The sequence below is a fragment of the Pseudomonas deceptionensis genome (assembly GCF_900106095.1).
Lineage (GTDB): Bacteria > Pseudomonadota > Gammaproteobacteria > Pseudomonadales > Pseudomonadaceae > Aquipseudomonas > Aquipseudomonas deceptionensis.
In genome coordinates this window covers 2,542,904-2,600,574 of sequence record NZ_FNUD01000002.1, presented here as the reverse complement: position 1 = coordinate 2,600,574, position 57,671 = coordinate 2,542,904, and the positions used below count along the sequence as shown (strand labels likewise).

48 protein-coding genes (2 of these 48 running past the window's edge) are annotated in these 57,671 nt (G+C 58.4%); 30 read left to right on the top strand and 18 right to left on the bottom strand.

Annotated features, from left to right (window positions below; translation table 11 throughout):
• The 4 genes from BLW11_RS11915 to BLW11_RS11900 form a co-directional block, all read left to right on the top strand.
• On the top strand, nucleotides 1-1,167 hold the 3' portion of the coding sequence (locus tag BLW11_RS11915) for a TRZ/ATZ family hydrolase (RefSeq protein ID WP_048358535.1). The gene continues 165 nt to the left of window position 1, outside the view; only the last 1,167 of its 1,332 coding nucleotides appear in the window; its start codon lies off the left edge, out of view; it ends in the stop codon at nucleotides 1,165-1,167.
• 63 nt (nucleotides 1,168-1,230) lie between these two features.
• Nucleotides 1,231-1,929: a bifunctional 2-polyprenyl-6-hydroxyphenol methylase/3-demethylubiquinol 3-O-methyltransferase UbiG gene (gene ubiG, locus BLW11_RS11910; protein WP_048358536.1), complete on the top strand. Its 699-nt coding sequence runs from the start codon at nucleotides 1,231-1,233 to the stop codon at nucleotides 1,927-1,929.
• A 3-nt stretch (nucleotides 1,930-1,932) separates the two neighbouring features.
• Nucleotides 1,933-2,604 (top strand): N-acetylmuramic acid 6-phosphate phosphatase MupP, encoded by a 672-nt coding sequence (gene mupP / locus BLW11_RS11905; protein WP_048358537.1) that lies wholly within the window; start codon nucleotides 1,933-1,935, stop codon nucleotides 2,602-2,604.
• A 42-nt stretch (nucleotides 2,605-2,646) separates the two neighbouring features.
• Complete coding sequence (locus tag BLW11_RS11900) at nucleotides 2,647-3,387, top strand: YciK family oxidoreductase (protein WP_048358538.1); 741 nt, start codon at nucleotides 2,647-2,649, stop codon at nucleotides 3,385-3,387.
• Nucleotides 3,388-3,459: 72 nt separating this feature from the next.
• Here BLW11_RS11900 and BLW11_RS11895 read toward each other — a convergent pair whose 3' ends face one another.
• The 7 genes from BLW11_RS11895 to BLW11_RS11865 all read right to left on the bottom strand — a co-directional run bounded on the left by BLW11_RS11895 (nucleotide 3,460) and on the right by BLW11_RS11865 (nucleotide 11,237).
• Nucleotides 3,460-4,245: an iron-containing redox enzyme family protein gene (locus BLW11_RS11895; protein WP_048358539.1), complete on the bottom strand. Its 786-nt coding sequence runs from the start codon at nucleotides 4,243-4,245 to the stop codon at nucleotides 3,460-3,462.
• Between the two features lie 45 nt (nucleotides 4,246-4,290).
• Nucleotides 4,291-6,750 carry an EAL domain-containing protein gene (locus BLW11_RS11890; RefSeq protein ID WP_048358540.1) on the bottom strand — a complete coding sequence of 820 codons (2,460 nt, stop codon included), beginning with the start codon at nucleotides 6,748-6,750 and terminating at the stop codon, nucleotides 4,291-4,293.
• Between the two features lie 159 nt (nucleotides 6,751-6,909).
• Nucleotides 6,910-8,727, bottom strand: coding sequence for an ABC transporter ATP-binding protein (locus BLW11_RS11885; protein WP_048358541.1), 1,818 nt, complete (start codon nucleotides 8,725-8,727; stop codon nucleotides 6,910-6,912).
• Nucleotides 8,720-9,322, bottom strand: coding sequence for a DsbA family protein (locus BLW11_RS11880; protein ID WP_162837862.1), 603 nt, complete (start codon nucleotides 9,320-9,322; stop codon nucleotides 8,720-8,722). The genes BLW11_RS11885 and BLW11_RS11880 overlap by 8 nt, the downstream gene beginning before the upstream one ends.
• Before the next feature lie 34 nt (nucleotides 9,323-9,356).
• Nucleotides 9,357-10,295 carry an oxygen-dependent tRNA uridine(34) hydroxylase TrhO gene (gene trhO, locus BLW11_RS11875; RefSeq protein WP_048358543.1) on the bottom strand — a complete coding sequence of 313 codons (939 nt, stop codon included), beginning with the start codon at nucleotides 10,293-10,295 and terminating at the stop codon, nucleotides 9,357-9,359.
• Between the two features lie 118 nt (nucleotides 10,296-10,413).
• Nucleotides 10,414-10,710 carry a BolA family protein gene (locus BLW11_RS11870; RefSeq protein WP_048358544.1) on the bottom strand — a complete coding sequence of 99 codons (297 nt, stop codon included), beginning with the start codon at nucleotides 10,708-10,710 and terminating at the stop codon, nucleotides 10,414-10,416.
• 11 nt (nucleotides 10,711-10,721) lie between these two features.
• Complete coding sequence (locus tag BLW11_RS11865; RefSeq protein ID WP_048358545.1) at nucleotides 10,722-11,237, bottom strand: DUF2059 domain-containing protein; 516 nt, start codon at nucleotides 11,235-11,237, stop codon at nucleotides 10,722-10,724.
• 190 nt (nucleotides 11,238-11,427) lie between these two features.
• On the opposite strand from BLW11_RS11865, the gene BLW11_RS11860 reads away from it, so the two are divergent.
• Nucleotides 11,428-12,819 (top strand): class II fumarate hydratase, encoded by a 1,392-nt coding sequence (locus BLW11_RS11860; protein WP_048358546.1) that lies wholly within the window; start codon nucleotides 11,428-11,430, stop codon nucleotides 12,817-12,819.
• Between the two features lie 127 nt (nucleotides 12,820-12,946).
• On the opposite strand, the gene pap is transcribed toward BLW11_RS11860, so the two are convergent.
• A complete protein-coding gene (gene pap / locus BLW11_RS11855) occupies nucleotides 12,947-14,449 on the bottom strand; it encodes a polyphosphate:AMP phosphotransferase (RefSeq protein WP_048358547.1) in 1,503 nt (500 codons plus the stop codon).
• Nucleotides 14,450-14,588: 139 nt separating this feature from the next.
• Between pap and mnmC the strand changes: the two genes are divergently transcribed.
• From mnmC to BLW11_RS11835, 4 genes are all read left to right on the top strand, one after another.
• On the top strand, nucleotides 14,589-16,568 hold the full coding sequence (gene mnmC / locus BLW11_RS11850) for a bifunctional tRNA (5-methylaminomethyl-2-thiouridine)(34)-methyltransferase MnmC2/FAD-dependent 5-carboxymethylaminomethyl-2-thiouridine(34) oxidoreductase MnmC1 (protein ID WP_048358548.1): 1,980 nt from the start codon (nucleotides 14,589-14,591) through the stop codon (nucleotides 16,566-16,568).
• Nucleotides 16,569-17,056: 488 nt separating this feature from the next.
• Complete coding sequence (locus BLW11_RS11845) at nucleotides 17,057-18,829, top strand: N-acetylglutaminylglutamine amidotransferase (RefSeq protein ID WP_048358549.1); 1,773 nt, start codon at nucleotides 17,057-17,059, stop codon at nucleotides 18,827-18,829.
• A 3-nt stretch (nucleotides 18,830-18,832) separates the two neighbouring features.
• The gene (ngg, locus tag BLW11_RS11840) at nucleotides 18,833-20,578 is read left to right on the top strand and encodes an N-acetylglutaminylglutamine synthetase (RefSeq protein WP_048358550.1); all 1,746 of its coding nucleotides are present in this window, start codon (nucleotides 18,833-18,835) and stop codon (nucleotides 20,576-20,578) included.
• 73 nt (nucleotides 20,579-20,651) lie between these two features.
• Nucleotides 20,652-21,839 (top strand): osmoprotectant NAGGN system M42 family peptidase, encoded by a 1,188-nt coding sequence (locus BLW11_RS11835; protein WP_048358551.1) that lies wholly within the window; start codon nucleotides 20,652-20,654, stop codon nucleotides 21,837-21,839.
• 127 nt (nucleotides 21,840-21,966) lie between these two features.
• Here the strand turns inward: BLW11_RS11835 and cysG are convergent, their stop codons facing one another.
• Genes cysG through ftsK form a run of 6 tightly spaced genes read right to left on the bottom strand, consistent with a single transcriptional unit; the run spans nucleotide 21,967 to nucleotide 29,495 of the window.
• Nucleotides 21,967-23,361 (bottom strand): siroheme synthase CysG, encoded by a 1,395-nt coding sequence (gene cysG / locus BLW11_RS11830; RefSeq protein ID WP_048358552.1) that lies wholly within the window; start codon nucleotides 23,359-23,361, stop codon nucleotides 21,967-21,969.
• Nucleotides 23,362-24,642 carry a serine--tRNA ligase gene (serS, locus tag BLW11_RS11825; RefSeq protein WP_048358553.1) on the bottom strand — a complete coding sequence of 427 codons (1,281 nt, stop codon included), beginning with the start codon at nucleotides 24,640-24,642 and terminating at the stop codon, nucleotides 23,362-23,364.
• A 16-nt stretch (nucleotides 24,643-24,658) separates the two neighbouring features.
• On the bottom strand, nucleotides 24,659-25,033 hold the full coding sequence (gene crcB / locus BLW11_RS11820; protein WP_048358554.1) for a fluoride efflux transporter CrcB: 375 nt from the start codon (nucleotides 25,031-25,033) through the stop codon (nucleotides 24,659-24,661).
• Nucleotides 25,030-26,355, bottom strand: coding sequence for a replication-associated recombination protein A (locus tag BLW11_RS11815; protein WP_048358555.1), 1,326 nt, complete (start codon nucleotides 26,353-26,355; stop codon nucleotides 25,030-25,032). Before BLW11_RS11815 ends, crcB begins: the two co-directional genes overlap by 4 nt.
• 28 nt (nucleotides 26,356-26,383) lie before the next feature.
• Entirely contained in the window at nucleotides 26,384-27,004 is a 621-nt protein-coding gene (gene lolA / locus BLW11_RS11810; protein ID WP_048358556.1) for an outer membrane lipoprotein periplasmic chaperone LolA, read from the bottom strand.
• Between the two features lie 49 nt (nucleotides 27,005-27,053).
• Nucleotides 27,054-29,495 carry a DNA translocase FtsK gene (ftsK, locus tag BLW11_RS11805; protein WP_420912202.1) on the bottom strand — a complete coding sequence of 814 codons (2,442 nt, stop codon included), beginning with the start codon at nucleotides 29,493-29,495 and terminating at the stop codon, nucleotides 27,054-27,056.
• Nucleotides 29,496-29,856: 361 nt separating this feature from the next.
• Here ftsK and aat point away from each other — a divergent pair, with 361 nt between their 5' ends.
• The 6 genes from aat to BLW11_RS11775 all read left to right on the top strand — a co-directional run bounded on the left by aat (nucleotide 29,857) and on the right by BLW11_RS11775 (nucleotide 37,029).
• Nucleotides 29,857-30,534, top strand: a complete 678-nt coding sequence (gene aat, locus BLW11_RS11800; RefSeq protein ID WP_048358558.1) for a leucyl/phenylalanyl-tRNA--protein transferase — start codon at nucleotides 29,857-29,859, stop codon at nucleotides 30,532-30,534.
• A gap of 57 nt (nucleotides 30,535-30,591) precedes the next feature.
• Complete coding sequence (locus BLW11_RS11795; RefSeq protein WP_048358559.1) at nucleotides 30,592-31,299, top strand: arginyltransferase; 708 nt, start codon at nucleotides 30,592-30,594, stop codon at nucleotides 31,297-31,299.
• 98 nt (nucleotides 31,300-31,397) lie between these two features.
• Entirely contained in the window at nucleotides 31,398-31,616 is a 219-nt protein-coding gene (gene infA, locus BLW11_RS11790) for a translation initiation factor IF-1 (protein ID WP_002553999.1), read from the top strand.
• 524 nt (nucleotides 31,617-32,140) lie between these two features.
• Entirely contained in the window at nucleotides 32,141-32,380 is a 240-nt protein-coding gene (locus tag BLW11_RS11785; protein WP_048358560.1) for a hypothetical protein, read from the top strand.
• Between the two features lie 227 nt (nucleotides 32,381-32,607).
• Nucleotides 32,608-35,322, top strand: coding sequence for a magnesium-translocating P-type ATPase (mgtA, locus tag BLW11_RS11780; protein WP_048358561.1), 2,715 nt, complete (start codon nucleotides 32,608-32,610; stop codon nucleotides 35,320-35,322).
• A 69-nt stretch (nucleotides 35,323-35,391) separates the two neighbouring features.
• Nucleotides 35,392-37,029 carry a Na/Pi cotransporter family protein gene (locus tag BLW11_RS11775; protein ID WP_048358562.1) on the top strand — a complete coding sequence of 546 codons (1,638 nt, stop codon included), beginning with the start codon at nucleotides 35,392-35,394 and terminating at the stop codon, nucleotides 37,027-37,029.
• A 52-nt stretch (nucleotides 37,030-37,081) separates the two neighbouring features.
• Here the strand turns inward: BLW11_RS11775 and clpA are convergent, their stop codons facing one another.
• Together clpA and clpS are read right to left on the bottom strand one after the other, a co-directional pair.
• Entirely contained in the window at nucleotides 37,082-39,352 is a 2,271-nt protein-coding gene (clpA, locus tag BLW11_RS11770; protein ID WP_048358563.1) for an ATP-dependent Clp protease ATP-binding subunit ClpA, read from the bottom strand.
• A 29-nt stretch (nucleotides 39,353-39,381) separates the two neighbouring features.
• The gene (gene clpS, locus BLW11_RS11765; protein ID WP_048358564.1) at nucleotides 39,382-39,744 is read right to left on the bottom strand and encodes an ATP-dependent Clp protease adapter ClpS; all 363 of its coding nucleotides are present in this window, start codon (nucleotides 39,742-39,744) and stop codon (nucleotides 39,382-39,384) included.
• Nucleotides 39,745-39,972: 228 nt separating this feature from the next.
• On the opposite strand from clpS, the gene BLW11_RS11760 reads away from it, so the two are divergent.
• The gene (locus BLW11_RS11760; RefSeq protein ID WP_048358565.1) at nucleotides 39,973-40,248 is read left to right on the top strand and encodes a cold shock domain-containing protein; all 276 of its coding nucleotides are present in this window, start codon (nucleotides 39,973-39,975) and stop codon (nucleotides 40,246-40,248) included.
• Between the two features lie 78 nt (nucleotides 40,249-40,326).
• On the opposite strand, the gene icd is transcribed toward BLW11_RS11760, so the two are convergent.
• Nucleotides 40,327-41,583, bottom strand: a complete 1,257-nt coding sequence (icd, locus tag BLW11_RS11755) for an NADP-dependent isocitrate dehydrogenase (protein WP_048358566.1) — start codon at nucleotides 41,581-41,583, stop codon at nucleotides 40,327-40,329.
• Between the two features lie 463 nt (nucleotides 41,584-42,046).
• Between icd and BLW11_RS11750 the strand changes: the two genes are divergently transcribed.
• The 9 genes from BLW11_RS11750 to aceA all read left to right on the top strand — a co-directional run bounded on the left by BLW11_RS11750 (nucleotide 42,047) and on the right by aceA (nucleotide 52,390).
• On the top strand, nucleotides 42,047-44,272 hold the full coding sequence (locus tag BLW11_RS11750) for an NADP-dependent isocitrate dehydrogenase (protein ID WP_048358567.1): 2,226 nt from the start codon (nucleotides 42,047-42,049) through the stop codon (nucleotides 44,270-44,272).
• 194 nt (nucleotides 44,273-44,466) lie between these two features.
• Entirely contained in the window at nucleotides 44,467-44,913 is a 447-nt protein-coding gene (locus BLW11_RS11745) for an NUDIX hydrolase (RefSeq protein ID WP_048358568.1), read from the top strand.
• A 59-nt stretch (nucleotides 44,914-44,972) separates the two neighbouring features.
• On the top strand, nucleotides 44,973-46,106 hold the full coding sequence (gene mnmA / locus BLW11_RS11740) for a tRNA 2-thiouridine(34) synthase MnmA (RefSeq protein WP_048358569.1): 1,134 nt from the start codon (nucleotides 44,973-44,975) through the stop codon (nucleotides 46,104-46,106).
• Nucleotides 46,103-46,726, top strand: a complete 624-nt coding sequence (gene hflD / locus BLW11_RS11735; RefSeq protein WP_048358570.1) for a high frequency lysogenization protein HflD — start codon at nucleotides 46,103-46,105, stop codon at nucleotides 46,724-46,726. The genes mnmA and hflD overlap by 4 nt, the downstream gene beginning before the upstream one ends.
• A gap of 128 nt (nucleotides 46,727-46,854) precedes the next feature.
• Entirely contained in the window at nucleotides 46,855-48,225 is a 1,371-nt protein-coding gene (gene purB, locus BLW11_RS11730; protein WP_048358571.1) for an adenylosuccinate lyase, read from the top strand.
• Between the two features lie 83 nt (nucleotides 48,226-48,308).
• A complete protein-coding gene (locus BLW11_RS11725; RefSeq protein WP_048358572.1) occupies nucleotides 48,309-49,475 on the top strand; it encodes a ribosomal protein uL16 3-hydroxylase in 1,167 nt (388 codons plus the stop codon).
• Nucleotides 49,468-49,890: a GNAT family N-acetyltransferase gene (locus tag BLW11_RS11720; RefSeq protein ID WP_048358573.1), complete on the top strand. Its 423-nt coding sequence runs from the start codon at nucleotides 49,468-49,470 to the stop codon at nucleotides 49,888-49,890. The genes BLW11_RS11725 and BLW11_RS11720 overlap by 8 nt, the downstream gene beginning before the upstream one ends.
• 189 nt (nucleotides 49,891-50,079) lie before the next feature.
• A complete protein-coding gene (locus BLW11_RS11715) occupies nucleotides 50,080-50,823 on the top strand; it encodes a secretin N-terminal domain-containing protein (RefSeq protein ID WP_048358574.1) in 744 nt (247 codons plus the stop codon).
• A gap of 241 nt (nucleotides 50,824-51,064) precedes the next feature.
• Nucleotides 51,065-52,390, top strand: coding sequence for an isocitrate lyase (gene aceA / locus BLW11_RS11710; protein ID WP_048358575.1), 1,326 nt, complete (start codon nucleotides 51,065-51,067; stop codon nucleotides 52,388-52,390).
• Between the two features lie 185 nt (nucleotides 52,391-52,575).
• Here the strand turns inward: aceA and BLW11_RS11705 are convergent, their stop codons facing one another.
• Nucleotides 52,576-53,316: an SDR family NAD(P)-dependent oxidoreductase gene (locus BLW11_RS11705; protein ID WP_048358576.1), complete on the bottom strand. Its 741-nt coding sequence runs from the start codon at nucleotides 53,314-53,316 to the stop codon at nucleotides 52,576-52,578.
• Nucleotides 53,317-54,117: 801 nt separating this feature from the next.
• Here BLW11_RS11705 and BLW11_RS11700 point away from each other — a divergent pair.
• The 5 genes from BLW11_RS11700 to nuoF all read left to right on the top strand — a co-directional run.
• Nucleotides 54,118-54,531, top strand: a complete 414-nt coding sequence (locus BLW11_RS11700) for an NADH-quinone oxidoreductase subunit A (RefSeq protein WP_048358577.1) — start codon at nucleotides 54,118-54,120, stop codon at nucleotides 54,529-54,531.
• A gap of 10 nt (nucleotides 54,532-54,541) precedes the next feature.
• Nucleotides 54,542-55,216 (top strand): NuoB/complex I 20 kDa subunit family protein, encoded by a 675-nt coding sequence (locus tag BLW11_RS11695; protein ID WP_048358578.1) that lies wholly within the window; start codon nucleotides 54,542-54,544, stop codon nucleotides 55,214-55,216.
• Between the two features lie 73 nt (nucleotides 55,217-55,289).
• Nucleotides 55,290-57,074 carry an NADH-quinone oxidoreductase subunit C/D gene (gene nuoC, locus BLW11_RS11690; protein ID WP_048358579.1) on the top strand — a complete coding sequence of 595 codons (1,785 nt, stop codon included), beginning with the start codon at nucleotides 55,290-55,292 and terminating at the stop codon, nucleotides 57,072-57,074.
• A gap of 2 nt (nucleotides 57,075-57,076) precedes the next feature.
• Entirely contained in the window at nucleotides 57,077-57,574 is a 498-nt protein-coding gene (nuoE, locus tag BLW11_RS11685; protein WP_016780198.1) for an NADH-quinone oxidoreductase subunit NuoE, read from the top strand.
• Nucleotides 57,571-57,671, top strand: the start of a protein-coding gene (nuoF, locus tag BLW11_RS11680) for an NADH-quinone oxidoreductase subunit NuoF (RefSeq protein WP_048358580.1). It continues 1,255 nt past the right edge of the window; only the first 101 of its 1,356 coding nucleotides appear in the window; the start codon lies at nucleotides 57,571-57,573; its stop codon lies off the right edge, out of view. Before nuoE ends, nuoF begins: the two co-directional genes overlap by 4 nt.

The window sequence follows — 57,671 nt, the reverse complement described above, 5'->3', positions numbered from 1 at the left end:
ACCCGCGAACTGCCTGACATGCTGCTCAGTCCAGGACTGATCAATGCCCATGGCCACGCTGCGATGACCCTATTCCGCGGCATGGCCGATGACCTCCCATTGATGACCTGGCTGGAGCAACACATCTGGCCGGCCGAGGCCAAATGGGTGGATGAAGCGTTCGTACGCGACGGCACCCACCTGGCCATTGCCGAGCAACTCAAGGGCGGCATCACGTGCTTCAGTGACATGTATTTTTTCCCGAAGGTTGCCAGCGAGTGCGTTCACAACAGCGGCATTCGTGCGCAGATCGCCATTCCGATCCTCGACTTCCCGATTCCAGGCGCCGCCAGCGCGGATGAATCCCTGCGCCAGGCCGTCGAACTGTTTGCCGACTTAAAGTACCACCCACGAATCAAGATCGCCTTCGGGCCCCACGCGCCCTACACCGTAGGCGACGAGAACCTTGAAAAAATCCGTGTGGTCGCCGATGAACTGGACGCCTCCATTCATATGCACGTGCACGAAACGGCCTTCGAAGTTCAGCAGGCCGTCGAGCAGAACGGCGAGCGCCCCGTAGCCCGCCTCGCCCGCCTGGGCCTGCTGGGCCCGCGCTTCCAGGCCGTACACATGACCCAGATCAGCGATGACGACCTGGCAATGCTGGTAGAAAGCAACTCCAGCGTGATTCATTGCCCGGAGTCCAACCTCAAACTGGCCAGCGGTTTCTGCCCGGTGGAGCGACTGTGGCAAGCTGGCGTCAATGTGGCTGTCGGTACCGACGGTGCCGCCAGCAACAATGACCTCGACCTGCTCGGCGAAACCCGAACTGCCGCCTTGCTGGCCAAAGCCGTCGCAGGCTCGGCCACTGCGCTGGACGCCCATCGGGCACTGCGCATGGCCACACTCAATGGCGCTCGCGCCCTGGGCCTTGAAAGTGACATCGGCTCCATCGAGGTCGGCAAGGCTGCTGACCTGGTCGCCTTTGACCTCAGCGGGCTGGCCCAGCAACCGGTCTACGACCCTGTTTCACAACTGATCTACGCCACAGGCCGCGATTGCGTGAAACATGTGTGGGTAGCGGGCAAGCAACTGCTCGATGACCGACGCCTGACCCGACAGGACGAGCAACAGCTCAGCGCAACAGCCAAAGCCTGGGGCGAGCGCATAAGCGGCCATACTCATTGATTGAACACCTTCGGGCCCGCGCCCGGAGCATTACCAGATTTTTCAGCTTTAGAGGATTTACCCATGAGCAACGTTGACCACGCCGAGATCGCCAAATTCGAAGCGCTTGCCCATCGCTGGTGGGACCGTGAAAGCGAGTTCAAGCCGCTGCACGACATCAACCCGCTACGCGTCAACTGGATTGACGAGCGCGTGCAACTGGCCGGCAAAAAGGTCCTCGACGTCGGTTGCGGCGGCGGAATTCTCAGCGAATCCATGGCTCAGCGCGGCGCAACCGTGATGGGTATCGATATGGGCGAAGCCCCGCTGGCCGTTGCGCAACTGCATCAGCTTGAGTCCGGCGTAAGTGTTGAATACCGCCAGATCACTGCCGAAGAACTGGCCGTCGAAATGCCTGAGCAGTTCGACGTGGTCACCTGCCTTGAAATGCTGGAGCACGTACCTGACCCGGCCTCAGTGATCCGCGCCTGCTACCGCATGGTCAAACCCGGCGGTCAGGTGTTCTTCTCGACCATCAACCGCAACCCGAAATCCTATCTGTTCGCGATCATCGGCGCCGAATACATCATGAAGCTGATCCCCCGCGGGACCCATGACTTCAAAAAATTCATCCGACCTTCGGAACTGGGTGCCTGGAGCCGTCAAGCCGGCCTGAGCGTCAAAGACATCATCGGCCTGACCTACAACCCGCTGACCAAGCATTACAAGCTGGCCGCCGATGTTGACGTCAACTACATGATCCAGACCCTTCGCGAGGAGTAATACATGCGTTTGAGAGCAGTTCTTTTTGACATGGACGGCACCCTGCTCGACACCGCGCCGGACTTTATCGCGATCTGTCAGGCCATGCGTGCCGAGCGCGGCTTGCCCGCAATTGCAGACAAATTGATCCGCGATGAAATTTCCGGCGGTGCACGCGCCATGGTGGCGGCGACCTTCAGCATGGACCCGGACTCACCTGGCTTCGAAGAGCTGCGCCAGGAGTTTCTCGAGCGCTACCAGCGCGATTGCGCCGTACACACCAAGCTGTTTGATGGCATGGAAGAGTTGCTGGCCGATATCGAGAAAGCACACCTGGTGTGGGGTGTCGTCACCAACAAGCCTGTACGTTTTGCGCAACCGATCATGGAGCGCCTGGGCCTGGCCGAACGCTCGGCCCTGCTGATCTGCCCGGACCACGTGACAAACAGCAAGCCCGATCCAGAACCCTTGATCCTGGCCTGCAAAATGCTGGACCTTGACCCGGCCAGTGTCCTGTTTGTGGGCGATGACCTGCGCGATATCGAGTCCGGGCGAGACGCCGGGACCAAAACCGCAGCCGTGCGCTTTGGCTACATCCACCCGGACGACAACCCAGACCACTGGGGCGCCGATGTGGTGGTTGATCACCCGGGCGAGTTGCGCAAAGTGCTCGATAACGCGATGTGCAGCTGCTGACAAACGCCAGCCAACGATCTTCGATTTTTGTTGAGGTTTTTTATGTTTGATTATTCCGCCCGCCCCGACCTGTTGCAGGGCCGGGTGATTCTGGTCACAGGTGCTGGCCGCGGCATTGGCGCCGCAGCTGCCAAGACCTACGCCGCACACGGTGCAACCGTATTGCTGCTGGGCAAGACCGAGGCCAACCTGAGCCAGGTTTACGATGAAATCGAGGCCGCCGGCCACCCGCAACCTGTCGTCATCCCGTTCAATCTCGAAACCGCCCAGCCCCATCAATACGATGAGCTGGCCGCCATGATCGAAACCGAATTCGGCCACCTTGACGGGGTGCTGCACAACGCCTCGATCATTGGCCCGCGCACGCCCTTGGAGCAGCTGTCAGGCGAGAACTTCATGCGCGTGATGCAGATCAACGTCAATGCTACGTTCATGCTCACCAGCACCTTGCTGCCGCTGCTCAAGCTGTCGCAGGACGCCTCGGTGATCTTCACCTCCAGCAGCGTCGGTCGCAAAGGCCGCGCCTACTGGGGCGCTTATGGCGTATCGAAGTTTGCCACCGAAGGCCTGATGCAAACCCTGGCCGACGAAGTCGACGCCGTCGCCCCGGTACGCTCCAACAGCATCAACCCCGGCGCAACCCGCACCAGCATGCGAGCACTGGCATATCCAGGCGAAAACCCTGAGAACAATCCAGAGCCGCAGGCGATCATGCCGGTTTACCTGTACCTGATGGGCCCCGACAGCACCGGGATCAACGGCCAGGCTTTCGACGCGCAATAACAAGGCGACAAACAAAAACCGCAGCCTGCTCGAGAACGCAGGCTGCGGTTTTTTTATACCCTGACCGGGCGATCAGCTCACAACCCGTTCCAGACGCTCACGCTCAACCGGTGCATTGTCGAGCTGAAGGCAGCTTTGCAAAAAGAGGTACATGTAATCGTAACTCTTGCAAATGGCCTTGCGCAGTTGCCTGATCAGCTCCTGACTCGGGTTCATCCCTGCCAGGGTACACACGATCTCCAGCGCTTCCCAAGGATGCTCATCATCATACTGGGCATGCATCTTCAGCCACTTCATCGCACGTTTGCGCCCCTCCGGCGGGAACGACTCTTCGTAGATGTCCTTTGAACAGACCGCCATCGCCCACTCACCCACTGCGCCCTCAATGGCGTAGTTAGTGGCGGCCATGGACACGGCCAGTGAGTCCGTGGCGCAGGTGTGCCAGCACCAGTCATTCAGCGCCTGGAATTCTGCCGGGAGGTCTTGTGCGTTCAGCTCTTCAAGGCTCACACCGTGGGCCCGAGCCCAGTTCACCCAGTAATCTGCATGGTTGAGCTCGACCCGAATATTGCGAATCAACCAGCGGCGCGCCATGTCCTCGCCCGGGTGATGCCCATAGCGGGTTTTCCCCAGGTTGCGCCCCATGTACAGCGAAAACTGCTCGACTACTGGCCAACCGCCGACGAGGTAGGTACGCATGGCCCTGGAACTTAGGGTGTTATCGCGCATGCGTTTGTAGATTTCGTGCCCGACAACCCGGCGCTTGCTCTTGCTACAGTCCCGAATCAACTGCTGGGCCCACTGAGGGTAACTTTCCTCTTCCATCAGAGGCCCGGTTCGGTCAAATGCGTCGCTCACAATCCAATTCCTTTTTGAGAGGTGAATCCGAAAATGTACATCAGATCAGCGCAAAGCGCCCGGCGACTTCAAAGTCAAAGGCCTCGAACGCTTGGGACGTTGTAACAAACTGTCAAAAGTAAATAACTGCGGGCGTTGAATAATATAACCCTGCGCATAATCCACTCCGATTTCGATCAGCGCCTGTTCTATTTGTACACTTTCAACAAATTCCGCAATCGTGCGTTTGCCCATCACATGACCAATATGATTGATGACTTCAACCATGGCCCGGTTGATAGGATCGTCCAGCATGTCTTTGACGAAGCTGCCGTCGATTTTTAGAAAGTCGACGGGAAGATGTTTCAAGTATGCAAACGACGACATCCCTGCACAGAAGTCGTCCAGTGAGAAGTGACAACCCAGGGCCTTTAGATCATTGATAAACCGAATGGCACTGCCCAAGTTGGCAATCGCGCTTGTTTCAGTAATTTCAAAACAGATCAGATTGGGCGAAACGCCAAAACACTCAAATTGCTCATGCAGGAATTCCAGGAAATCTTCATCGCCAATGGTCGAGCCCGACAAGTTGATGGCACACATGGCCATAGGTTGCTTCCCGGCCTGGGCCGTACATTCAGAAATGATCCTGAACACGTTTTCGACCACCCAGCGGTCTATCGAACTCATCAATCCATAACGTTCGGCCGCCGGAATAAAGCTGTCAGGCATGACCATGCCCCCGGACTCATCGTGCAGCCGCAACAGGATCTCGATGTGCCCGCCGTTCTCCTGCGCATTCCCCAGCGGGGTAATTTCTTGCGAGTACAGGCAAAAGCGATTCTCTTCCAGTGCGACATGTAAACGCTGCACCCAAGCCATTTCACCAAAGCGCAATGACAATTCAGTGTCATCCACATGGTAGACCTGCACCCGATTGCGCCCTTTTTCCTTGGCCATGTAGCAGGCCATGTCCGCTGCGCGCATTAACGCTTCCAGGGTGACCGGGGCTTGATGGATATGCACCAGGCCAATACTGATGGTGCTCATGAACGGTCGCCCCTTCCAGGCGAAGTGCAGGCTTTGCACGGCCTGGCGCAGGCCTCCCGCAATTTTCTCTGCCATATCGACCGGGCAGTTTTCCAGGAGGATTCCAAACTCGTCTCCCCCAAGCCGGGCGAGCGTATCGCCTTCGCGCAACCCGGTTCGCAGCAGCGCACAAATATGGCGCAGCAGCTCATCACCGGCCGCGTGCCCGCACGTGTCATTAACCAGCTTGAACTGATCCAGATCGAGAAACATCAATGCGTGCCGGCCCTGCTGGCGGTGCAGATTTTTCAGCACCAGCTCCAGGCGGTATTCAAATTCTCGTCGATTGGCCAGCCCGGTGAGCGCATCGTGGGTCGCTTGCCATGACAGGTTGGCAATGTACTGGCGCTCCTGGGTCATGTCATGCAGCACCAGCACCGCCCCGCTCACCTGGCCCCCATGAAGAATCGGCGCACCCACCAGCGTTACCGCGACCGCGCTGCCATCCATGCGCTGAATCTGCCTGGAGTGCGCGTGACTGTTACCCAACTGGCCGCTGAGAATATGGTCAATCAGTTTGAAACCGGAATCCTGGTCATTCTCGTCGAGCAACTTGAAGAGCGCCTCAAGGCCTACGCCTTGTGCCTGTTCGTACTTCCATTGGGTCAGTTTTTCGGCCGCAGGGTTCATGTAGGCAATAGCACCGCGGTCGTCGGTGGTGATGACCCCGTCACCAATGGACTCAAGCGTGATTTGCGCCCGTTCTTTTTCCAGCTGCAAAGCCTCGGCAAATGCACGACTCTGCGCCAGAACTTTGTGCGTACGCTTGAGCACCAGAAGGATCAGCCCCAGCGCCGTGGTCAGGTTGATGACGACCAGCAATTGCCAGATAAAGCGCGAGCCCTCGCCCAGGGCATCACTGAAGGCTTTGGCCGCCGGCGCAATGCCTTCATTGATGGCATAGATAGTGTCCTCCCAGCGCCTGGCGTCAGCGGCACTGCCTTGGCCGGCAAGTATCGCCTTGTGCATCTCCTGCGCCAGATCATCGAGTTGCACCAGGTAGGTATCACCGATCGACCACTTCTCAATGGCCGTGGCCATATAGCTGAAATGACTGAAGTAGCGATAGAACCAAATGATGCTGGACACATCTTCCGGGCTGTTGCCGCCCTGCAGAATGCCTTCGCGAGCGGCTATCTGGTCTGGAGGGGACTGGTTCATCGCAAGCCGTAGCGTGTGACCGCCCTGAGGAACTTTGATGGCCTTTTGATACTTCTCGAAAAACACCGGATCATGAGTATCAGAATACAAGTAGAGGAAGTAGATGGCGTCTTTCTGGCCTTTAGACCACAAACTTTCGCCCCCGACATAACTCCTGACCGCAGTGAGCATATAGAGGCTGATGCACCCTATTAACGCCTGGAGCAAGACGCCCGCAATAAAGGGCCAGACAATACCCAACAGGCGCGGTGTACCAAGGAGGCGTTTATCTTTCATGAGGTCCCTTTGCTTCATGGCGCCAGATGAAAACCAGAGAGAAAATCTCACTACAGCTCAGCCTAGGCTAATTTTCGGCAACTTGAGCAATCAGTAATACCCAGAACCGTCAAAAAGCCAAACATCAACAACTCGTCCCGCGAAAGGAAACTCACGACATCAAGTTTGCTGTAGATGCCCGTAAAGTTTGGCGTAAAGCCCGCCATCTGCGATCAACTGCTGGTGATCACCGTCTTCTGCAATACAACCACCATCAAACACCAACACTCTGTCTGCCTGTTTTACCGCAGATAAACGGTGGGCAATGATTAAAGTGGTACGCCCGCTCAGGAATTTTCCCAAAGCGTGATGCAAGTTGTATTCAGTGGCGGCATCCAGAGCACTGGTGGCCTCGTCGAGAATCACCACTTTAGGGTCCGCCAGCACCATCCGCGCAATCGCCAGGCGCTGGCGCTGGCCGCCGGACAAACGCACCCCTGAACGCCCGACAATACTGTCCAGCCCGTTAGGGAGCGCAAGAATAGTTCCATCCAGTTGTGCGATTTCCAGTGCTCGCCAGCAGGCCTCATCCGTTCGCTCACGACCCATGGTCAAGTTTGCCCGTACGGTATCGTTGAACAACGCGGGATGTTGAAGCACCACTGCGACATGTTCGCGGATGGTTTGCAGGCCAATTTCCGGCTGGCTTGCACCGGCAAACAAGATGCTCCCCGACTGCGGCGTGTACAGCCCCAGCAGCAACTGCACCAGCGTGCTTTTACCGCCACCACTGGTGCCGACAATGGCGACCTTTTCTCCCGGGGCTATGGTCAGATTCAGGTGATCCAGAACCTTTTCTTCCCCATAACTGAAGCTCAGGTCGCGCACTTCTATACCGACCGTCTGGCGACCCAGAAACGGATTAACACCGCCCTGGTACTGTGGCTCGTCGCTGCGGGCCAACAACTGGTTGATGCGTGTAACAGCGCCATCGGCGGCATAGAAGGCATATTGCAGGTTCAGCAATTGCTCAACCGGGCCAATCATGAACCACAGGTAGCTGAACACCGCGAGCATCTGGCCAATCGACAGGTCCGAAAACAGTACCGTCAGCATCGCCGCCGCGCGAAAAATATCGATCCCGAACTGGAACAACAAACCGCTGGCACGATTCGAGGCGTCGCTCTTCCATTGCGACGCCACCGCAAAGTCCCGTACTTCCCGGGCCCGCAGCCCTAAACGGCCAAGGAAAAAGCCCTGCCGATTGCCAGCGCGTACTTCCTGTATGGCGTCCAGGGTTTCAGTCAGGGCCTGGGTAAAACGCGCCGTGCTGTCGTTTTCGAGTTTCTTCAGGTGTTTGACCCGCTTGCCCAACTGCACCGTGGCGTAGATCACCAGCGGGTTGAACAGCAATATCAGCAGTGCCAGTTGCCAATGCATCCACAGCAAGATTGCCGAAGTGCCCACCAGCGTGAGTATCGCGACCAAAAAACGGCTCAGGGTCTCGCCGACAAACTTGTCGAGCGTTTCCAGGTCGGTGACCAGGTGCGTGGTGACGGTACCGCTGCCAAGGCTTTCATACTCGGCCAGCGATATTCGCTTCAGACGCTCTATCAGGCGCAGCCGTATGCGGAACACGATGTCCTTGGCCAGCCGCGAAAACAGCCGTGCCTGCAGGACGTTAAACAACAGCGCCCCACAACGCAGTACCAGGGTGATCACCAGCATCAGGCCGATGTAGCCCGCGGAACTTTGCCAGACCGCCGGCAACCAGTGATTCATCACTTTCAGCGCTGCATCACCGTTACCCAGCAGCACCTCGCCCACCAGCAAGGGCAGCAGCAAGGGGATGGGGACACTGCACAGCGTGGCCAGGACCGCCACGCCATTGGCAATCCAGAGGGCTTTTTTATGGCGTAAGGCCAGGCGGCGAATTTCGGCCCAGGTCAGACGGTCGACCGTCTTGGGGGAAGACGGCTCTGCAGAAGGATCAAACACGCGTAGCGCGTTCAAGCCAGCGGGCGAGCAAGTCAGACAACGGCTCAAGCGGCTGATAACCGTTGGTCAGCAGCGCCAGCTGGCCATCGCGCTCGGCGAGCAAGGTTGGGAAACCGGCAATCCCCAGGTCTTGCACCCAGGTAAAGTCAGCGGCAGTCGCCGCATGCTGCTCGGCCGTGTCAAAAATGGCAGAAAACTCGATACGCGGGACCCCGGCCGCTTCAGCCAGTTCAACCAGCACACTGGCCTGGGTGACATCGCGACCTTCTACATAAAAAGCCTGTTGAATCAGTTTCACCAGCCTCCAGGCGCAATCGGGCGCCAGGCTGCGGGCCGCCACCAAGGCCCGACAAGCGGGCTCGGTGTCATACACAAAACCGTCAGGCAAGGCGCCGTCGAATGAGAACGGCTGCCCGGTGGCTTGGGTGACCGCCTGCCAATGTTCAAGGATGTAGCGCCGCGTCGCAGGCTCAAGCGCCGAGCCACTGCCAGTGCGCAAACCGCCCACCACCAGATGCAACTCAACACCTGCAGCCTGCGCCTGCTCAACCAGTGCCTCGGCGACAGGAGAAAAACCCCAGCACCATGAGCACATCGGGTCCATCACATAGAGCAGGCGTGAACTCATTTCAGACCTCGGCAGGTTTACGGTAGTTGTGGCCGATCGGGTGCGGCTGGTTGCGTTCTTTGGCCAGATCGATCTGCTTTTGGCGATCAATGGCGCTGCGACGGGTTTTTTCGCTCAGCGTGTCCCAGCAATGCGGGCAGCTGATACCGGGCTGATAGTGCTCCGACTCACGGTCCGCGATGCTGATAGGTGTGCGGCACGCGTGGCACTGGTCGTACTCGCCGGCGCTCAGGTCGTGGCGCACGGTGACACGGTTATCAAATACGAAACAGTCGCCCTGCCACTTGGTTTCTTCCTGCGGCACCTCTTCGAGGTACTTCAGGATACCGCCCTTGAGGTGATACACCTCGTCAAACCCCTGGCTGAGCATGTAGCTCGAAGCCTTTTCACAGCGAATGCCGCCGGTGCAGAACATCGCGACTTTCTTGTGCTTGGCCGGGTCGAAGTTGGCCTTGATGTAGTCAGGAAATTCGCGAAAGCTGGTGGTTTTCGGATCAATGGCGCCCTCAAACGTACCAATCGAGACTTCGTAGTCGTTACGGGTGTCGATCAGCAACACCTCTGGATCGCTGATCAGCGCATTCCAGTTCTCGGGGTCGACATAGGTCCCGACTTTCTTGTTCGGGTCTACGCCTTCTACGCCAAGGGTAACGATTTCCTTCTTCAGCTTGACCTTGGTTCGATAGAACGGCTGGTCATCGCAGTAGGATTCCTTGTGGTCGATATCGATCATGCGCGGATCGTTCTTGAGCCAGGCCATCAGCCCGTCAACCCCTTCACGAGTACCGGAAACCGTACCGTTGATACCTTCTTCGGCAATCAGCAAGGTGCCCTTGATGCCGTTGTCGACCATGGCCTTGAGCAGCGGCTCGCGAAGTTCGACGTAATCTTCAAGGGTGACGAATTTGTACAGTGCAGCAACAACAATTGGCGCGGTCATCGTGTTTCTCCAGGTGGCTACCCTCGTAAAGGGTGAACCGGATGCAAAAAAAAACGCGCCAATTAGGGTCTATTGGCGCGTTGCGGATTCTAGCAAAAAGAGCGTTAAAAACGCTAACTCAGTGCCCACCGCCAGCACAGGTCGGCGAGGCCGGGGCTGTGCCGATTTTCGCCCATTCTTCAGGCGTATACGTGTGCAGAGCCAACGCATGAAACTCGCCCATCAAGTCACCCAAGGTGGCGTAGACCTTCTGGTGACGCTTGACGCTATTGAGCCCGGCGAACTGCTCGCTGACCACCACAGCCTTGAAGTGGGTCTGCAACCCGCGACTGTGCATGTGGCTTTCATCCAGCACGCTCAAGTGCTCGGGCTGCAATGCGCCAAGCGCCGATTCGATACGTTGTTGCATGCTCATTCAGGCTCCGCTTACTTCTTCTTGGCCGGGGCCGCTTTTGGCTCCAGCTCGGCAGTCATGTCTTCCAGCAGCTTGTTAACCACCGGTACTGCGCTTTCCAGCTTGGCCTGGGTCATTTGTGCCGACTGCTGAGTCAACTGCGGCATTTTTTCCAGGACTTTCTTGCCCAGTGGCGACTGGTAGAACGCTACCAGATCCTTGAGTTCGGATTCGCTGAAGTTGGTGGTGTAGAGCTTGACCATGTCAGGCTTGAGCTTGTCCCAGCCAATGGCCTGGTCCAGAGCGGTGTTGGCTTTGGCCTGGTAGGTTTCCAGCAGGGCTTTCTTGGAGGCTGGCGCTTTGGTTTGCTCGAAACGCTGAGCGAACATTTGCTGCACTTGCATATACACCGGGGTACCCAGCTTATCGGCATGTGCCAGTTTCAGGAACGTTTCAGCACTGGCCGCGTGGCTAGCGGTATCGGCGAATACCTGGCCGCTGGCGCAAACCAGAGCAACCGCTGTACAGATGGCGCGAAGACGGGTCATCGAGTTTCCTTTTCTAGCAAGCGAGGTTTAACCCCAAGGGCGGCCATTCTGCGCCTAATAAAGTCCGTCACTCAACCCCGAGGCTGATAGAGGTTCTCATCAGCCGACCAAAAACCTTAAAAACAACAGATTGAACCCCTTGCCCGAATCAGCGCCTAAGCTCTGATCAGACCTTAAGGAGAAAGAGCCGATGAGCCGTATCGAAACCGACAGCCTGGGTGAAGTAAGCGTGGCCGACGAAGCTTACTGGGGTGCTCAGACTCAACGATCCCTGATCAACTTCGCCATCGGCAAGGAAAAAATGCCGTTGGCCGTGCTGCATGCTCTGGTGCTGATCAAAAAAGCCGCTGCCCGGGTCAATAACCGCAATGGCGACCTGCCCGCCGACATCGCACGCCTGATCGAACAGGCCGCCGATGAAGTGCTGGACGGCGAACACGATGATCAATTCCCGCTGGTGGTCTGGCAGACCGGTAGCGGCACGCAAAGCAACATGAACGCCAACGAAGTCATCGCCGGGCGCGCCAACGAACTGGCAGGCAAAGGCCGCGGCGGTAAATCCCCCGTGCACCCCAATGACCACGTCAATCGCTCGCAAAGCTCCAATGACTGCTTCCCTACCGCCATGCATATTGCCGCCGCCAAAGCAGTGCACGAGCACTTGCTGCCGGCAATCAATGAGTTGTCCGGGGGGCTGGCCGAGTTGTCGGCGCAGCACATGAAACTGGTTAAAACCGGCCGCACCCACATGATGGACGCAACCCCCATCACGTTCGGGCAGGAGCTTTCGGCCTATATCGCGCAACTGGATTACGCCGAGCAGGCGATACGTTCCGCCATCCCCGCCGTGTGCGAGCTGGCCCAGGGCGGCACCGCCGTAGGCACCGGGCTCAACGCCCCCCATGGTTTTGCCGAAGCGATTGCCGCTGAAATTGCAGCGCTGTCGGGCTTGCCATTTGTCACGGCGCCGAACAAGTTTGCCGCGCTGGCCGGTCACGAGCCGCTGACCACCCTCTCGGGCGCGCTCAAAACCCTCGCCGTGACCTTGATGAAACTGGCCAACGACTTCCGTTTGCTGGGCTCGGGCCCGCGTGCCGGGCTGGCCGAGATCAAACTGCCGGCCAATGAACCGGGCAGCTCGATCATGCCGGGCAAGGTCAACCCGACCCAATGCGAAGCCCTGTCGATGCTGGCCTGCCAGGTCATGGGCAATGACGTGGCGATCGGCTTTGCCGCCAGCCAGGGTCATTTGCAGCTCAACGTCTATAAACCGGTGATCATTCACAACCTGCTGCAATCCATCCAGTTACTGGGAGACGGTTGCAGCAACTTCCAGAAGCATTGCGTGACCGGTCTTGAAGTCGACGCCGAAAAGATGGCCGAACATCTGGAACGCGGCCTGATGCTGGTGACGGCGCTCAACCCGCATATCGGTTATGACAAATCTGCCGAAATCGCAAAAAAAGCCTATGCCGAAGGTTTGACCTTGCGCGAGGCCGCATTGGCGCTGGGGTATGTCACCGACGCTGAATTCGATCAGTGGGTGCGTCCGGAAAACATGCTGGGCCCTGGCAAACACTAGGCCATAGGTCTTCTCGTAGCTGGCGAAGGAACGAGGCTGCGGCTACAGGACAACGGCAACTGTGGGAGCGAGCAGGCTCGCTCCCACACTAGGGCTTGACCTACAACAGAGTATCTACAGGTTTTTCTTATTTTTTACGCTTTTTGTCGCTCTTCTTGAAGGCCGCTTCAAGGGCATCGTTGATGGTACGCAGCACCTTGACCCGCGCCCAGCGCTTGTCGTTGGCTTCAACCAGGGTCCAGGGTGAAATCTCGGTACTGGTACGATCGACCATGTCGCAAACCGCATTGCGATACAGGTCCCATTTTTCGCGATTGCGCCAATCTTCTTCGGTGATTTTGAAGCGCTTGAACGGGATCTCTTCACGTTCCTGAAAACGTTCAAGCTGGGTGTCCTTGTCAATGGCCAGCCAGAACTTGACGACAATCACTCCCGCCGCACTGAGCTGCTCTTCAAAGTCGTTGATCTCGCCGTAGGCACGCATCCAGTCGGCCTGGGTGCAAAACTCTTCTACGCGCTCCACCAGTACGCGCCCATACCAGGAGCGATCGAAAATCGTGAATTTGCCCCGCGCCGGTATATGTCGCCAAAACCGCCAGAGATAAGGCTGGGCACGTTCATCCTCGGAGGGCGCCGCAATCGGCACGATGTTGTATTGGCGCGGGTCGAGCGCAGCCGCAACCCGACGGATCGAACCGCCTTTACCCGCCGCATCGTTGCCTTCAAACACGGTGATCAGCGCATGTCGGCGCATGCGCTTGTCACGCATCAACCCTGACAAGCGGGCCTGCTCGGTAATCAGCTGCTCTTGATAGTCATCCTTTTCAAGGTGCAGGGTCATGTCCAGGCAATCGAGCAGGCTCAGGCCGTCATGGTTTTCAGGCAAGGGAGGCACGTTGGAGCGAGGTTTGGTTTTTGGCGCGTTCAGCGCCACCTGCAGCCCTTCAAGCAGGATTTTGCCCACCGTCAGGCTGCGGTAGTGCGGGTCGACCCCCTCAACGATGTGCCACGGCGCATAGTCACGGCTGGTGCGACGAATCGCCCGTTCACCAAAGCGTACAAACCGGTCATAGGTTTCTGACTGCTGCCAGTCCAGCGGGCTTATGCGCCAGCTGTGCAACGGATCATCCTTTAATGCCTTGAGGCGATCCTTCATTTGTTTCTTGGACAAGTGGAACCAGAACTTGAAGATCACCGCACCGTCGTCACAGAGCATTTTCTCCAGCCGCTCGGCGCCGTTGATTGCCTGATCCAGCACCGCGTCCTTGAACACGCCATGAACCCGGCCCTGAAGCATTTGGCTGTACCAATTACCAAAGAACACGCCCATCCGGCCCTTGGCCGGTAACTGGCGCCAATAGCGCCAGGCGGGCGGGTGCGCCAGCTCTTCATCGGTTTGTTGATCAAAGGTACGCACTTCGATCAATCGCGGGTCCATCCACTCGTTAAGCAGCTTGACCGTCTCGCCCTTGCCGGCGCCTTCAATGCCATTGATCAACACGATGACGGCAGAACGTTTCTGATGCTGTAGGTCGTATTGAGCTTCAAGCAAAGCTTCGCGTAAGGCGGGAACTTCCCTGTCGTAGGTTTCTTTATCGATGGCATGACCGATTTCGGCGGATTCGAACATGGAAAGCTCCCTGGCAAGATTTCACAAGCCTAGCGGATTGCGTCTAAACGTGTAGGAACAACACTCACAAAACTGTCATGGATCAATCTGGCCGCTACTGATCAGCTAGAATGGCCGCCTTGCCGTTGCCGAGCCGCACATGACTACTGAAATGCCCAATGCCCAGATTGACTGGGATGACCAAGGTCGCCCCCATTCGCGGGTGTTTGATGACGTGTACTTTTCGGACAAGTCAGGTCTTGAAGAGACGCGCTATGTCTTTATCGAACAGAACGCACTCAAGGAGCGCTTTGCCGCCCTGCCCGCCAATGGCCAACTGGTTATTGGTGAAACCGGTTTCGGCACCGGACTGAATTTTTTGTGCGCCTGGCAGCTGTTTGAACAGACCGCGCTGCCCGACGCCCGCCTGCACTTCATCAGCGTTGAAAAATACCCGCTGACCCGCGAAGACCTGCAGCGCGCCCTCGCCCTGTGGCCCGAACTGGCCACCTTCAGCGAACAGCTGCTGGCGGCCTACTTTGCGATTCACCCGGGGTTTCAGACCCTGAGCCTGGCCAATGGCCGGGTCACCCTCACGTTATTGATCGGTGACGCGCTGGAGCAACTGCCGCAACTGGACGCGCAAATCGATGCCTGGTTTCTCGACGGTTTTGCCCCCGCGAAAAACCCCGACATGTGGACCCCGCAATTGTTCGCGCAACTGGCCCGCCTGGCGGCACCCGAGTCCACCATCAGCACCTTCACCAGTACCGGCTGGGTGCGCCGGTCACTGAATGAAGCAGGCTTCAAGATGCGCCGCACACCAGGCATCGGCCATAAATGGGAGATTCTGCGCGGTAGCTTTTTGGGCTTGCCGGAGCAGGCCCCGGGCACTGGGCCAGACAAACCCTGGTACGCCCGCCCGCCTCAGGTCCCCGGTGAACGCAAGGCTCTGGTGATCGGTGGCGGCCTGGCGGGCTGCGCCAGCGCCAACAGCCTGGCCAAACGGGGCTGGCAGGTTGTGTTGCTGGAGCGCCATGAAAAACTGGCCAAGGAAGCGTCGGGCAACCCCCAGGGTGTGCTGTATATGAAGCTCTCCGCCCACGGCACAACCCTGTCGCAGATGATTGTCAGCGGCTTCGGCTACACCCGTCGCCTGCTGGAACACCTGCAACGCGGGCGCGACTGGGATGATTGCGGCGTCCTGCAATTGGGTTTCAATGCCAAGGAAGCCGAACGCCAGGCACAATTGGCCGCGGCGTTCCCGCCCGCGCTGGTGCATCTGCTCGATCAGCCCCAGGCACAGGCGCTGGCCGGTATCGAATTGGCCCATGGCGGGCTTTTCTACCCCGAAGGCGGCTGGGTTCACCCCCCTGCGTTATGCCACTACCAGGCCTTGCACCCAAACGTGCAGGTATTGACTCACCATGACGTGTTGCAACTGCACAGGGTCGATGACCAATGGCAGGCCTGTCAGGACGAGCAGGTGCTGGCCAGCGCCCCGGTAGTGATCCTTGCAGGTGCCGCAGAGGTCAAACGGTTCCCGGCCAGCAGCGGTTTACCTCTCAAGCGCATTCGGGGGCAAATTACCCAGCTGGTTGAAACCGAAAACAGCGCCGTGCTTAAAACTGTGGTCTGTGCCGAGGGTTATGTAGCCCCGGGCCGACTGGGTGAGCATACGCTGGGTGCCAGCTTCGACTTCCATAACGAAGACCTGACCACTACCCCAGAGGGGCATCAGGGCAACCTCGACTTGCTGCAGGAAATATCCCCGGACCTGGCCCAACGCCTCGGTGACGAACAACTGGACCCGCATACCCTGAAGGGCTGGGCGGCCTTCCGCTGCACCAGCCCGGACTATTTACCTATTGTTGGCCCATTGACCGACCCGGAGCAGTTTGCAAGCGCCTATGCCGTGTTGCGCAAAGATGCCCGCCAAGTGCCAGACACGCCATGCCCCTGGCTCCCAGGCGTGTATGTCAACAGCGGCCACGGCTCACGCGGGCTGATTACCGCACCACTGTCCGGCGAGCTGTTGGCAGCCTGGATCACCAACGAGCCCCTGCCCGTTCCACGTGTTGTAGCCGAGGCCTGCCTGCCAAGTCGATTCGGGCTGCGTGCGCTGATCAAAGGGTTGTAGCCTTGGTGCTGGCCGGTTAACGGCAGATTTCTGCCCCCTTGCGTTAACCGGTAGCCCCACTGATGGATGGCATTGCTCAACAGCTATCGTTGAGGGTGCCCTGTCGCATATCCAGATGCGCATAAAGCCCTGGACAACCTCTCTTTAAATGCCCTGGCAAGTGACCAAACGAGCCTACCAACCCAACGCCTCACAAGCACCCGGCACCCATAAATAACTACTGGCTGCCCCCTGCCTTGCGCCCCGTGCAAGCGTCTGCTTGATCGACCTCTTGTAAGTTTTATTGAACGATCCGGGTCTCAGTTACTCGATAAAACACGGTCATTTATCGCGCCGCGGGTGTTATTAGCCCCGCTTCGCATGGGCTGGCGATGCAGCCAGGCGCTGCATCGCCCTTTAAAACCGGGCCCAAGCGCTACCGGGCGCCCCGCAAAGGCGCCGCCTCAACCTGTAGCACCACATGCCGAAATACCAAGGACTTACACACCATGTGCGGATTAGCTGGCGAGTTACGTTTTGATCAACAACCTGCCGACCTGGCAGCCATCGAACGCATCACCCACCACCTCGCTCCACGTGGCCCCGATGCCTGGGGTTTCCACAGTCAGGGGCCGATAGCCCTGGGCCATCGCCGACTGAAAATCATGGATCTGTCAGACGGCTCGGCCCAGCCGATGATCGACAATCAGCTTGGCCTGTCACTGGCATTCAATGGCGCGATCTATAACTTCCCCGAACTAAGGGCCGAACTTGAAAACCTCGGTTACGCCTTTTACTCGGATGGCGACACCGAAGTGCTGCTCAAGGGCTATCACGCCTGGGGTGAAGCGCTGTTGCCCAAGCTCAATGGCATGTTTGCCTTTGCCATCTGGGAGCGCGATGCGCAGCGCCTGTTTATCGCCCGCGACCGTCTGGGGGTAAAACCGCTGTACCTGTCGCGTACCGGGGAGCGCTTGCGCTTTGCGTCCACCCTGCCGGCGCTGCTCAAGGGAGGCGACATCAACCCGATGCTCGACCCGGTCGCGCTCAACCACTACCTGAATTTCCACGCTGTGGTGCCCGCACCCCGCACCTTGATTGCCGGGATTGAAAAACTGCCCCCGGCCACCTGGCTGCGCATTGATGCCAGCGGTCACACCGAGCAGAAAACCTGGTGGACCCTGCCCTACGGCCCCCACGCCGACGAACTCGACTTGACCCTCGAAGACTGGCGCGACCGCGTACTCGACAGTACCCGCCAAGCTGTGGCTATTCGCCAACGCGCGGCCGTGGATGTCGGTGTGCTGCTCTCGGGCGGGGTCGACTCTAGCTTGCTGGTGGGTTTGCTGCGGGACGTTGGCGTACAGGATCTGTCGACCTTCTCCATCGGCTTTGAGGACGCAGGCGGCGAACGCGGTAACGAATTCGAGTATTCGGACCTGATCGCCAAACATTACGGCACCCGCCATCACCAACTGCGCATTGGCGAACACGAGATCATCGAGCAATTGCCTGCGGCCTTCCGGGCCATGAGCGAGCCGATGGTCAGCCATGACTGCATCGCGTTTTACCTCCTGTCACGGGAAGTGGCCAAGCACTGCAAGGTAGTGCAAAGCGGCCAGGGCGCCGACGAACTGTTTGCCGGCTATCACTGGTATCCGCCAGTCGACGCCGCCAACGACCCGTATGCCGCTTACCGCGAAGCGTTTTTCGATCGCAGTTATGACGAATACAAGGCCACGGTGCAGCCGCAGTGGCTGACGGCCAATGACGCGGCCGGGGACTTTGTACGCGAGCATTTCGCCCGACCGGGGGCCGACGCCGGGGTCGACAAAGCCTTGCGCCTGGACAGCACGGTGATGCTGGTGGACGACCCGGTCAAACGGGTCGACAACATGACCATGGCCTGGGGCCTTGAAGCCCGCACGCCGTTTCTTGATTACCGCCTCGCCGAATTGTCAGCGCGGATTCCTGCGCGCTTCAAACTGCCGGACGGCGGCAAGCAAGTACTCAAGGAAGCGGCACGCCTGGTGATCCCGAGCGAAGTGATCGACCGTAAAAAAGGCTACTTCCCGGTACCCGGGCTCAAGCACCTGGAAGGCAACACCCTCAATTGGGTGCGCGATTTGCTGCTGGACCCGAGCCAGGATCGCGGGCTGTTTCAGCCGGCGATGCTCGATCAACTGCTGACCCACCCGCAAAGCCAGTTGACGCCTTTAAATGGCTCGAAACTGTGGCAACTGGCAGCACTGAATTTGTGGCTGAGCGAACAAGGAATCTAATCGATGAAACCCCTCGCTACAGCTTATAGCCAGCGCTTGCTGCGTGGCCAGACACCGTCTTATGAACGCCTGCAGGCGCGCTTTGCCGAAGACGGCAGCCCGCTAGATGCACTGCCCGTGGCCGTGCATTGCGGATGGGGGCGATTGCTGATTGGGCATACCTTCCCCAACCCCGCCAGTCTGGCGAATGAGTTGCTCAATGAACAACCCGGCGAGCGCGACATTGCGCTGTACGTCGCCGCACCCCAGCAGGTCTTGGCCCAGTCGCCGCAACAGCTGTTTCTCGATCCATCGGACACTTTGCGCCTGTGGTTTACCGACTACCGCCCTGCCACCCGTGTGTTTCGCGGCTTCCGTATACGCCGCGCGCAAAGTGAAGCGGACTGGAGCGCGATCAACACCTTGTATCAGGCGCGCTCAATGCTGCCCATCGACCCGGCGCTGCTCACGGCGCGGCACCAGGGCGGCCCGGTCTACTGGATGGCGGAGGATGAGGACAGCGGCGCGGTGATTGGCAGTGTCATGGGCTTGAATCACCACACCGCCTTTCATGACCCAGAGAATGGCAGCAGCCTCTGGTGTCTGGCGGTAGACCCGCAGTGCTCACGACCCGGTGTCGGTGAAGTGCTGGTACGGCACCTGATCGAGCACTTTATGAGTCGCGGCTTGAGCTACCTTGACCTGTCCGTGCTGCATGACAACGCCCAGGCGAAAAGCCTCTACGCCAAGCTGGGCTTTCGCACCCTCTCGACCTTTGCCATCAAGCGTAAAAACGGCATCAACCAACCGCTGTTTCTGGGCCCCGGGCCTGAAGCGGGGCTCAACCCCTACGCCCGCATTCTGGTGGAGGAAGCTTACAAACGCGGGATCGATGTGCAAATTGACGACGCGGCCGCCGGGCTGTTCACCCTCAGTCAGGGCGGGCGGCGGATTCGTTGCCGCGAATCATTGAGCGACCTGACCAGCGCCATCAGCATGAGCCTGTGTCAGGACAAGCGCCTGACCCACAGCATCCTGAGCAATGCCGGGCTGAACATGCCTGCCCAGCAGCTGGCGGGCACCGCCGATGACAATCTGGCGTTTCTTGAGTGCCATTCCCGGGTGGTGGTCAAGCCGGTGGATGGCGAGCAAGGCAATGGCGTGGCGGTGGACCTGGACAGCATCGAACAGGTGCAACAGGCCATCGAGGCAGCCCGGGCATTCGACAGCCGGGTGCTGCTGGAAAGCTTTCACGAGGGGCTCGACCTGCGGATTGTGGTGATTGGCTTCGACGTGGTTGCCGCCGCCATACGCCGCCCCGCGCAGGTAATGGGGGACGGCCTGCACAGCGTCCACCAACTGATTGAAGCCCAAAGCCGTCGCCGCCAGGCGGCGACCGAAGGTGAAAGCCGGATTCCGCTGGATGCCGAAACCCTGCGCAGCGTGCGAGCTGCAGGCTATGAATACGAGAGCATTGTGCCAGCCGGTCAGTTAGTGGCCGTGCGCCGCACCGCCAATCTGCACACCGGTGGTTGCCTTGAAGACGTGACCGACATCTTGCACCCGGTCCTGGCTGCCGCCGCCGTTCGCGCCGCGCGAGCGCTGGATATCCCGGTGGTCGGGCTGGACCTGATGGTCCCTGCCGCCGACCAGCCCGAGTATGTGTTTATCGAAGCCAACGAACGGGCCGGCCTGGCCAATCATGAACCGCAGCCCACTGCCGAACGCTTTATCGATTTGCTCTTCCCCCACAGTCAGCCCGCGCCTTAAACGGCGGCGCTGAACGTCATCACTGTGCATGCCGCGTTTACACGACGCGGCCGGCCTTGCCTCAGGAGTTTTCATGAATCGCACCCTCCCTGAACCCGACCTTGAGTACCTGCAACGGGTCCTGCTGGAAATGCTCGCCATTCCCAGCCCTACGGGCTTTACCGACACCATCGTGCGCTACGTTGCCGAACGTCTCGATGAACTGGGTATCCCCTTCGAGCTGACGCGCCGCGGCACCTTGCGCGCCACCCTCAAAGGCCAGCAAAGCAGCCCGGACCGCGCCGTCGCGGCACACCTGGACACCATTGGTGCCAGCGTACGGGCGATCAAAGACAACGGCCGGCTGGTATTGGCACCTGTGGGCTGCTGGTCCAGTCGTTTCGCCGAAGGCAGCCGTGTCAGCCTGTTTACCGACAATGGCGTGATTCGCGGCAGTGTGCTGCCGCTTATGGCCTCGGGGCATGCGTTCAACACCGGCGTGGATGAACTGCCGATCAGTTGGGACCATATCGAATTAAGGCTGGATGCGTACTGCACCACTCGTGCCGACTGCGATTCGCTGGGGGTCAATATCGGCGATTTTGTGGCGTTTGACCCACTGCCGGAGTTCACCGAAAGCGGTCATATCAGCGCCCGTCACCTGGATGACAAAGCCGGGGTTGCCGCGTTGCTGGCCGCGCTCAAGGCAATCGTCGACAGTGGCGTGCAGCCGCTGATTGACTGTCACCCGCTGTTTACCATCACCGAGGAAACCGGGAGCGGCGCGGCAGCTGCATTGCCGTGGGATGTCAGTGAGTTTGTGGGGATCGATATTGCCCCGGTGGCGCCAGGCCAGCATTCCAGCGAACATGCGGTCAGTGTGGCAATGCAGGACTCGGGGGGCCCTTATGACTATCACTTGTCGCGCCATTTACTGCATTTGGCCAGCGAGCATGAACTGCCGGTGCGCCGAGACATGTTCCGTTACTACTTCAGCGATGCCCATTCTGCGGTCGCTGCCGGGCATGACATTCGTTGCGCCCTGCTGGCGTTTGGTTGCGATGCGACCCATGGCTATGAGCGTACCCATATCGACAGCCTGGCGGCGTTGAGTCGCTTGCTCGGTGCCTACATCCTCAGCCCGCCCGTCTTTGCCAGCGATGCACAGCCGGCGCAAGGTTCGCTGGACCGCTTCAGCCATCAAATTGAACACGATGCGCAGATGGAGAGCGACACGCGAGTGCCGTCGGTGGAGAGTTTGATGGGGGATAACCGGAACTGAGGCAAGGGCAAAAGCCCCTCACCCTAGCCCTCTCCCACGGGGAGAGGGGACTGAACGCACGCGGATTCAAAAAACACCACAAATCAGCCCCCTCTCCCTCCGGGAGAGGGTTGAGGTGAGGGCAGCGTCAGACCTGAGACTGCGCCCCTTCAAACCACTTCAGCTTCTCACGCAGCAATACCACTTCGCCCACAATCACCAGGGTCGGTGCATGAACTTCATGTTCCGCCACCAGCGTCGGCAAGTCTTTCAAGGTGCCGGTGAAGACACGCTGATTGGACGTCGTACCTTGCTGAATCAAAGCCGCCGGGGTATCTGCCGAACGACCGTGCTTGATCAGTTGTTCGCAGATGATCGGCAAACCGATCAGGCCCATGTAGAACACCAGCGTCTGTGCCGGCGCGACCAGGTCGCTCCAGGGCAGATTGCTGGTACCGTCCTTCAGATGCCCGGTCACAAAACGCACGGACTGCGCGTAATCGCGATGAGTCAGCGGAATGCCGGCATAGGCTGCGCAACCACTGGCAGCGGTAATCCCCGGGACCACCTGGAAGGGAATCCCGTGAGCGGCCAGCTCTTCGATTTCTTCACCGCCACGACCAAAGATAAACGGATCGCCACCCTTGAGTCGCACCACACGCTTGCCTTGCTTGGCCAGGTCCACCAGTTGCTGGTTGATCTGGTCTTGCGGCACGGCATGCTCGGCACGACGCTTGCCGACATACACACGCTCGGCATCGCGACGGCACAGCTCAAGAATCGCCGGCGCCACCAGGCGGTCGTAAAGCACCACATCGGCTTGCTGCATCAAGCGCAGGGCACGGAACGTCAGCAAGTCAGGATCACCCGGCCCGGCACCTACCAGGTAAACCTCACCGGTGGTTTGGGCCGCTTCGCCATTGATCTTTGCCAGCAGCAAGCGCTCGGCTTCGGCGCCCTGCCCGGCCAGTTGGCGGTCGGCAATCGGACCCTGGAAAACGTCTTCCCAAAAACCGCGCCGCTGCTGTACGTCTGGAAACAAGCCTTTGACCTGGGCTCGAAAGCGCGCCGCAAGGCCCGCAAGCTGACCGTAGGTCGAAGGAATCCAGGTTTCGATCTTGGCGCGAATCAAACGCGCCAGTACCGGCGCATCACCGCCACTGGAAATGGCGATCACCAGCGGCGAGCGGTCGACAATCGCGGGGAAGATCACGCTGCACAAGGCAGGTGCATCCACCACGTTGACCGGTACGCAGCGACGACGGGCGTCGGCGGAGACCTGAGCGTTTAACGGCTCATCGTCGGTGGCAGCAATGATCAGGACACAGCCTTCGAGGTCAGACTCGACATAACCGCGCAATACCTGCTCACCGCCACTGCTGTTTATCAATTCGCACAACTGGGGCTCTATGGCGGGTGCGACAACCCGCAGCACCGCACCGGCATCGGCCAGCAGCCGGGATTTGCGCAAGGCAATTTCCCCACCGCCGACCACCAGTACACGACTGCCACGCAGGTTATGAAACAGCGGCAGAAACTCCATTTAGCCGATGACCTCAACGCCGCCCATGTAAGGCTTGAGCACTTCAGGCACACGAATCGAGCCGTCAGCCTGCTGGTAGTTTTCCAATACGGCGACCAGCGTACGACCTACCGCCAGACCGGAACCGTTGAGGGTATGAACCAGTTCAGGCTTGCCGGTTTCCGGGTTGCGGAAACGCGCTTGCATGCGACGGGCCTGGAAATCACCGCAGTTGGAGCACGACGAAATTTCGCGGTACTTGTCCTGGCTCGGGATCCACACTTCCAGATCGTAGGTTTTAACCGCGCTGAAACCCATGTCGCCGGTGCACAGCGCCAGGGTGCGGTATGGCAGCTCCAGCAGTTGCAGGACCTTTTCAGCGTTGCCGACCAGACCTTCCAGCGCGTCCATCGAAGTCGACGGTTCAACGATCTGCACCATTTCAACCTTGTCGAACTGATGTTGGCGAATCATGCCGCGTGTATCGCGACCCGATGCACCTGCCTCACTGCGGAAGCACGGCGTGTGCGCCACAAGCTTGATCGGCAGGGCCTTGTGTTCAACGATTTCGCCCGCGACGATGTTGGTCAGCGTCACTTCGGCGGTAGGGATCAGGTAAAAATCAGCTTCGCCTTCGCGGCTGATCTTGAACAGCTCTTCTTCGAACTTCGGCAGTTGGCCAGTACCTTGCAGCGCAGGCGCCTGGACCAGATAAGGCGTGTAAGCCTCTTCGTAGCCGTGTTCGCCGGTATGCAGGTTGATCATGAACTGCGCCAGTGCGCGATGCAGGCGGGCGATTGGCCCGCGCAGCAAGGCAAAGCGGGCACCGGACAGCTTGGCGGCGGTTTCAAAATCCAGCCAGCCGTATTGCTCGCCCAGTGCAACGTGGTCCTTGATGTCGAAATCAAAGGACTTGGGGGTGCCCCAGCGACGGATCTCGACGTTGTCATCTTCATCAGCACCGACCGGCACCGAAGCGTCCGGCAGATTCGGCAAGCCCAACAGGATCGAGTCCAGTTCAGTCTGGATCGCGTCCAGCTCAACCTTTCCATTGGCCAGATCGCTGCCCATGGTTTCAACACTGGCCATCAGCGGCGCGATGTCTTCACCGCGAGCCTTGGCCTGACCAATGCTTTTGGAGATGGCGTTGCGCTCGGCCTGCAGCTTCTCTGTCAGGGTCTGGACTTCTTTACGCTTGGCTTCCAGCGCGTCGATGCGCGCCACGTCCAGCTTGTAGCCACGGGATGCCAGGCGATCCGCTACGTCCTGCAGGTTAGTACGTAACAGTTTGGAATCGAGCATGTCGGTTTCTCGTTTATCAAAGTTTGGTCAGGGACAGGCCAGCCCAGGTTGCGAGCAGCCCGCCGAATACGCTGAGGGCTGCATAGCCCAGTGCCAGTGGCACTTGCCCGGTTTCAAGCAGGCGCACCGTATCCAGTGAAAAGGATGAAAAAGTGGTCAAACCACCCAGGAAACCGACCATCAGCCCGGCTCGGACTTCAATCGGTACTTCCGGGCGCATCAGAAAAAGTCCGTACAAAAGGCCAATCAGCAGGCAGCCCACGATATTAACGGCCAATGTCGCGGTATAAAAGTGCCGCGGCCAATTGGCGTTGATCCAGTTTCCCGTGGCAAAGCGCAACAAGGTGCCTGCAATGCCTCCCACCGAGACGGCCACGACCAATGGAATCACGGTTTTCTCCGTTGCAGGGGGCTGGCGCGATCAAGTGCCGCGAGGTGTTTAAGCTTCTCGCCGATCTTCAGTTCCAGCCCCCGCGGGACCGGCTGATACAAGGGCAACGGCTCCAGCTCATCCGGGAAGTAGTCTTCGCCAGCGGCATAGGCATCGGGCTCGTCATGGGCATAGCGGTATTCATCACCGTAGCCCAGTTGCTTCATCAGTTTGGTTGGCGCATTGCGCAGATGCAGCGGCACTTCAAGCGAGCCGTACTCGGCGGCGCTGCGCAACGCAGCCTTGAAACCCATGTACACCGCGTTGCTTTTTGGCGCGCAAGCCAGATACGTGATGGCCTGGGCCACGGCCAGCTCGCCTTCCGGGCTGCCGAGACGCTCCTGTACGTCCCAGGCGGCCAGGCACAGGCTCAAGGCCCGCGGGTCGGCGTTGCCAATGTCTTCACTGGCCATGCGCACCACGCGCCGGGCGATGTACAGCGGGTCGCAGCCGCCGTCGATCATGCGCGCAAACCAGTACAAGGCGCCGTCCGGGTTGGAGCCGCGTACCGATTTGTGCAACGCCGATATCTGATCGTAAAAAGCTTCGCCGCCCTTGTCGAAACGCCGCTGGGTATCGCCCAGCAGGTTATGCAGCAGGTCGGTGCCGATTTCACTGTGGTCTTCGGCCAGGTCCGAGGCGTTTTCCAGCAGGTTGAGCAAACGCCGGCCATCACCGTCGGCCGCCCGCAGCAAAATCTGGAAGCCCTCGTCGCTCAGGCTCAGGTCTCGCTTGCCCAGGCCCTTGTCTTCCGTCAGCGCACGCTGCACCAGCTTGCGCAGGGCTGCTTCGTCAAGGCTTTTGAGCACATACACCCGCGCCCGCGACAGCAGTGCGTTGTTCAGCTCAAAGGAAGGGTTTTCGGTGGTCGCCCCGATAAAAATCAGGGTGCCATCTTCGACATAAGGCAAGAACGCATCTTGCTGCGACTTGTTGAAGCGATGCACTTCGTCGACAAACAGGATGGTGCGCCGGCCATACTGGCCCGCCTGCTGCTTGGCGATTTCGACCGCCTGACGGATCTCCTTGACCCCGGCCAGCACCGCCGAAACGGTTTCAAAATGCGCATCCGACACTTCTGCCAGCAGCCGCGCCAGGGTGGTTTTACCCACACCCGGCGGGCCCCAGAAGATCATCGAATGCAGCGCACCCTGCTCCAGCGCTTCGCGCAAGGGCTTGCCGCGGGCAAGCAGGTGTTCCTGACCGACGTACTCGTCCAGATTGGCTGCTCGCAAACGGGCAGCCAAGGGTTGGGCTATCGGGGCACTTCGAAACAGATCCATGGGCAGCTTTTGAAACCTCTTCCAGGGCTTATTCCTGGATGACATCAGCCCCTTTCGGGATATCGAACTTGAACTTGGATGCAGGAACTGGCTCGTTGACCTTGACCCCGGTGAACAGGATGTTGGTGCGCTGACCCACGCTGTCGATCAACTGCATGTCGTTGATCTTGCCACCGCGAAACGACAGGCGCAGGGAGTCGAACAACGTGTCCTTGGTCTTGGGCTTGAGGGTGAAGTCCATCACATCACCGGCTTGCTTGGAGGTGATATCGAAACTTTCGCTGATCTTGGACACATCACCCGACAGCAACAAGGCAGGGGTCTGGGTCAGGCGTTGGTCCAGCTTCTTGATCGTGACCTGTTCCAGATCCGGGTCCCAAAGTGAGACTTTCTGGCCGTCAGAAACCATCAACTGCTCGTTTGGAGCATCGGTGTGCCAGTAGAACAACCCTGGGCGCTTGACCGACATTTCACCGGCGGTTTCCTGCAACTGCGTGCCGCTGCCATCCAGCGTCAACTGGGAGAAGCGTGCAGTGATGGTATCGGACCCGAGCAATTGACCAAGACGTTTCACACTGTCAGCGTCGGCATGAGCCGAAAGCGAAGAAAAAGCCAATACCGGTAGCAAAAGCATGCTGGCAAAACGCATGGAAATCCTCATTGATTAGTTGGAACCTGCCGGCTGAAAACCGGGCAGGTCAATCGCGCATCGGGGCTGGCGCCAGTACTTCACGCGAGCCGTTAGTGTTCATCGAGGTGACAACCCCGGCCATTTCCATGGATTCGATCATGCGGGCCGCGCGGTTGTAACCGATCTTCAATTTGCGCTGTACAGCAGAGATCGAGGCGCGACGGCTTTCAAGTACAAACTGTACCGCTTCGTCGTAGAGCGCATCGGTTTCAGCGTCATCGCCGCCATCACTGCCGCCGTCAAAACCGCTGCCAGGTTCTTCAACACCCGCAAGGATGTCTTCGTTGTAGTCCGGACTGCCGCGCAATTTCCAGGCCTCCACCACCCGGTGCACTTCATCGTCCGATACGAACGCGCCGTGCACACGAATCGGCAGGCTGGTGCCGGGCGGCATGTAGAGCATGTCACCATGGCCCAGCAGTTGTTCGGCGCCGCCCTGGTCGATGATGGTGCGCGAATCGATCTTGCTCGATACCTGGAACGCCATACGGGTCGGGATGTTGGCCTTGATAAGGCCGGTAATCACGTCCACCGAAGGACGCTGGGTGGCGAGGATCAAGTGAATGCCGGCGGCCCGTGCTTTCTGGGCAATACGTGCGATCAGCTCTTCAACCTTTTTACCGACGATCATCATCATGTCGGCAAATTCGTCGACCACCACCACGATGGTCGGCAACTTCACGAGCAGCGGCGCTTCGTCGTGCATGCTTTCGCGCTTGTACAACGGGTCGACCAGCGGCTCGCCAGCATCCTGGGCGTCCTTGACCTTCTGGTTGAAACCCGCCAGGTTGCGCACGCCCATCTTGGCCATCAGTTTGTAGCGGCGCTCCATCTCGGCAACGCTCCAGCGCAGAGCGTTGGCAGCATCCTTCATGTCCGTAACCACCGGGCACAACAGATGCGGAATGCCTTCATAGATCGACAGTTCAAGCATCTTCGGGTCGATCATGATCAATTTGGCGTCTTCGGGGCCAGACTTGAACAGGATCGACAGGATCATTGCGTTCACACCCACCGACTTGCCGGAGCCGGTTGTACCGGCCACCAGCAAGTGCGGCATTTTCGCCAGATCGGTGATCACCGGACGGCCACCAATGTCATGACCCAAGGCCAGAGTTACCGGGGACTTGGCGTTGTCGTATTCGGGGGTCGACAGCACTTCGGAGAAGCGCACGATCTGCCGGTCTTCGTTCGGAATCTCGATACCGACCGTGGTTTTGCCCGGAATCACCTCCACCACCCGCACACTGGTGACCGCCAGCGAGCGTGCCAGGTCTTTGGCCAGGTTTGAAATACGGCTGACCTTGACCCCGGCGGCAGGCTGGATTTCGTAACGGGTAATCACCGGCCCCGGGTGAATCGAGTCCACCGTGACCTCTACACCGAACTCCTTGAGTTTGATTTCAAGCAAATGGCCAACGGCCGCCAGGGATTCGGGGGAGTAATTGAGCTGTTTTTTCTCGGCTGGATCAAGAATCGAGATCGGCGGCAGCGTGCCTTCAACGGCGCTGTCCACGAACAACGGGGCCTGTTTCTCCTTCTGCACGCGCTTGCTCGGTTCCGGCGCCTTGGCCGGGGCCGGTGCAATGACGGCAGGAACGTGTTTTTCACGCTCGGACATGTGCTTGGTCAACGCCTGTTCGCGCTCGATCAGCCGCTCTTTGGCCTTGGCTTGCTCGCGCTTGTCGGAAACGCTTGGCGCAACCACTTCGCTGACCCGGCTATCGACTTCCCGCAGTTGAGCCACAAGCTGCTTGCGCTCATTGCGCTCGGCCCACCAGCGGTTGGCCGCGCCCTGGATCAGCTCAAACAGGTCAAGGGTGATTTTGCCGGTCACGTCCATGACCTTGAACCATGACAGGTCAGTGAACACCGTCAGGCCAAACAGGAACAATGCAATCAGCAACAGGGTACTGCCCTGGATATTCAGCGCATTTTTGGCCAGATCACCCAGGCTCTCGCCCAGCGCACCACCGGCGCCTGCCGGCAGGCCTGCGGCGGAATGGAAGTGAATATGGGCCAGGGCTGCACCCGAGAGCACCAGAAACACCAGCCCCACCAGACGCCACGAGAACAGCCAGCCGCTCCACTGCCAGGGTTGATGGCGCTCGCGGAAGATCTGATAGGCCTTGATCGCCAGCAGCAACGGAAATATATAGGCAAAGTAACCGAGCACCATGAACAGGATGTCGGCACTGTAGGAGCCCGCAGGGCCGCCAAAGTTCTGTACATCCACGACACGGCTGTTATGGCTCCAGCCGGGGTCGTCCTTGCCATAGGTCAACAGGGCCATGATCAAGAACAGGCATAGGGCGCCGATAGCGATCAATGCACCTTCCTTGAGTCGGTAGTGCAACTGCTGACGCCAGAGAGGAACTGCTTTGGGTGCTGCTGTGGATTTCTTCAAAACGGGTCTTTTCCTGCGCCTGTGGCGCGCCCAACTATTAATTGACTAATTTGACTGCAAAATACTGCTCACATCGAGCAGGCGACAAGTTCAGACTTAAAATGAAACCAGCCTTGTATTATTGCCAGCAGTGACCTGCGGCAACGTTGGTGCAGTTTAGATCAGCTCAAACAGGCAGGCCATTGTACGGGTTTAAGCCGTTGATGCCACGCTGGCTCAAGGTACGGCCCGATTCGTCTTGCGACTGGCTGAGACGCGCCAATTTGAGCATGTATTACCTTTTGTGACAAAGACTTATACCACCGGCAAAACGCAGTTTACATTTCACCGGCAGATCGACTGAGACCGCACTTGCGCGACAGAGTTGCAGCCCCCCTTCCCTTCTTCTGTAAGACTCATCGCCATGCTGACCTGGTTAAAACGCGACACCCTGACATTCCCGCCGCTGGCAAAAGCCATGCGCGAACCTAACGGGCTCCTTGCCGCCGGTGGAGACCTGTCGGCTGACCGGCTGATCCAGGCCTATCGCCACGGCTGCTTTCCGTGGTTTTCCGAAGGCCAGCCGATCCTGTGGTGGTCGCCCGACCCGCGCACCGTGTTGTTCCCTGATGAACTGCACGTCTCCCGCAGTCTGGGCAAACTTCTGCGTCAGCAACGTTATCAGGTCAGCTTTGACCGTGACTTTGCAGGCGTCATTGAGGCCTGTGCAGCCCCCCGCAAAGATGCGGACGGCACATGGATTACAGACGACATGCAAAAGGCCTACATCGAGCTTCATGCTCGCGGCCATGCCCACTCGGTGGAGGTATGGGATGACGGAGAGTTGGTCGGCGGGCTGTATGGGCTGGCGATGGGCCAGCTGTTTTTTGGCGAATCCATGTTCAGCCGCGCCGACAACGCTTCAAAGTTCGGTTTTGCAACACTGGTCAGGCAGCTGCAGGCCTGGGGTTTTGTACTGATTGACTGTCAAATGCCGACGGATCACCTGCAAAGCCTGGGAGCACGTTCGATCCCACGCCTGCAATTCGCCGATTACTTACGTAACCACCTGGATCAACCTGCAACCGCACAGTGGGTTTAGTAGGCGACTTTTGTACGCTGGCTTACACTTAATTCAAAGATTTCCCGAGGGCCCATCATGACCGAGCTGGCGCGTTTGAAGTTTTATGCCACTCAACCTCACGCTTGCAGCTACTTGCCTGACGAACAGGCCACGACGCTGTTCCTCGACCCCAGTCAGCCGATGGATGTGCAGGTATATGCCGATTTATCCGAAATGGGTTTTCGGCGCAGTGGCGATCATCTCTATCGTCCGCATTGCCTGAAGTGCGATGCCTGCACCCCTGCGCGCATCCCTGTTGCCCGGTTCAAACCCAACCGCCAGCAGAAGCGCATTTTCAAGCGCAACGCCGACTTGCAGGTTCTCGCTGCAAAACCCGGCTTCAGCGAAGAGCACTTTGACCTTTATCGGCGCTATATCGAACAGCGTCATGCCGACGGCGACATGTATCCGCCCAGCCGCGATCAGTTTTCGACCTTCCTGGTGCGCGATCTGGCGTTTTCCAGATTCTACGAGTTCCGCCTCGACGGCCGTCTACTTGCAGTGGCCGTCACCGACGTGCTGCCCAACGGGCTGTCCGCCGTGTACACCTTTTACGACCCTGACGAAGAGCGCCGCAGCCTGGGGCGTTACGGGATTCTCTGGCAGATAGCCGAAGCCCGACGCCTGGAGCTCGATGCGCTGTACCTGGGATACTGGATCAAGAACTGCAAAAAGATGAATTACAAGACCGAATACAGGCCCATTGAGCTGCTGATTAATCAGAGATGGAGCTCTCTTGATTGAACCCTTGGCTTAAACCCCATTTTTCGGGCACAATGCACGCCGCTTTTGCCTGGCGCAGTTGCACCGGGCCATTCATTGGACACCGAGGGCTTTACTGCATGTCGAAAGAAGACAGCTTCGAAATGGAAGGCACTGTCGTCGACACCCTGCCCAACACCATGTTTCGTGTGGAGTTGGAAAATGGGCACGTCGTAACCGCGCATATTTCCGGCAAGATGCGCAAGAACTACATTCGTATTCTTACCGGCGACAAAGTGCGCGTCGAGCTGACGCCCTATGACTTGAGCAAAGGGCGCATCACTTACCGCGCTCGCTAATCAAGTCAATACAAAACGCCCGGTTCTGCCGGGCGTTTTTGTTTGTCCGCGATTTGTGTACCGGCGGAAGCGAGCCTGCTCGCGAAGCAGGCGAGGCGATCTTTCGGAAAAACCGCTGTACCGCCTTCGCGAGCAGGCTCGCTCCCACAAGGATGGCTTAATATATAAATCTTGAGCCGCTGTCACTATGTTGTCTTATTAGTTATAGATCCAACTTAAACTTTCAAACCCTTCAAACTTCCTGAACCGTTGCTGTACCGGACACACTTGCCGAGTTTAAACATTGACTTGCTACCGTCGCCTGAGTAGATTGCACAGGTCGGTCATTCAGGCCGCCTATAAACTTCACAAAAGAAGCCAATGGACACAGTATCTAGTCGCTGTCCGGTCACCGTTAATACGGAACACCGGGCGCCAAACCCAAATATTGACGGGACTCGCCTGCACGGCGGGGTTAACTGCGCTAGAGCCTGACGCTCCAACGTAACGACCTCTCCGGCATCAGTCCGGTCACGAGGTGTGTTATGACCTTTAAAACCCTTGTTCTACCCGGCGTTCGCGCCTTTACCTCCAGCATGCGCGTGAAACTGTCCCGCGAGCCCACCTGCGCCCGCTCGGCCAAATCACCCTTCAGTACCCCCGTTCCCAGCGTAAAACCTGCGCACCGCCAGGTACATTGGCGCGTCAGCCCTGCCACAGGCCAACTGGAGCAGCGCTGGAGCACGGCCGACTCTCAGGACCCGCAGAGTCGCATCGGGCGCTGATAATCAATTAATCAAATACTGTTAATTCACTGGAGTTCCTTATGGAAGAAGCCAGTCGTTACCCGCTGCGCGCTTATTAAAAATATCGCGACAGCGGGACTTTAAAGTGCACTGAACACTTCAATTAAACCGATTGCGAAGTTTGCGACTCGGCATACATTGGCTCGCCTTTTAAACAGGTAAGCCAACGTATGTTTGGTCAAGAGTTGGCGACAGGAGTACTCATTATGAGCGCCGTAAAAAACACTAAAACTCGAGACAAAAACAGCACAAGCGACAACAGCAAACTGTCCATGCGTGCCGCCCGTGAAGCACAAAACGGTATCTCGGCCACCCTGGCCAATGTCCGCGCCACAACCGCCGGCCTGACCGAACAGGACGCCGCCGAACGCCTGCAGAGCGAAGGCTATAACGAAGTGGCTCACGACAAGCCGCCTCACGCCTTCATGCAGTATCTGCTGGCCCTGCACAATCCGTTCATCTACGTACTGCTGACCCTTGCGGTTATCAGCTTTGTCACCGACTACTGGCTGCCAGAGCGCGATGGCGAAGAGGGTGACCTGACCAAAGTCATCATCATCGGCCTGATGGTCGGGCTCAGCAGCTTGCTGCGATTCTGGCAGGAGCACCGCTCGGCCAAATCCGCTGAAGCCCTCAAGGCCATGGTCCGGACCACCGCCACCGTTGTGCGGCGGGACAAGAGCGGCGGCAAAGCCTCAGTGCGTGAAGTGCCAATGCGTGAACTGGTGGCCGGCGATATCGTGCAGTTATCGGCGGGCGACATGATTCCAGCGGATATCCGCCTGATCGAATCCCGGGATTTGTTTATCAGCCAGGCCGTGCTCACCGGCGAAGCCTTGCCTGTGGAGAAATACGACACCCTGGGCGACGTGACACAAAAGTCGGCCTCCAGCATCGCGGCGGATCAAAGCAACCTGCTGGACCTGCCCAACATATGCTTCATGGGCACCAACGTGGTCAGCGGGACTGCCCGCGCCGTAGTGGTTGCTACCGGCCCGCGCACTTACTTTGGCTCACTGGCCAAGGCAATTGTCGGTTCTCGCTCGCAAACCGCGTTCGACCGGGGGGTCAACAGCGTGAGCTGGCTGCTGATCCGCTTCATGCTGGTCATGGTACCGATCGTATTTTTCCTCAACGGTTTCTCCAAGGGCGATTGGGGCGATGCCTTCCTGTTTGCCTTGGCAGTGGCGGTCGGCCTGACCCCGGAAATGCTGCCAATGATTGTCAGCGCCAACCTGGCCAAGGGCGCCACCGCCATGGCCAAGCGCAAAGTGGTGGTCAAACGCCTCAATGCGATCCAGAACCTGGGCTCGATGGACGTGCTGTGCACGGACAAGACCGGCACCCTGACCCAGGACCACATCATCCTTGAGCATCACGTAGACGCCAGCGGCAAGCGCGATGAGTCGGTACTGGCCCTGGCCTGGCTCAACAGCCACTACCAGAGCGGCATTCGCAACCTGATGGATCAGGCGGTGGTGCAGTTTGCCCAACAGGATCCCAAGTTCAACTCCCCGCTCAATTACAGCAAGGTGGATGAGCTGCCCTTCGATTTCGTGCGCCGACGCCTGTCGATCATCGTCAAGGACAACCGCGGCGATCACCTGATGGTGTGCAAGGGCGCTGTGGAAGAAATGCTCAGCATCGCCACCCATGTGATGGAGGGCGAGACCTGCATCACACTGGACCCTGCGCGCCGCGAGCAATTGCTGGCTCTGGCCACCGAGTACAACGAGGATGGCTTCCGGGTTTTGCTGATCGCAACCCGCGAGATCCCCAAGGACCAATCGCACAAGCAATACAACACCGCCGACGAACGAGACCTGGTCATCCGCGGTTTTCTGACCTTCCTTGATCCGCCAAAAGAAACCGCTGGCCCGGCAATTGCTGCCCTGCGGGACATCGGCGTAGCGGTCAAAGTGCTGACCGGCGACAACGCCGTGGTCACCAGCAAAATCTGCCGTCAGGTGGGTCTGGAGCCCGGTACGCCCCTGCTGGGCCCGCAGATCGAGACGATGGACGACGCTGCGCTCCAACTGGAGGTCGAACAGCGCACAGTGTTCGCCAAGCTCACCCCGCTGCAGAAATCCCGGGTGCTGAAAGCCCTGCAAGCCAATGGCCACACCGTGGGCTTCCTCGGCGATGGCATCAATGATGCGCCCGCCCTGCGCGACGCGGACGTGGGTATCTCGGTGGACAGCGGCACGGATATCGCCAAGGAATCGGCCGATATCATCCTCCTGGAAAAGAGCCTGATGGTGCTGGAAGAAGGCGTGCTCAAAGGCCGCGAGACCTTCGGCAATATCATGAAGTACCTGAACATGACCGCCAGCTCCAATTTCGGCAACGTGTTCTCGGTGCTGGTGGCCAGCGCCTTTATCCCCTTTTTGCCAATGCTGTCGATTCACCTGCTGCTGCAAAACCTGATGTACGACATCTCCCAGCTGGCCTTGCCCTGGGACAAGATGGACAAGGAATACCTGCAAAAACCACGCAAGTGGGACGCCAAGAACATCGGGCGCTTCATGATCTGGATCGGGCCAACGTCGTCGATCTTCGACATCACAACGTTCGCCCTGATGTGGTACGTGTTCTCGGCCAACAGCGTGGAAATGCAGACCCTGTTCCAGTCCGGCTGGTTTATCGAAGGGTTGCTGTCGCAAACCCTGGTGGTCCACATGCTGCGTACCCGCAAGATCCCGTTTTTCCAGAGCACTGCCGCATGGCCGGTGACCATGATGACCATCATTGTGATTGTGCTGGGGATCTACGTGCCGTTCTCGCCGCTGGGCACCATGGTCGGCCTGGAGCCGCTGCCGCTGTCGTACTTCCCTTGGCTGGTAGCCACCCTCTTCAGCTACTGCTGCGTCGCACAACTGATGAAAACGATCTACATCCGCCGTTTCAAGCAGTGGTACTGATCTAAAACTGTGGGGGCCGGCTTGCCGGCCTCCACAGAACAATGAATGTTTGTTTTGTGGAGATTCCTTATGTCGGGAACCACTCTGTTGCTCAACCTCGCGGGCGCCATCGCACTTTTGCTGTGGGGCACCCATATGATTTCAACGGCCCTGCTACGCGGGTTCGGCACTCAACTACGCAACTGGATGGGGCGCAACCTCAACAACCGCTGGATGGCGCTGATTTCCGGAATCGGTATCACCGGTGTACTGCAAAGCAGTACGGCGGTCAGCCTGATGGCAACCTCGTTTACCGCTGCCGGCACCCTGGGCCTGGCACCAGCCCTGGCGGTGATGCTGGGGGCGAACATCGGTTCGACCCTCGTGGTGCAACTGCTGAGCTTCGACACCTCACTGGCGATGCCGATCGTGCTGCTGGTGGGCTTTATCGTCTTCCGCCTGCGCGACGATTCGCGCCATGAAAGCGTCGGCTGCGCACTGATTGGCCTCGGTCTGATGCTGCTGGCCCTGGGCTTACTCAGCGCCAGCCTGGGTCATATGGAAGCAACCTCGGTGTTTCGCGCCGTGATGCAAAGTCTGGAAGGTGACGTGATCATTGCAGTGGTCGCCGCCGTGCTGCTGACCTGGATCTGCCACTCCAGCGTCGCGGTCGTGCTGCTTATCGCCTCTTTGGCAGGCGCTGGCATGATGACCCCGGCCACCGCCATCGCCCTGATGCTCGGCGCCAATATCGGCGGTGCCCTGCCGTCGGTGATGAGTGCCAGCTCGCCCGTAGCGCGACGCCTGCCAGTGGGCAACCTGTTGATCCGCCTGCTCGGCACGCTGGCATTGCTGCCATGCCTGCCGCTGATGGCCACCTACATGGCCCGCACCGATATCGGTCTCGCGCAGTGGGTCGTGTACCTGCACACCGCGTTCAATCTGCTGCTGGCGGTGGTGTTTATCGGGTTGACCGAGCCTTGCGCTCGCCTGCTGACGCGTCTGTTTCCACAGCAGGAACCGCCAGCAGACCCGGGCATGCCGCAATATTTAGACGAGGCCGGGCTGGAAGTGGCCAACATCGGGCTGTCCAATAGCGTGCGGGAAGCCTTGCGCCTGGCGGACATGACATCCCTGATGCTTAACCAGGTCTTGCAGCTGTTCGAGAAGCCCGTTCAGCAGACGATGGACAAGGTGCGCCAACTGGATCACTCCGTGGACCTGCTAAGTGCGGCGATCCGCGCCTATCTTGCCGACATTGGCCAGGATGGCCTGAGTGATGCCGATGCCGACCGCGCGCAGGAAATCCTGATGTTTGTGATCAATCTGGAGCATGCCGGTGACATCCTCAACAACCTGGCGCAGCTGGCTATTCGCAGGACTCGCCGGGGTGAACGCTTTTCCTCGTTTGAGCTGATTCATATCCAGGCCATGCACCTGGCCCTGCTGGACAGCCTGAACCTGGCCATTACTGCGTTTTTACGCGAAGACGTAGCCGCGGCTGACACCCTGATCAGCCACAAGGAAACCATGCGCAAACTGGAAGCAAGAGCCAGCCGCGAGCACTTTCGCAAGCTGCAAAACGACAAGACCGCCTGGGCCGAATCCGGGGATATCTTTCAGCGGGTACTGCGCGACTACCGTCGTGTTCATCACCATATTGCCGCCCTGGGCTACCCGGTGCTGGAGCGCAACGCCGAGCATGCACCAGCCCCAGGCCTGATCTGACTCCTGACAGCAAAAAGGCGCCCGAAGGCGCCTTTTTTACTGCGTTGTTACATCAAGCCATTTCGACTGAAGTTTCATACTCGAAGGTCAGCTCGCCATTCTCCAGGTCGATGTGTACCACACCGCCATGGTCGGCCAGTTCGCCAAAGAGGATTTCCTCGGCCAGCGGACGCTTGATCTTGTCCTGGATCAAACGCGCCATCGGGCGTGCGCCCATCAGTGCGTCATAGCCACCCGCGGCCAACCAGCCACGCGCCGCGTCCGACACCTCAAGCTGCACGTGCTTGTCTTCCAGCTGCGCCTGCAGTTCGGTAAGGAACTTGTCCACCACATGCTTGATAACCTCGTGACTGAGGCGACCAAACTGAATGATGGTGTCCAGGCGGTTACGGAACTCGGGGGTGAAGCTCTTCTTGATCGCTTCCATGGCATCGGAAGCATGATCCTGATGAGTAAACCCGATCGAAGCCCGAGAAGCCGTTTCAGCACCCGCGTTGGTGGTCATGATGACGATCACGTTGCGGAAGTCTGCCTTGCGCCCGTTGTTATCGGTCAGCGTACCGTGGTCCATGACCTGCAACAGCAGGTTAAAGACTTCCGGGTGCGCCTTTTCGATCTCGTCGAGCAGCAATACGCAGTGAGGCTGTTTGGTGATGGCCTCGGTCAGCAAACCGCCCTGGTCAAAGCCCACGTAGCCTGGAGGGGCACCGATCAGACGCGATACGGTGTGGCGCTCCATGTACTCGGACATGTCGAAGCGGATCAGCTCGATGCCCAATGCCTTGGCCAATTGACGCGCGGCCTCGGTTTTGCCCACACCGGTGGGACCTGCGAACAGGAACGAACCCACTGGTTTGTCAGGCGACTTGAGCCCGGCACGGGACAGCTTGATCGCCGTCGACAACGAGTCGATCGCCGCATCCTGACCGAACACGGTCAAACGCAGGTCACGTTCAAGGTTGCGCAACAGCTCCTTGTCGGAGACGGAGACGTGTTTAGGCGGAATACGGGCGATTTTCGCCACGATGTCTTCAACCTGAGCCACTTCAATGCGCTTGACCCGTTTCTCGACCGGCTGCAGGCGCTGATAGGCACCCGCCTCGTCGATCACGTCGATGGCCTTGTCCGGCATGTGCCTGTCATTGATGTAGCGCGAAGCCAGCTCAGCCGCTGCGCGCAGGGCCTCATCGCTGTACTCGATGCCGTGATGCTGTTCGAAGCGACCCTTGAGCCCGCGCAGGATGCCGATGGTGTCTTCAACAGAAGGCTCGGACACGTCGACTTTCTGGAAGCGGCGCGCCAGGGCACGATCTTTCTCGAAGATCCCGCGAAATTCCTGGAACGTGGTAGAGCCGATGCAACGAATGTCACCTGAAGACAACAAAGGCTTGAGCAGGTTGGAAGCATCCATCACGCCGCCAGAGGCCGCGCCCGCACCGATAATGGTATGAATTTCGTCGATGAACAGAATCGCCTGAGGGCGTTTTTTCAGCTCACCGAGCAACGCCTTGAAGCGCTTCTCAAAATCGCCACGGTACTTGGTGCCCGCCAGCAAGGCGCCGAGATCAAGGGAGTAGACGATGCTGTTAGCCAGCAGGTCCGGCACCTGATTGTCGACGATACGCTTGGCCAGGCCCTCGGCAATCGCGGTTTTACCCACACCTGCCTCGCCGACCAGCAACGGGTTGTTTTTGCGACGCCGCGCCAGGATCTGGGCAACTCGCTCAACTTCCATTTCACGCCCGACCAGCGGGTCGATACGGCCCTGGCGGGCCAGTTCGTTCAGGTTGCTGGCATAGGCGTCCAGAGGATTGCTCGAAGATGACGATTCGCCACCCTCTTCATCCTGCATTTCATGGTCGCCGTCGGTGTGATCACCATGCCCCGGTACCTTGGAGATGCCGTGGGCAATGAAGTTGACGACATCAATGCGCGCCACGCTCTGCTGCTTGAGCAGGAACACCGCCTGGCTTTCCTGTTCGCTGAAGATGGCAACCAGCACATTTGCGCCCGTCACTTCACGCTTGCCGGAGCTTTGCACGTGGAATACGGCACGCTGCAAGACACGCTGGAAGCCCAGGGTTGGCTGGGTTTCACGGTCTTCGTCGTGGACGGGAATCAGGGGAGTCGTGGAGTCAATAAACTCTTGCAGGTCATGCTTGAGTTTGTCGAGGTTTGCGCCACAGGCGCGTAGAACGGTTGCGGCCGCCTCATTATCCAAAAGCGCTAAAAGGAGATGCTCAACCGTCATGAACTCATGACGCTTGGAGCGGGCTTCCTTGAAGGCAAGATTGAGGGTGACTTCGAGCTCGCGATTTAACATGGCTTCACCTCATACCCAAGTGGTCGGCGTTAACCGTCCTTCTCGATTTCACAGAGTAGCGGATGCTGGCTTTCACGCGCGTACTGGTTTACCTGCATGGCCTTGGTCTCGGCGATATCGCGGGTAAAAATTCCGCACACGGCCCGTCCTTCTGTATGGACGGCCAGCATGACCTTGGTCGCCAATTCGCGATTCAAGTTAAAGAACACCTCAAGTATTTCGACAACGAAATCCATGGGTGTGTAGTCATCGTTAAACAAAACCACCTTGTACATCGGCGGCGCCTGAAGCGCAGGCTTAGCCTCTTGCACAGCCAAGCCAGCGGAATCTTCGTAATCAGAATCCGGATGATCCTGATTGAATGTTAGTCGAGTCTGGCTGATTGCATGCATGGAAAAAAAGGTTCGTCGTAGGTTGTGCAGATACAGTGATGGAGGCAAACGTGTCAAATTTCAACCGCGCCGCCGCGTGACCTTGACTATCGGTAAAACGGTGTTACAACCATTACTGCCCACAGTGGGAAAAATGGTCCGCACAGTCAACCATAATTACTGGTTTCTGTGCGAGTGAACTGGATGATACTCCAGTGATGGAGTTGTTTGCAGCAGAGGGATATGAGTATGCAAGGCAAGGTCAAGTGGTTCAACAACGCGAAAGGCTTCGGCTTTATTAATACGCAGGCCAAGGAAGGCATCGACGAACACGGAAACACGATCGACTTTTTTGCACATTTTTCAGCAATCCAGATGGATGGTTACAAGACCCTCAAGGCCGGCCAGCCTGTGAGCTTCGAAATCACCCAGGGCCCCAAGGGCCTGCATGCTGTTGCTATCACTAACGCCCAGCCCGCCGCCGCCCCGACGACTGAGCTAGAGGTGACTACCCTCACGGTCTGACCCGCCGCAGAATCCGACGCATAAAAAAACCGGTCGACTCCATCACGCGAGTCGACCGGTTTTTTATGCCTGATCAGCTCACATGTGCGCGATCAGCGCATCGCCGAAGCCCGACGACGAAACCAGCGTAGCGCCATCCATCAGCCGCTCGAAGTCGTAGGTCACGGTTTTGGCCGAGATCGCACCATTGGTGCCCTTGATGATCAGGTCTGCCGCCTCGACCCAGCCCATATGCCGCAGCATCATTTCTGCAGACAGAATCAAGGAGCCCGGATTGACCTGGTCCTTGCCCGCATATTTGGGCGCCGTGCCGTGGGTAGCTTCGAACATGGCAATGGTGTCCGACAGGTTGGCCCCCGGCGCAATGCCAATGCCCCCCACTTCAGCGGCCAAGGCATCGGACAGGTAGTCACCGTTGAGGTTGAGCGTCGCAATCACGTCATATTCAGCCGGGCGCAACAGGATCTGCTGCAGCATGGCGTCGGCAATCGCATCCTTGACTACCACCTTGCGCCCGGTTTTCGGATTCTTGAACTGCATCCAGGGGCCGCCATCGAGCAAGGTAGCGCCGAACTCTTCGGCAGCCACCTCATAGGCCCACTCCTTGAAGGCACCTTCGGTGAACTTCATGATGTTGCCCTTGTGAACAATGGTCAGCGACTCGCGGTCGTTATCCACCACGTATTGCAGCGCCTTGCGCGCCAGACGCCGGGTACCTTCCCGGGACACAGGCTTGACGCCGATCCCGCAGTCCTGGTCGAAACGGATCTTGGTCACGCCCATTTCTTCTTTCAGGAACTTGATGACTTTGATCGCCTCGGGCGAACCGGCCTTCCATTCGATCCCGGCATAAATGTCTTCGGAGTTCTCGCGAAAGATCGTCATGTCGACGTCGCCGGGCTTTTTGACCGGGCTGGGCACGCCTTCAAACCAGCGCACCGGGCGCAGGCATACATACAGATCGAGTTGTTGGCGCAGGGCCACGTTCAGCGAGCGAATGCCACCACCCACCGGGGTTGTCAGCGGGCCCTTGATGGACACCACGTAATCCTTCACCGCATCCAGGGTTTCCTGGGGCAGCCAGGTATCCTGGTCGTAGACCTGGGTGGCTTTCTCCCCCGCATAGACTTCCATCCAGGAGATCTTGCGCTTGCCGGCGTAGGCCTTGCTGACAGCTGCATCGACAACCTTGATCATCACCGGGCTGATATCGACGCCAATTCCATCGCCTTCAATGTAGGGGATGATGGGGTTGTCAGGAACATTGAGAGAGTGGTCGGCGTTGACGGTGATTTTCTCACCTGCGGCTGGAACCTTGATCTTGTTGTATCCCATGCTGAACTCCATTTGTGGGTGGAACATCATGCCGATCCCGAGCGTACCCCAGTTAAATCGACACGCAAACTTAATGTTCCGCACACACCGCTCCAGCCGCTGCCAACCGCCCTGACAACCCCGTAAACAGGGGGTAAAACGCCAAAAATAAGGGCATTTTGACGCAGGGTCTTAGACCAATGGATGATTCGTGATAAGCGCCACCCCTCGCAGCAACCTTAGTGACCTATGTATACTGCGCCGGTGACCACGGAGTCACTGTGAAACACCTACTGGAATGAGTCTTTCAGGCCTAGAAAGGCTGAGCCGTTACCCCGGTTCGACCGCTTGACGCTCTACTGATGCATTCACATCACCGCGAAGAACCTCGACTTTCGGTTCATTGTTCACTGTGAACGAAAGCGCCTACCCTGCGCATCTCGAGAATCTGAGCACGCTCAGCAAAGAAGAGAGTTAATCCGAAATGCCCAACCGTTCGAAGATCATCTATACCTTCACCGACGAAGCTCCGGCGCTCGCCACCTATTCACTGCTGCCTATCATCGAAGCCTTCACTGCGCCCGCTGATATTGCTGTTGAGACGCGTGACATCTCCCTTGCAGGCCGCATTCTCGCCAGCTTCCCCGAGCAATTGGGTGCCAAGGCCGTAGCGGACCACCTCGCCGAACTGGGCGCCCTGGCCGTTACACCTGAAGCCAACATCATCAAGCTGCCTAACATCAGCGCCTCGGTCCCGCAATTGCAGGCCGCGATCAAAGAACTGCAAGCGCAGGGCTTCGACATCCCGGACTACCCGGAAACCGTGACCACTGACGCCGACAAAGAAGTCAAAGCGCGTTACAGCAAAGTCATGGGCAGCGCCGTAAACCCGGTACTGCGCGAAGGCAACTCTGACCGCCGCGCACCGCTGTCGGTCAAGAACTACGCTCGCAAGCACCCGCACAAAATGGGCGCCTGGGCTGCAGACTCCAAGTCCCACGTTGCTCACATGAGCGAAGGCGACTTCTACGCCAGCGAAAAAGCCGCCCTGATCGAAGCGCCGGGCAGCGTTAAAATCGAACTGATCGCTCAAGACGGCACCACCACCGTCCTGAAAGAAAAAACCGCCGTTCAGGCCGGTGAGATCATCGACTGCTCCGTCATGAGCAAAAAAGCCCTGCGTCAGTTCATAGCGGCCGAAATCGAAGACGCCAAGAAGCAAGGCGTATTGTTCTCGGTTCACTTGAAAGCCACCATGATGAAGGTCTCCGACCCGATCATGTTTGGTCAGATCGTGGCCGAGTTCTACAAGGACGCGCTGGAAAAACACGCTGACATCCTGAAAGAAATCGGTTTCAACCTGAACAACGGTATCGGCGATCTGTACGCCCGCATCAAGGCGCTGCCAGCCGAGAAGCAAGCTGAAATCGAAGCCGACATCCAGGCCGTGTACGCCAACCGCCCTGCGCTGGCCATGGTCAACTCCGACAAAGGCATCACCAACCTGCACGTGCCGAGCGACGTAATCGTCGACGCCTCGATGCCGGCCATGATTCGTGATTCCGGCAAGATGTGGAACACCGAAGGCAAGCTGCAAGACACCAAGGCCGTGATCCCGGATCGCTGCTACGCCACTATCTACCAGGCGACCATCGAAGACTGCCAGAAGCACGGCGCTTTCGATCCGACCACCATGGGCAGCGTGCCAAACGTTGGCCTGATGGCGCAAAAAGCCGAAGAGTACGGCTCCCACGACAAGACTTTCCAGATCAAGGCCGACGGCGTTGTTCGCGTGACTGACAGCAACGGCAACGTGCTGATGGAACAAAAAGTCGAAACCGGCGATATCTGGCGCATGTGCCAGGTTAAAGACGCGCCGATCCGCGACTGGGTCAAACTGGCCGTCAACCGCGCTCGCGCCAGCAACACCCCGGCCGTGTTCTGGCTCGATCCAAAGCGTAGCCACGACGCCCAGATGATCAAAAAGGTAGAAGCCTACCTGAAGGATCACGACACCAGCGGCCTGGACATTCGCATCATGGCGCCGGTAGACGCCATGAACTTCACCCTGGAACGCACCCGCAAGGGTCTGGACACCATCTCGGTGACCGGCAACGTACTGCGCGACTACCTGACTGACCTGTTCCCGATCATGGAACTGGGCACCAGCGCCAAGATGCTGTCGATCGTTCCGCTGATGAATGGCGGCGGTCTGTTCGAAACCGGCGCAGGCGGTTCGGCTCCCAAGCACGTTCAACAGCTGCTGGAAGAGAACTTCCTGCGCTGGGACTCGCTGGGTGAATTCCTGGCACTGGCTGCTTCCCTGGAGCACCTGGGCACAACCTACAACAACCCGAAAGCGTTGGTGCTGGCCAAGACCCTGGACCAGGCTACCGGCCAGTTCCTCGACAACAACAAATCGCCATCGCGCAAAGTCGGCAACATCGACAACCGCGGTAGCCACTTCTACCTGGCGCTGTACTGGGCTCAGGCCCTGGCTGCCCAGACTGAAGACAAAGAGCTGCAAGCCCAGTTTGCTCCAGTAGCAAAAGCCATGGCCGAGAACGAGGCAAAAATCGTTGCCGAACTCAACGCCGTGCAGGGCAAGCCAGTCGACATCGGTGGCTACTACCACGCCGACGCCGACAAGCTGAGCAAAGTGATGCGCCCTAGCGCCACGCTGAACGCGATCATCGCCTCACTGGTGTAAGAGCAACAGGCAACACCACAGACCCCGGCCCACGACGCCGGGGTTTGTGTTTTATAGATGAACACAAAACCTGTGGGCGCGAGCCTGCTCGCGAAGATCGTTATGGACAGAGTATTTAGTGGATAATCGCGGTGCTCTTGATATTTTCGCGAGCTGGCTCGCTCCCACAGCTTAATCACCCTCGAGAACACCCCATGGAATGGAAACCCCACATCACCGTCGCCACTGTCGTTGAAGACAATGGCCGCTTTCTGATGGTTGAAGAACTCAAGCGCGACCGCGCAGTACTCAACCAACCGGCCGGGCATCTGGACCCGAACGAGAGCCTGATCGAGGCCGCCATCCGCGAAACCCTCGAAGAAACCGGCTACGACGTCGAACTGACCGGCGTAATCGGCATTTACCTCTACACCGCCCCCAGCAACGGCGTGACCTACCAACGCATCTGCTTTGCCGGCAAAGCCCTCAGGCATCACCCCGATTACCAGCTGGATACAGGCATCATCGGCCCGCTCTGGCTGACCCGCGACGAGCTGATCGAGCAACGCGATCGCTGGCGCAGCGAGCTGACCCTGCAGTGCATCGACGATTATCTGGACGGTAAACTGTTCGACCTGACGTTAATCCGCCCTTCGGTTTAGCCTTGAGCGCTCGGGCCTGCTAGAATCGCGTCCTTTTTCAAGACACTCATTGAAACCTTATGCGTGATCCAGCCTTAGTCGCCCCCGAAAAGCAGCGCGTCATTGTCGGCATGTCCGGCGGTGTTGATTCTTCCGTTTCCGCCGTTCTGCTCATGGAGCAGGGCTACCAGGTGGAAGGCCTGTTCATGAAGAACTGGGAGGAAGACGACGGAACGGATTACTGCACCGCCATGGATGATCTGGCAGACGCCCAGGCCGTGTGCGACAAAATTGGCATCAAGCTGCACACTGCCAACTTTGCCGCCGAGTACTGGGACAATGTGTTCGAACACTTCCTGGCCGAATACAAGGCCGGTCGTACGCCGAACCCGGACATCCTGTGCAATCGCGAAATTAAGTTCAAGGCGTTCCTCGACTACGCCCTGATGCTCGGCGCCGACCTGATCGCCACCGGCCATTATGTTCGCCGTCGCGACATTGATGGCCGTACAGAGCTGCTCAAAGGCCTTGATCCGAACAAGGACCAAAGCTACTTCCTGCACGCCGTCGGCGGCGAACAGATCGCCAAAACCCTGTTCCCGGTCGGCGAGCTGGAAAAACCCGAAGTGCGCAGGATCGCTGAAAAGCACGATCTGGCCACGGCGAAGAAAAAAGACTCCACCGGGATCTGCTTTATCGGCGAGCGCCGTTTCAGCGACTTCCTCAAGCAATACCTGCCGGCACAGCCTGGCGAGATCAAGAACACCGAAGGTGAAGTCATCGGCCGCCACCACGGCCTCATGTATCACACCATCGGCCAGCGTCAGGGCCTGGGCATCGGCGGTCTGAAAGACGCCAGCGACGAGCCGTGGTACGTGCTGATCAAGGATCTGGAGCACAACGAGCTGATCGTCGGCCAAGGCAACGATCACCCGTGGCTGTTCTCTGGCGCCCTGCTCGCCTCCGAAATCTACTGGGTCAACCCGATCGACCTCAGCACCCCGCGCCGTCTGACGGCCAAGGTCCGGTATCGCCAAGGCGATCAACCCTGCACCCTGGAAAAAACCGCCACGGGCTACCGCGCCACCTTCGATGACCCGCAACGCGCGGTCACCCCCGGCCAGTCCGTGGTGTTTTACGAGGGTGAAGTGTGCCTGGGTGGCGGTGTGATCGAAGTGGCGGAGCCCTGGTCGAGCAAGGGCAAGCGGCCATGAATACCACTCAGGAGCAACTGGTAGCCCTGGGTGGCGTGTTCCTCGCCGCGGTACTGGTGGACAAGATCGCCAAGACCGGGCAAGTGAGCGAAGCCGACCTGAGCTGCATGCTCGGCAGCCTGTTGATTCGCGACCCCAAGGACACTCTGGAAGTGTACGGCGGTGACGACATCAACCTGCGTGAAGGCTATCGCGCCCTGATCGGCGCCCTTGAGCGCGACCCCAACACCCTGCAGCGCGAGCCCTTGCGCTACGCACTCTCGATGCTCGGGCTTGAGCGCCAGCTGGCCAAGCGCAATGACATGATGGAGCTGATCGGCAAGCGTTTGCCGCAGATCCAGTCCCAGGTCGAGCATTTCGGCCCGGCGCACGAGAACGTGGTTGCTGCCTGTGGCGCGCTGTATCAGGACACCCTGAGCACCTTGCGCCAGCGGATCCAGGTACACGGCGACATGCGCAATCTGCAACAACCGAACAATGCCTCAAAGATTCGCGCCCTGCTGCTGGCCGGTATCCGCTCAGCACGGCTTTGGCGTCAATTGGGCGGCCACCGCTGGCAGCTGGTCATCAGCCGCCGCAAGCTGCTCAAAGAGCTTTACCCCATGCTGCGCGGCAACTGAAGCACGCCAGCAAGCACGCTTTGTAACGTCGATACGCGTATGACGCCGGTCAGTTGGCAACGGACCGGCCGTTTTTTTCATGTATGATACGCGCCCCATTTCGTTGCCCGACTGTCCGAGAACACCCCATGCAGCTTTCTTCGCTCACTGCGGTTTCCCCTGTTGACGGCCGCTACGCCGGCAAAACCCAGGCCCTGCGCCCAATTTTCAGCGAATACGGCTTGATCCGTGCTCGCGTTCTGGTTGAAGTCCGCTGGCTCCAGCGCCTGGCTGCTCACGCTGCCATCCCTGAAGTCCCGGCCTTCTCCGCCGAAGCTAACGCCGTTCTCAATGAACTGGCCGAAAACTTCTCTCTGGAACACGCCGAGCGCGTCAAAGAGATCGAGCGCACCACCAACCACGACGTAAAAGCCATTGAGTACCTGCTCAAGGAACAGGCCGCCAAGCTGCCTGAACTGGCCAACGTCAGTGAGTTCATCCACTTCGCCTGCACCAGCGAGGACATCAACAACCTGTCCCACGCCCTGATGCTGCGCGAAGGCCGTGATGACGTGATGCTGCCGCTGATGCGTCAAACCGCTCAAGCCATCCGCGAACTGGCCATCAAGTTCGCTGACGTGCCAATGCTGTCGCGCACCCATGGTCAACCGGCTTCGCCGACCACCCTGGGCAAAGAACTGGCCAACGTGGTTTACCGTCTGGAGCGTCAAATCGCCCAGGTTGCAGCCGTACCGCTGCTGGGTAAAATCAACGGCGCCGTGGGCAACTACAACGCCCACCTGTCGGCCTACCCGGACATCGACTGGGAAGAAAACGCCCGCGCCTTCATCGAAGACGAGCTGGGCCTGGGTTTCAACCCGTACACCACCCAGATCGAACCGCACGATTACATCGCCGAGCTGTTTGACGCCATCGCACGCTTCAACACCATCCTGATCGACTTCGATCGCGATATCTGGGGCTACATCTCCCTGGGCTATTTCAAGCAGCGCACCATCGCTGGCGAAATCGGTTCCTCGACCATGCCGCACAAGGTCAACCCGATCGACTTCGAAAACTCCGAAGGCAACCTGGGTATCGCCAACGCCCTGTTCCAGCATTTGGCCAGCAAGTTGCCAATCTCCCGCTGGCAGCGCGACCTGACCGACTCCACCGTACTGCGCAACCTCGGTGTCGGCTTCGCCCACAGCGTGATCGCGTACGAAGCCAGCCTCAAAGGCATCAGCAAACTTGAGCTGAATGCTCAAAAAATCGCTGCTGACCTGGACGCTTGCTGGGAAGTTCTAGCCGAGCCGATCCAGACCGTGATGCGCCGCTACAACATTGAAAACCCGTACGAGAAGCTCAAAGAGTTGACCCGCGGCAAGGGCATCAGCCCACAAGCACTACAAACTTTCATCGACGGCCTTGAAATGCCGGAAGCGGCCAAAGCCGAGCTGAAGCTGCTGACCCCTGCCAACTACATTGGCAACGCGGTCGAGCAAGCCAAGCGTATCTGATCGCTGCAACGACCTATTAACGCCCGGCCGTGCCGGGCGTTTTTATTCCCGATTACAAAGTGCAATTTTTCAATAGGTTACACATGAATCCTGATATTCCTCTTCAACTTCTGGGTGGCATCACTGCGCGCGAGTTCATGCGTGACTACTGGCAGAAAAAACCGCTGCTGATCCGCCAGGCCATTCCTGATTTCGAAAGCCCGATCGACCCCGACGAACTGGCCGGTCTGGCACTCGAAGAAGAAGTCGAATCGCGCCTGATCATCGAGCACGGCGAGCGCCCATGGGAATTGCGCCGCGGCCCGTTTGGCGAAGACGAATTCAGCAAACTGCCAGAGCGCGAGTGGACCCTGCTGGTACAAGCAGTCGATCAGTTCGTGCCTGAAGTCGGCGAATTGCTGGAGAACTTCCGTTTCCTGCCGAGCTGGCGCATCGACGACGTGATGATGAGCTACGCCGCTCCGGGTGGCAGCGTCGGCCCGCACTTTGACAACTACGACGTGTTCCTGCTGCAAGGCCACGGCAAGCGCCACTGGCAGATCGGCCAGATGTGCGACTCCGACAGCAAGCTGCTGGAGCACGCCGACCTGCGCATCCTCGCCGACTTCGAGGCCACCGACGAGTGGACCCTGGAACCCGGCGACATGCTTTACCTGCCGCCACGCCTGGCCCATTGCGGCGTAGCCGTGGACGAGTGCCTGACTTACTCGGTGGGCTTCCGCGCCCCGAGCGCCGCTGAAGTACTGACCCACTTCACCGACTTCCTGAGCCAGTACCTGCCGGACGAAGACCGCTACACCGACGCCGATGCGCAGCCGGTGAGCGACCCTCACCAGATCCAGCACGACGCCCTCGACCGCCTCAAGGGCCTGCTGGCCGAGCACATGAGCGATGAGCGCATGCTGTTGACCTGGTTCGGCCAGTTCATGACCGAGCCGCGTTATCCGGAACTCGTGACCGGCCCCGAGCTCGAAGAAGAAGACCTGTTGGGCAGCCTGGAACAGGGCGCCATCCTGATCCGCAACCCGAGCGCCCGTCTGGCATGGTCCGAAGTCGATGAAGACCTGCTGCTGTTCGCCAGCGGTCAAAGCCGCCTGTTGCCGGGCAAAATGCGCGAGCTGCTAAAAATGATTTGTGCCGCCGATGCGCTGCACACTGACAACCTCGGCGCATGGCTGGCCGACGAAGATGGTCGCAACCTGCTCTGCGAGCTGGTTAAACAAGGAAGCCTGGGGTTCGCTGATGAATAGCATTCACGTACGTGTCGCCGACTGGCAAAAGGACAACGCCGAACTTCGACGCATTCGTGAGGCGGTTTTTATTGCCGAACAATCTGTACCGCCTGAACTGGAGTGGGATGCAGACGATGCCGATGCCGTGCATTTTCTGGCCTATGAAGGCGACTTTCCGATTGGTACCGCCCGGCTGTTGCCGGACGGCCATATCGGGCGCGTGTCAGTGCTCAAGGACTGGCGCGGGCTGAAAGTCGGCGACGCGCTGATGCAAGCCACCATCCTTGAAGCTGAAAAGCGCGGGCTGAAGCAGCAAATGCTCAGCGCACAAGTGCATGCCACGCCGTTCTATGAGCGACTGGGCTTCAAGATCGTCAGCGCAGAATTCCTGGAAGCAGGGATTCCGCACGTTGATATGGTGCGCGCGAGCTAACTGCCACACCCATCTTTGTGGGAGCGAGCCTGCTCGCGAAGGCTGCTAGCGCGGCGCTCTTGAAAACGTCGCGAGCAGGCTCGCTCCCACAGTAGTTTTGCAAAACGCCCTGCCATCTTCGGATCGCGGGGCGTTTTGCTATCTGGCACACTCCCTTCAAGCTTTTTCAGCATTGCGGAGATAACGGACATGTCCCTACGCGCCATCATCGCCAGCCTCTTGCTGGCATCCAGCCTCAGCGCCCAGGCCGACACGCAGGTCATCACCCTGCAGAACCGCACCAGCACGGAGCTGCTCCCCATCGCCCAAAACTTTGTCGGCAAAAACGGCAAGGTCAGCGCTTACGGCAATCAATTGATCGTCGAGGCATCTGCCTCAAAAATTCAAAACCTCGAAGACCTGCTCTCGAAACTCGACAAGCCTGCCAGACGCTTGCTGATCACTGTCGACACCCGCGACAGCAACCTCGCGGACACCGCCCCGAACACCCGCGTAATCAGTACCGCAAGCCGCGACGGCGGCACTCAGAAAATCCAGACCACCGAGGGCACCCCTGCATTCATTCAAACAGGGCAAAGCGTGCCACTAACCAGCATCCAGACAGACGTTTATGGCCGGGTGATGGCGCAGACCGACTATCGCAACGTCACCCAGGGCTTTTACGTCACCGCCAGCGTTACGAGTGAAACGGTACACCTGGCGATCAGCACAACCCGCGACCGCATGAGTCAGGAACAGCCGGATGTAGTGAACACACAAAGTACCGACACACACGTCAGCGGGCCTTTGGGGCAATGGATCACCCTGGCGGGCATCAACGGCCGCAATCAAGACGACAATCAGGCGCAAACCCGCAGTTACTCTACTCAAAGCCGGGATGACATGACGGTTCGGGTAAAAGTCGACGCACTCGACCAAAAGGGCCAAAACTGACTGGGGAGTCGTTTTTTCGCAATTATGTAGTGTTATAAAAAAAGCACTACAAAACATTTGACGCCTCAAAAATGCAAGGGCATGATGGCCCCGCTCCCGCTGATCAGAGGCCCCGCAAAGGCTCTGGGGCCTGTACTGCCCGAAGCGAGCAGCCATTCACGCACAGACTCAAACAACATTGTTGTGTGCCTGGTGGAGCAACCACTTTTCAATCCAGACCTATGCGACGAGGTTTACCACCATGGCACTGACACGCGAACAGCAAATTGCAGCCCTTGAGAAAGACTGGGCCGAAAACCCACGCTGGAAAGGCGTGACTCGCGATTACTCCGCTGCTGACGTGGTCCGCCTGCGCGGCTCGGTTCAACCCGAGCACACCTTTGCAAAAATGGGTGCCGACAAGCTGTGGAAACTGGTGACACAGGGCGCACACCCGTCCTTCCGTCCTGAGAAAGATTTCGTCAACTGCATGGGCGCCCTGACCGGGGGCCAAGCAGTGCAACAGGTGAAAGCCGGTATCCAGGCTATCTACCTGTCGGGTTGGCAAGTGGCGGCAGACAACAACTCTGCCGAATCCATGTACCCGGACCAATCGCTGTACCCGGTGGACTCCGTTCCAACCGTGGTCAAACGCATCAATAACTCGTTCCGTCGTGCCGACCAGATCCAGTGGAAAGCCGGTAAAAACCCGGGCGACGAGGGTTACATCGACTACTTCGCACCGATCGTGGCTGACGCTGAAGCCGGTTTCGGCGGCGTTCTGAACGCTTACGAGCTGATGAAAAGCATGATTGAAGCGGGCGCCGCCGGCGTTCACTTCGAAGACCAGCTGGCCTCGGTTAAAAAATGCGGCCACATGGGCGGCAAGGTACTGGTGCCAACCCAGGAAGCCGTTCAAAAGCTGACCGCTGCCCGTCTGGCTGCTGACGTTGCCGGCACGCCGACCATCATCCTGGCCCGCACCGACGCCAACGCGGCTGACCTGCTGACCTCTGACTGCGACCCGTACGATCAGCCGTTCGTAACTGGCGAGCGCACCAAGGAAGGCTTCTACAAAGTACGCGCCGGCCTGGACCAAGCCATCGCTCGCGGTCTGGCATACGCTCCTTATGCCGACCTGATCTGGTGCGAAACGGCCAAACCGGACCTGGACGAAGCCCGTCGCTTTGCTGAAGCGATCAAAAAGGAATACCCGGACCAACTGCTGTCGTACAACTGCTCGCCTTCCTTCAACTGGAAGAAAAACCTGGACGACGCGACCATCGCCAAGTTCCAGCGCGAACTGTCGGCAATGGGCTACAAGCACCAGTTCATCACCCTGGCGGGCATTCACAACATGTGGCACAGCATGTTCAACCTGGCGCACGACTACGCCCGCAACGACATGACTGCCTACGTGAAACTGCAAGAGCAGGAATTCGCTGACGCCTCCAAAGGCTACACCTTTGTGGCGCACCAGCAGGAAGTGGGCACCGGCTACTTCGACGACATGACCACCGTCATCCAGGGTGGCTCGTCTTCGGTGACCGCCCTGACCGGCTCGACGGAAGAAGAACAGTTCCACTGATCACAGCAAACGGCTGATTTAGGCCAGACAAAATAAACCCGCAACTTCCGAAGAAGCTGCGGGTTTATTGTTTTTAATGGCCAGCAAGCAAAAGCGAATTCCAAATTACGGTAGATCTACAGGTAGCGGCCCAAGCCAAGAAAACACTCCGCCTGCTGCGGCTGAATACATAAAGCCAGGGCAATCTAGGCCACCAGTCCCCCATCCACTGGCATGGCGATGCCAGTTACATAAGAGGCTTCATCTGAAGCCAACCAGTAAATGGTATTGGCAACTTCTTCTTTTTCACAGATACGATTCAAGGGATAGGTGCTTGCAGCCTGCTCCAGCTCTTGCCCGAAAATATCTTCCAGCATGGGTGTTTTGACAAACCCGGGGCACACTGCATTTATCCGAACCCCAAAGGGTGCGTACTCTCTGGCAGCAGCCCTGGTCATTCCCACCAAGGCATGCTTGCTCGCGGTGTAAGCAGTACCGCCAGTGACGCTGGCACGCAGCCCGGCCAATGAAGCTACATTGACGATACTCCCCCGCCCCAGCTCTCGCATGCGAGGCAGAACAGCCTTCATGCACAACCATGGCGCTTTGACATTGGTCGCCATGACATCGTCGAAAATATCGTCTGCATAATCTTCGGTCAACGTGAAGGACGACCCTTCAATACCCATGCTGTTAATCAGACAATCCACTGGAGGGTGATTCGCTTTGATCTCCTGGAAAACCGCACTCAACGCAACAGAGTCACGCATATCGACTGCATAACCGTGCGCCCGAGCCCCCATCGCATGAAGGCTTTCGCACAATTCCTGGTTTTTCGCCTCCCGCCGCGAACAGATAATTACTTCGTACCCTTCCCTTGCAAAGCGCCAGGCACAGGCTTCGCCAATACCTGAATTGCCGCCGGTAATCACCACAAGTTTATTCATGACACACACTCATTATTATTGTTCGAAGACTGGAGAGTATTGCGGTATGACGGCTGCCAATGCACAAACAGGGCTTGCAGGTTCGCCCTGTAAATCAAAGATCACATAGTCAGAGGCTAATTATCCGGCACCCGACAATCAAGCCTGCGGGGCAAGCTGATGACCAAGAATATTTCGACACGATATGTACCAAACCCTGATGGATCGGGGCGTTTTTTCCTGAAGACTCCCGCAAACCCTGTAGTCGCTGCCGAGGCACGTAGGCTGTGAGTAGCCTGGTACACCACGCCGCCAAAACTGCTGACACGCCCGGTCAGAAAAATCGAGGACACGTTTTTTTACGGCCGCTTCGCGACGGATCGAAGCCTTTGCGCCTCATCAACTACCACAAGAGACCAATCCGTCGAAAAAACTGACCCAGATCCATAAGCCGAAACCGGATTCAGGTTAAAAAGCCAAGTTCAAAACTTGCGAAGTGCGCATATATAAGCCAACTTCAACCGGGACACAGCACGGCGCCGCACTCAAACAATATTGATTATCATTTAGAGTGGCTATTGTTGATTACCGGCGCGGTAAAACATAATCAACAAAACTCGCTGTAACGCCCGCAGCACAAGGCTTACAGCACATTCCAGGAAGGCCATACCACTAAAGGACTGAATTAATTCATCTTAGAAAATTTACTTGCTGGGTGTTTAGCCATAAAATCCCGGCCACCAATAGCACTGCGACATAACGTCACTGCTTTATTTCTTTTTCAAGCTCAGAGACTCTTGCTCTCTGTTAAGGATTACCAGCATGCCCGAAGCGACAGGACTCATAGCCCATAACTGGGGCTTTGCCATTTTCCTTCTCGGCGTTGTCGGCCTTTGTGCCTTCATGCTTGGCGTCTCCAGCCTCCTCGGGTCAAAAGCCTGGGGTCGCAGCAAAAACGAACCGTTCGAGTCGGGCATGCTACCTACCGGTGGCGCCCGCTTGCGGCTCTCAGCCAAATTCTATCTGGTCGCGATGTTGTTCGTGATCTTCGATATCGAAGCCCTCTATCTCTTTGCATGGTCTGTGTCCGTTCGCGAAAGCGGCTGGACCGGATTCGTCGAAGCTCTCGTTTTCATAGCAATTCTGTTGGCAGGCCTTGTCTACCTATTTCGGGTGGGTGCTCTTGATTGGGCACCGGAAGCTCGTCGCAAGCGGCAGGCCAAGCTGAAACAATGAGGCTTTGGCAATGCAATACGAACTTACCAGGATCGACCCGGACGCTCCTAACGAGCAATATCCGATCGGCACACGGGAAACCGTAGCCGATCCGTTAGAAGATCAAGTCCACAAAAACATCTTCATGGGCAAGCTTGAAGACGTGCTGAACAATACCGTCAACTGGGGGCGTAAAAACTCCCTGTGGCCGTATAACTTCGGCCTGTCTTGCTGCTACGTGGAGATGACCACCGCCTTCACGGCTCCCCACGACATCGCGCGCTTTGGCGCCGAAGTTATCCGGGCATCGCCGCGTCAGGCGGATTTCATGGTTATTGCCGGTACCTGCTTCATCAAGATGGCGCCGATCATTCAGCGTCTCTATGAGCAAATGCTTGAGCCTAAATGGGTTATCTCCATGGGTTCTTGCGCCAACTCCGGCGGCATGTACGACATCTACTCCGTGGTCCAAGGGGTCGACAAGTTCTTGCCCGTGGACGTTTACGTGCCTGGCTGCCCACCCCGCCCAGAGGCTTTTCTGCAAGGCTTGATGCTCTTGCAAGAGTCGATTGGCCAGGAGCGTCGCCCACTTTCCTGGGTCGTCGGCGAACAAGGCGTTTATCGCGCCGAGATGCCGTCGCAAAAGGAACAGCGCCGCGAACAGCGTATTCAGGTCACCAACCTGCGCAGCCCCGACGAAGTCTGATCCAGCGCCGTTTCTATCAATAGAACGAAACACTGGCTTCATTCTTTACGTTGAACGAAAGCGATAAAAAACCATGACTACAGGCTCCGCTCTGTACATCCCGCCTTATAAGGCTGACGACCAAGATGTGGTTGTCGAACTCAATACCCGTTTTGGCCCTGAGGCGTTCACCGCCCAGGCCACGCGCACCGGCATGCCGGTGCTTTGGGTTACCCGCGCAAAACTGGTTGAAGTCCTGACCTTCCTGCGTAACCTGCCAAAACCTTACGTCATGCTCTATGACTTGCACGGTGTAGACGAACGTCTGCGTACCAAGCGTCAGGGCCTGCCATCGGGTGCAGACTTCACCGTCTTCTATCACCTGATGTCGCTTGAACGTAATAGTGACGTAATGATCAAGGTCGCCTTGTCCGAGAGCGACCTCAGCGTACCGACCGTGACCGGCATCTGGCCGAACGCCAACTGGTACGAGCGCGAAGTCTGGGACATGTTCGGCATCGACTTCAAAGGTCACCCTCACCTGACCCGCATCATGATGCCGCCGACGTGGGAAGGTCACCCGCTGCGCAAGGACTTCCCTGCCCGCGCCACTGAATTTGATCCGTACAGCCTGACCCTGGCCAAGGTGCAGCTGGAAGAAGAAGCTGCACGTTTCCGCCCTGAAGACTGGGGCATGAAGCGTTCCGGCGAAAACGAGGACTACATGTTCCTCAACCTGGGCCCGAACCACCCTTCGGCCCACGGTGCCTTCCGCATCATCCTGCAGCTGGACGGTGAAGAAATCGTCGACTGCGTGCCAGACGTCGGTTACCACCACCGTGGTGCCGAGAAAATGGCAGAACGCCAGTCCTGGCACAGTTTCATCCCGTACACCGACCGTATCGATTACCTCGGCGGCGTGATGAACAACCTGCCGTACGTGCTCTCGGTCGAGAAGCTGGCCGGCATCAAAGTTCCGGATCGGGTCGACACCATCCGCATCATGATGGCCGAGTTCTTCCGTATCACCAGCCACCTGCTGTTCCTGGGTACTTACATCCAGGACGTGGGCGCCATGACCCCGGTGTTCTTCACTTTCACCGACCGTCAGCGCGCTTACAAAGTGATCGAAGCCATCACCGGCTTCCGTCTGCACCCGGCCTGGTACCGCATCGGCGGCGTTGCGCACGACCTGCCGCGCGGTTGGGAAAAACTGGTTCAGGAATTCATCGACTGGATGCCAAAGCGTCTGGACGAGTACCAGAAAGCCGCTCTGGACAACAGCATCCTGCGTGGCCGTACCATCGGCGTCGCCGCCTACAACACCAAAGAGGCCCTGGAATGGGGCGTCACCGGTGCTGGCCTGCGTTCGACCGGTTGTGATTTCGACATCCGTAAGGCACGCCCGTACTCCGGCTACGAGAACTTCGAATTTGAAGTCCCGCTGGCGGCCAACGGCGATGCGTACGATCGTTGCATCGTGCGTGTCGAAGAAATGCGTCAGAGCCTGAAAATCATCGAGCAGTGCATGCGCAACATGCCGGCTGGCCCGTACAAGGCGGATCACCCGCTGACCACGCCGCCGCCTAAAGAACGCACGCTGCAGCACATCGAGACCTTGATCACGCACTTCCTGCAAGTTTCGTGGGGCCCGGTCATGCCGGCCAACGAATCCTTCCAGATGATCGAAGCGACCAAGGGCATCAACAGTTATTACCTGACGAGCGATGGCGGCACCATGAGCTACCGCACCCGGATTCGCACCCCAAGCTTCCCGCACCTGCAGCAGATCCCTTCGGTGATCAAAGGTGAAATGGTCGCGGACTTGATTGCGTACCTGGGTAGTATCGATTTCGTTATGGCCGACGTGGACCGCTAAGCATGAACAGCACGCTTATCCAGACAGACCGTTTCGCCCTGAGCGAAACCGAGCGCTCTGCCATCGAGCACGAGATGCATCACTACGAAGATCCGCGCGCAGCGTCGATCGAAGCCCTGAAGATCGTTCAGAAGGAACGCGGCTGGGTGCCGGACGGCGCGATTTACGCCATCGGCGAACTGCTGGGCATCCCTGCCAGCGACGTTGAAGGTGTGGCCACGTTCTACAGCCAGATCTTCCGTCAGCCCGTTGGGCGTCACATCATTCGCGTGTGCGACAGCATGGTCTGCTACATCGGTGGCCACGAATCCGTGGTTGGCGAAATCCAGAACAAGCTGGGCATCGGCCTGGGCCAGACCACTGCTGACGGCCGCTTCACGCTGCTGCCGGTGTGCTGCCTGGGCAACTGCGACAAGGCGCCGGCGTTGATGATCGACGACGACACATTCGGTGACGTGCAGCCTGCTGGCGTCGCCACGTTGTTGGAGGCCTACCCATGACCCTGACTTCTTTCGGCCCTGCCAACCTGATCAAGCGTTCGGCAGAAACCCACCCCCTGACCTGGCGTCTGCGTGACGACGGCGAGCCGGTATGGCT

Bases quoted from the DNA above. Each gene is read 5' to 3' on its own strand.
- ubiG (WP_048358536.1), top strand. From the start codon at position 1,231: ATGAGCAACGTTGACCACGCCGAGATCGCCAAATTCGAAGCGCTTGCC.
- mupP (WP_048358537.1), top strand. From the start codon at position 1,933: ATGCGTTTGAGAGCAGTTCTTTTTGACATGGACGGCACCCTGCTCGAC.
- BLW11_RS11900 (WP_048358538.1), top strand. From the start codon at position 2,647: ATGTTTGATTATTCCGCCCGCCCCGACCTGTTGCAGGGCCGGGTGATT.
- BLW11_RS11890 (WP_048358540.1), bottom strand. From the start codon at position 6,750: ATGAAAGATAAACGCCTCCTTGGTACACCGCGCCTGTTGGGTATTGTC.
- BLW11_RS11880 (WP_162837862.1), bottom strand. From the start codon at position 9,322: ATGTGCTCATGGTGCTGGGGTTTTTCTCCTGTCGCCGAGGCACTGGTT.
- trhO (WP_048358543.1), bottom strand. From the start codon at position 10,295: ATGACCGCGCCAATTGTTGTTGCTGCACTGTACAAATTCGTCACCCTT.
- BLW11_RS11870 (WP_048358544.1), bottom strand. From the start codon at position 10,710: ATGAGCATGCAACAACGTATCGAATCGGCGCTTGGCGCATTGCAGCCC.
- BLW11_RS11865 (WP_048358545.1), bottom strand. From the start codon at position 11,237: ATGACCCGTCTTCGCGCCATCTGTACAGCGGTTGCTCTGGTTTGCGCC.
- BLW11_RS11860 (WP_048358546.1), top strand. From the start codon at position 11,428: ATGAGCCGTATCGAAACCGACAGCCTGGGTGAAGTAAGCGTGGCCGAC.
- pap (WP_048358547.1), bottom strand. From the start codon at position 14,449: ATGTTCGAATCCGCCGAAATCGGTCATGCCATCGATAAAGAAACCTAC.
- mnmC (WP_048358548.1), top strand. From the start codon at position 14,589: ATGACTACTGAAATGCCCAATGCCCAGATTGACTGGGATGACCAAGGT.
- BLW11_RS11845 (WP_048358549.1), top strand. From the start codon at position 17,057: ATGTGCGGATTAGCTGGCGAGTTACGTTTTGATCAACAACCTGCCGAC.
- ngg (WP_048358550.1), top strand. From the start codon at position 18,833: ATGAAACCCCTCGCTACAGCTTATAGCCAGCGCTTGCTGCGTGGCCAG.
- BLW11_RS11835 (WP_048358551.1), top strand. From the start codon at position 20,652: ATGAATCGCACCCTCCCTGAACCCGACCTTGAGTACCTGCAACGGGTC.
- cysG (WP_048358552.1), bottom strand. From the start codon at position 23,361: ATGGAGTTTCTGCCGCTGTTTCATAACCTGCGTGGCAGTCGTGTACTG.
- serS (WP_048358553.1), bottom strand. From the start codon at position 24,642: ATGCTCGATTCCAAACTGTTACGTACTAACCTGCAGGACGTAGCGGAT.
- BLW11_RS11815 (WP_048358555.1), bottom strand. From the start codon at position 26,355: ATGGATCTGTTTCGAAGTGCCCCGATAGCCCAACCCTTGGCTGCCCGT.
- lolA (WP_048358556.1), bottom strand. From the start codon at position 27,004: ATGCGTTTTGCCAGCATGCTTTTGCTACCGGTATTGGCTTTTTCTTCG.
- aat (WP_048358558.1), top strand. From the start codon at position 29,857: ATGCTGACCTGGTTAAAACGCGACACCCTGACATTCCCGCCGCTGGCA.
- BLW11_RS11795 (WP_048358559.1), top strand. From the start codon at position 30,592: ATGACCGAGCTGGCGCGTTTGAAGTTTTATGCCACTCAACCTCACGCT.
- infA (WP_002553999.1), top strand. From the start codon at position 31,398: ATGTCGAAAGAAGACAGCTTCGAAATGGAAGGCACTGTCGTCGACACC.
- BLW11_RS11785 (WP_048358560.1), top strand. From the start codon at position 32,141: ATGACCTTTAAAACCCTTGTTCTACCCGGCGTTCGCGCCTTTACCTCC.
- mgtA (WP_048358561.1), top strand. From the start codon at position 32,608: ATGAGCGCCGTAAAAAACACTAAAACTCGAGACAAAAACAGCACAAGC.
- BLW11_RS11775 (WP_048358562.1), top strand. From the start codon at position 35,392: ATGTCGGGAACCACTCTGTTGCTCAACCTCGCGGGCGCCATCGCACTT.
- clpA (WP_048358563.1), bottom strand. From the start codon at position 39,352: ATGTTAAATCGCGAGCTCGAAGTCACCCTCAATCTTGCCTTCAAGGAA.
- clpS (WP_048358564.1), bottom strand. From the start codon at position 39,744: ATGCATGCAATCAGCCAGACTCGACTAACATTCAATCAGGATCATCCG.
- BLW11_RS11760 (WP_048358565.1), top strand. From the start codon at position 39,973: ATGCAAGGCAAGGTCAAGTGGTTCAACAACGCGAAAGGCTTCGGCTTT.
- icd (WP_048358566.1), bottom strand. From the start codon at position 41,583: ATGGGATACAACAAGATCAAGGTTCCAGCCGCAGGTGAGAAAATCACC.
- BLW11_RS11750 (WP_048358567.1), top strand. From the start codon at position 42,047: ATGCCCAACCGTTCGAAGATCATCTATACCTTCACCGACGAAGCTCCG.
- BLW11_RS11745 (WP_048358568.1), top strand. From the start codon at position 44,467: ATGGAATGGAAACCCCACATCACCGTCGCCACTGTCGTTGAAGACAAT.
- mnmA (WP_048358569.1), top strand. From the start codon at position 44,973: ATGCGTGATCCAGCCTTAGTCGCCCCCGAAAAGCAGCGCGTCATTGTC.
- hflD (WP_048358570.1), top strand. From the start codon at position 46,103: ATGAATACCACTCAGGAGCAACTGGTAGCCCTGGGTGGCGTGTTCCTC.
- purB (WP_048358571.1), top strand. From the start codon at position 46,855: ATGCAGCTTTCTTCGCTCACTGCGGTTTCCCCTGTTGACGGCCGCTAC.
- BLW11_RS11725 (WP_048358572.1), top strand. From the start codon at position 48,309: ATGAATCCTGATATTCCTCTTCAACTTCTGGGTGGCATCACTGCGCGC.
- BLW11_RS11720 (WP_048358573.1), top strand. From the start codon at position 49,468: ATGAATAGCATTCACGTACGTGTCGCCGACTGGCAAAAGGACAACGCC.
- BLW11_RS11715 (WP_048358574.1), top strand. From the start codon at position 50,080: ATGTCCCTACGCGCCATCATCGCCAGCCTCTTGCTGGCATCCAGCCTC.
- aceA (WP_048358575.1), top strand. From the start codon at position 51,065: ATGGCACTGACACGCGAACAGCAAATTGCAGCCCTTGAGAAAGACTGG.
- BLW11_RS11705 (WP_048358576.1), bottom strand. From the start codon at position 53,316: ATGAATAAACTTGTGGTGATTACCGGCGGCAATTCAGGTATTGGCGAA.
- BLW11_RS11700 (WP_048358577.1), top strand. From the start codon at position 54,118: ATGCCCGAAGCGACAGGACTCATAGCCCATAACTGGGGCTTTGCCATT.
- BLW11_RS11695 (WP_048358578.1), top strand. From the start codon at position 54,542: ATGCAATACGAACTTACCAGGATCGACCCGGACGCTCCTAACGAGCAA.
- nuoC (WP_048358579.1), top strand. From the start codon at position 55,290: ATGACTACAGGCTCCGCTCTGTACATCCCGCCTTATAAGGCTGACGAC.
- nuoE (WP_016780198.1), top strand. From the start codon at position 57,077: ATGAACAGCACGCTTATCCAGACAGACCGTTTCGCCCTGAGCGAAACC.